The organism is Dokdonia sp. PRO95, from assembly GCF_000355805.1.
Taxonomy (GTDB): domain Bacteria; phylum Bacteroidota; class Bacteroidia; order Flavobacteriales; family Flavobacteriaceae; genus Dokdonia.
In genome coordinates, this window is sequence record NZ_CM001837.1 from 2,923,966 (window position 1) to 2,981,636 (window position 57,671).

Here is a 57,671-nt window from a genome sequence, read left to right on the forward strand (position 1 = left end):
CATCCATGACCTGTGTAATATAATGATAAACGAAATTGCAAGAAGCATCAATTTCATTTTTTGAGAAGTGCCCGAAAATAAAATAACTAAATATAATAGAATAACAAGACTAAAACCAATGTATCCAAATTTAAAAATAAGACCTCGGTAATCAGAAAGAACTCCAAAATTTTCAAGATATTTCACCCCTTTTCCAAATAAAGACTCATCTGTCCTTACATATTGTCTATAAGCCACAAGCGCTTGCTTTCCAGCTCTATCATCTAATAACTCGGTTAATCCTCCTCCATTATCTGATGATTCTAAATTTCGTCCCACCAATAAATATAATAATTGTTCTTGTACAACGGTACTTATACTTACAGTGAGTAGGCTAATGCTCATTGCAATAAGGGAATATGTTAAAAAACTTTTTAAGTTAAATGCATAATAGTTGTGGTAGGCAAATAATAACGCAAAGAAAAAAATAATACTTGGAGAGAAAGTTAGTAATGATGCTATTATGAATATGTTGTTTATTCTATTGAAAAAAAATTTTTCTAAAATCATCGTAAATCCTATATAAATCGCAAAATGACCAGGCTCTAAAAATGGTCCACAAACTCTCATAATAGTGAATGATCCCAAATCATATACAGTGTTTGTTGAAGAAACTACCACTCCATAAAGACGATAATAAGCATTCAACGACTTCATTACTAATGAAAAGGCGTCAATTTTATAATAAGGCAGTTCAATACCAATTAGAGTTATAAAAAAAATGATGACAGAAACGTAACAAAAGAAAATTAAAGCTTTTCTAAACTTGACAAAGACTTTAAAAAGTAAATTTGATGGATAAAAAAAAATCCCTAACATCAAACTAAAATGAATAAGTTTTCCAATATTAGATTCGGGTAAAATAAATTTGGTAGTTATATATAAAGTAAAAATTAACCCTAAAAAAAAAAACATCAAGCGCTTAATTGTTATAACTATCAAGCCACTACTAGCTAAATAAAATAACGCAAGAAATGATGACCCTAATAAACAAATGTTTATATAAAGAGGAGAAATAACCCACATAATGAATGGGTTAAGAATAACAAACAATATAAGAACGTTAAGATTTACAACGTAATTATTCAAAGATTTTGTTTCTTTCATTAAAACTCTAGGTATGGATCGCCTTTAAGAAAATCTTTTTTAGCTTTTGTTCCAATTATTGTAGTCATTATTTTTGGGTGTGCACCATGTCCAGGTCGCAATGATCTTATGTTTTCTTTTGTTAACGCCTCACCCTTCTTAATATCCTTTGTTACAAAAAGTGATCTTCTCTTAAGTTTGCTTTCCTCACTAACCTCATAAGACACACTACCTAATGCTCTTTCAACATTTCTGATTGAATCTACCATGTCTTTAAATTCCTGAGGTTCCATAGAAAAAGACGAGTCAGCACCTCCTAAAGATCGATCTAAAATAAAATGTTTCTCAACCACTGTCGCTCCCAAGCTAACTGCTGCTATAGGAACTAAAGAGCCCATAGTATGATCTGACAGACCCACATCAACTCCAAAGCGTTCTTTCATATCCAATATAGTACTAAGATTTGCATCTTCAATTTTTGCAGGGTATTGTGAGGTACATTTTAAAATAGTGATATCATTATTTCCAACGGAGCGACAAGTTTCTATAGCTAATTTAATATCCTCAACATCTGCAACGCCAGTTGACATTATAATAGGTTTGCCCATTGATGCTGTATACTTTATAAGTCCTATATCCGTAATTTCAAATGATGCAATCTTATAAATAGGGACATTCAATTTTTCCAAAAAGTCTACTCCTTCTAAGTCAAAAGGTGAACTAAAGAAATCTAGTCCTAATTCGTGTGCGCGAGATTGTAAATCCTTATGCCATTCATAAGGTAATGATGCTTTTTTATATAGGTCATATGGCCTAATACCTTTCCAAAGACCAGTTTTTTTTGGTCCAAAATATTCATTGTCTACGTCTAGAGCTAGCGAGTCTGCGGTATACGTCTGAACCTTGACCGCATCAGCACCCGTTTTTGCAATTGCATCAATAGTTTTTAAAGCTAAATTGATATCGTTATTATGATTTGCAGAAAGCTCTGCAATGATATAAGTTTTTTTATTATTCATTAGAATATTAATTATAGTACAACGCTAAATCTTTAAGGGACTTCAACAAGCTCCAATTGGACTTGTAGTCAAAAGTAGTTGTCAATTTATTTGAATTCATCCTAACACCTTTTGTGTTTTTAAAATTTGGCTTAGGAAATAAAACAGGTTCTGGGTTTTTAAAAATTAAATTTATTGCTAGAGCGATTTCTTTTAAACTATATATATAATTAAATCCTAAATTATATATACCACCAACTTTAGGATAGTTTAAGGCATTCACAATAAATTTAGACACATCCTTAACATATACATATTCTATTGTAGAACTTCCATCCCCAAAAATAGTAAGTGGTTCTTTATTAATAGCTTTATTTACAAATTGTTCAAATATTACCGTCTCTCGATCACCATATCCGTATAACCTAGCTAATCTGAGTGTCAATACTTCAACGTCTGAGTTATCTCTAAAATACTCAGCATATATATCACACATATATTTGCTAAGTCCATAGATTGTTTTAGGAGGATGCTTACAATTTTCTTCAGTATTCAAAACATCAACTTCTGAATAAACACTTATTGTTGAAGTCTGTATTACCTTTTTGATATCATTCTGTTTAGCAGCTAATAGTACATTTTGAAAAAGCTCAATATTATTAAAGTCAGTAATTCTAAACTTATCAGTATTACGTTGCATTATTTCCGATGCCAAATGAATAATCGTATCAAATCCTTTAAATTCACTAAGCAAAGATGCCAAACTATAATCAGATTCAGCAAAAGTATAATTTGCCGAAGACGACAACCCAATTAACTTATTTTTAGATCTGCCTATGGCTTTGACTGTATGCCCAGTATGCGATAGTTCATTTAAAACATACCTGCCAAGAAATCCGCTCGCTCCTGTAACTATAATATTCATTAGTGACCTTATTTCTTTCTAACAGAATAACCAACAACTTCTAATTTACCATTAATAGGTGTAATATTATCTCCTTCGCTATATCTAAACTCAGAAAACTCAAGGTTGGAACGCTTTTCTAATTTTTCTTTAGAAAATTTCTCAACAGTAGGTAGATGATAAAATTCAAGAATACTTCTACCTTTTACAATCTCATTTTTTTGTAAATCGATTTTGTTATTTAGGCATAAATCTATAACTAACTTTCTCAAATCTAGATTTCTATGAATTTTGATTAATCTCCAAATATGACATCCATCTAATCTTGGAGCAATTTCTATAATTTTTGGTACTCCATTTGATAATTTCATTTGTACATATAGTACAGCATCTTTAATTTCTAGTAAATTAACAATTTCCTTAATATACTTTTTGGATATAGTAATTTGTTGTTCATCTACGTACTCAGGAGGTATCGCATGTCCTTTTGGAAGACCGAAATAATTATTGTCAAAAACTATTCTATCTGAGATCTCATTAACAAGAATTTCTCCATTTTGAACAATTACATTACTTGAAAACTCTTCTCCATCTAAAAATTCTTCTATAATAGCTCTCTTAGAAATTGAAATTTCTATTGCTTTTTCGACTGCTAATTTGAGATCTTCAGGATTGTTAATTAAAACCACTCCCCTTTGGCCTTGAGAATCTACTGGTTTTACAACGCATGGAAAAATCGTCCAATCTAAATTATCTGGATTGTCAATTTTTTTAAAAACTACATTTCCAATATTATTTGAATTCAAAAAATCTCTAAAAAGATTTTTGTTGTTAAATAAATCAAGGATTTCAGAATTTAATAACCTAGGCAAACCTAAATCTTCAGAAACTTTAGTAGCTGCTGTAATAGCAATATCTGATGAAATTGAATAAACTAAATCAGCTTTAATATTAACTGCTAGATCCTTAACTTCTTCTAAATTAACGATATTTACTAAGTGAAAATAATCTGCTAAATCGCAACCTGGACCAACTCTTTGATTACTACAAGCGTGAGTTTCCCAACCTATTGAATTTAGGTATGTTATTAAATCTGCTTGTCCAGCATTTGTTCCTAATATGAGCGCTATTTTTTTCATAATTTTTTACCTTCAATAATATTTTTTGTTCTATAAGCTCCCAAACCATCAACTGTATTGTAACAATTTTTAGACAAACTTTGTAATAGATTAGAATTATTTACTACTTCTTTTAGAATAACACAAAATTTCTTCCTATCAAATTGAAAATCTGCACCTATTGATAGCGCACATTCATTATTAATCCAGCCTTCTGCATTTATTATCTGATTTGATACAAATGGCACTAATAGCATTGGTAAGCCTAAACAAGCAGCCTCATAACTAATCATTCCTGGAGCTATAATACAAAGATCGCTTGAAGCCATGCAATTAGCTAATTCTTTTTGCTTAATTAAACATCCATCATAAAAGCTATCTAGGATTTTCAAAATTTCCTTTTTGTCTGGATTATTTTCATTGATAGCAACCCTTACTCTAATCTTAGTGAATTCACTCGTTGCTAATGACTTCAAAATTTGCAAGCTAAGTCCATGATCATTTCCACCTCCAAAACAAATCACTATTTTATTAACTTGTGTTCTAATTTCCGTTGATTCCCGAAGTTTGACTATCTCTTTTTTTACAATACTATATTTTGGTCCAAGGAGAAGCGTAGTCGAATCATTCTTTTTTAAAGTATTATAAACTTGTGGTGTAGCTCCTAGACTACCATGCAGAACAAAGTTTGCATAGAGGTATATTTTAGCGTGGGAATCAAATTGAAGCCATTTAATTTTAAAATCGATAAGCTTTTTCTGAAAAGCTACCGTAATATCATAATGATCTAATACCAGAAATAGATTTGAATACAAATCATAACTCAATATTAAATCAATTTCTTCTTGATCTGTCTTATTTTCTGAAAATAATAAGTACTCTCCTTCAAAATTATTTTCTAAAAAAAAATTATCTACTATTATATTATAATCGGTTTTTACTAAGAAAATAATCGGCACATCTTCTTGAAACTCTTGAGAAAGTGTTAGACATCTTGAAAGATGTCCAAGACCATATGTCATTCCCGCGTTGCAGCGTATAATTACTTTACTGAATTTTTCCATAAAGTAATTGATATTTTAATTCAGCCATGATCCAATCTTCATTTGTATCTATATCCTGAGCTGCAAATTCATCAATTACAAAAGCAAACTTATTGTTTCCGATTAATCCTTTATCAAAATTCATCCAATAAAACATTCCGGCATCAAAATAGGATGTTTCCAAATCTTGCGATCTTGTTCTACTAAATTGTGGGTGCATGTAAGATACTTGACCATTTACATCTAATTTTAAACTACGTTGGATAGGATAACTGTAAGGTACAATTGGCTTAACCGAGTCTGCATCCGTTTCAATTAAAAACTTTAAACCTCTTTGAAGCAACTCTGGCGAAATTAATGGTGCTGTAGGTAATAAACAACAAATATTTTCAAATCTAGTGTTTTTGTCTAAGTAAATATCTTTAACCTCCTCAATTACGTCTGACAGAGTAGCGAAGTCATTTGCGTTTTTTTTGCTTCTCAGAACAGGAACTTCAGCTCCAAATGATTTAGCAATTTGCATAATTTCGTCGTCGTCTGTCGAAACCATTACCTTAGAAAAGGAATTACTTTTCAAAGCCGCCTCAATACTATATGCTATAATAGGTTTTCCTAAAAAATTTCGAATATTCTTTCTAGGTATTCGTTTACTACCACCTCTCGCTGGAATAATACAAAGATTATTATTAAACATAAAATTCTTTAATTTTATGAACAACATATTCTTGTTCCTCTGCAGATAAAGTAGGGTACATAGGTAAACTAATGCATTGTTTATAGTACGCCTCAGCCTTGGGATGATCACCTTCCTGATGTCCAAGATCTCTATAGTATGGCATTAAATGACAAGGTATGTAATGTATCTGAGCAAAAACACCCTGCTCTCTCAAGTAATTATAAAGACCTAATCTATCATCTACCTCAATAATATACAGATGATATGCATGGCCCTCAATAACTCCAGATTGGCTCTTTATAAATTTTTCACTTTTAAAGGCTTCATAATATTTATTTGCTATCGCACGACGTTTTTGAATACCTTCATCTGCTCTTTTTAGTTGGCTATTACCTAGTGCAGCTTGAAAATCAGTAATACGGTAATTGTAACCCAATTCTTGCATCTCCATATACCACGCTGGATACGTTTCTACATCTTTAGAAGCCGCTGCAAAACTTGGATGGTTAGTATATAACCCGTCATTTTTGACAATACCATGAGTTCTCAATGCTAATAGCTTCTTGTATAAAGCTTCATTGTTCGTTGTAATCATTCCACCTTCTCCAGAAGCAATATGTTTTACAGGGTGAAAAGAAAATATGGCTAAATCTGCATAATTACCATTACCACATTGTTGCTTGATCCCCGTACTATCCAAAAAATACCCGCCAGGTGAATGACATGAATCCTCTATTATCCATAAATCAAATTCATCTGCAAGAGCGCGAAACATCTCTAAATTCACAGCACGACCAGCAAAATCTACAGGTATTATACCTACGTAATTACCGTCTGGATCATTTTCTAAAATTGCTCGCACACTATTTATATCTAGTAAATAAGTTTCTGGGTCTATATCTCCAAAAACTACTTCACCTCCACAGTAACGCACACAGTTTGCAGATGCAGCAAAGGTTATGGGAGTGGTAATTACCTTCTGTCCAGATTCAACGCCTAAAGCTAGAGCATTAAGATGTAATGCGGCAGTGCCATTAGAAACTGCAACTGCATATTTTGACCCGACGTATTGAGCAAAGTTCATTTCAAATTCTAAAATTCTTGGCCCTTGAGTGAGATAGTCCGCTTGTAAAGCTTCAACTACAGAATCTATATCTTCTTGAGTAATAAACTGTTTTCCGTAAGGAATTGTATACGACATAATTTATACTTTAAAATCTGGATCAACGTGCTCGACTATTAACGACCTTAAGTTTTCTATAGTTTCCCAATCTTCATTCTCACCACTATTATATTTGAAACCATCCGGAACTCTCTTTGCTGAAAATTTATTAATAAATTCATCAAGCTTCCATCTATGAGTAGCTGGGAGAATTGTATAATACTTACCTAAATCGTACGTATAAAAAGAATCAGAACTAGTAATCATCTCTTCGTGTATTTTCTCTCCCGGTCTTATACCTATAACAGGTTTTTCACATTCCGGACCAATAGCCTCTGCGATATCCAAGATTCTATAACTTGGTATTTTAGGCACAAAAATCTCTCCCCCCCAAGCGTGTTCTAGTGCATGCATTACCATATCAACCCCACCTTGTAATGATATATTAAAACGTGTCATGTCCTCCACTGTAATAGGTAAAACACCTTCCGACCTCTTCTTTAGAAAAAATGGTATTACAGAACCGTTAGACCCCATCACATTACCGTATCGTACAACGCTAAACTTTATTGGGTTCCAACCTGTAATATTGTTTGCTGCTACGAATAGCTTATCAGAAGCGAGTTTTGTTGCTCCGTACAAATTGACAGGCGCAGCTGCTTTATCAGTTGAAAGAGCTACAACTCTTGAAACCTCTGTCTCTAAACAAGCATTAATTAAATTCTCTGCACCAAGTATATTAGTTTTAACACACTCCATAGGGTTGTATTCAGCGATAGGAACGTGCTTCATAGCAGCTGCGTGAATAACATAGTCAATACCCTTTAAAGCCCTCTTTACTCTTTCATAATCTCTAATGTCACCTATGAAAAATCTTAGCTGAGGATATTCCGAAGGTGGATACTCTTGAGCCATTTCAAATTGCTTTTGTTCATCTCTTGAAAAAACAACAAGGCGAGTCACCTCGGGATATCTATTAAAAATATGCTTTACTAAAGCTTTTCCTAAAGACCCAGTACCTCCAGTAATTAAAATTGACTTATTATTCAACATTTTTTTTTGATTTTTTAAATTTAATTGATAAAACTTCTTTCCAATATACTTTGATTATTAAAGACATCGAACCCAAAATTACGCCCAAAATAATAAAACCTATTAAAATAGCACCACGACTAGGTCCAGTCTTTTTATTTACAATGACAGGAGATTTTAATACCGTGAATATCGGTGTATCTTTTTCTACTTGTAATTTCTGGGCTTCGACTTGTTTTGAAACTTCGTTGTAAACATTATAAGCTAACGAATATTCTGAATTCAATTTTTGCAAAGTAACTTTACTTTGCTCAGTATTAATGAAACGATTTGAATCTTTATACAAAGCAAGCTTTCTCTGAATGTTCTCAAAATTTAACTTCTTAGATTCCAAACGCTCTTCTAAAAAACTCAATTCGGTTTCAGCTTTGGTAATATTCATTGAAATAACTCTTTTTTCAAGAATTTCAACGCAAGTCCTATTCAAATAAGCAGAGGCCTTGCCTTCAGGCATCGTTGCCGTTATTTCAACATATCCTTCCTTCGCATTTACAGTGATATTAGTATTTTCAATGAAGATTTCGATAATATCTTTTTCTACATCACTTAAATTAAGCACATTACCATCAGATGAAATTTCAATCTCTTGATCAGAATCTGCTGACTTAAAAAAACCAATTATCTTTCCCGGAAGACCAATGGTGTACATCTTAACTATACTGAGAACTGAAGGTTTATAATAATCCTTGTAATACTCAAAATAGGAGATTTCCTTACCGTAAGTTTCAAAAGCTATTGGTGTATTGATGACTTCCCTTTGAAAACTTAAGCTTTCGAATATCTGTGGGTATAGTATAGGTGAAACATTCTGCGTATCGCTAGAACTTGATAAATCGATACCCGCTAAACTTGCTAAACCTCCTAAACCACCTTTTAAAGAAGAACTGTTAGATTGAGGTACTATTACAGAATTCGTGGTGTAGTAATTTTTTGAGAAAAAAGCAATAAAAACAGCAAAAACAAAAAACACAAAGAGAAATTTGAATAAAAATTTTCTTTTATCAAAAAGCAATCCAATAAGCTCCGTTAATTTTATGTTGTCCTCGTTAAAATATCTTTTAGTCATAACTCTAGTTTGCTAATCGATCAATAATTATCGCCAAGGTTCCCAAGCCTGTAGTGATACTAATAGCCTCTTGAGTTGATAGACCATCTCTTATAGTGTCAATTTTCTTTGGCACAAGAATTAGAGACCCCGGAATTACTTTTGGATACATTCTGAAAAATAAAAATCTTTTTGTAGCCAATACTGTGCCATTAGGATGAACAACGTATACTTTACTCTTTTTTGCTTTTTCTGAAAAACCACCTCCATTATAAATATAATCTTTCGTTCTTAACTTCTTAGAATATGGAATCAATGAAGGTGACATAACTTCACCTACAACTTCTACAGTTTGCTTCTTTGACGGTATCAAAAGTCTATCACCCTCTCTTAAAATAAGATCATAACGTTCGTCTTTTTCAACAATAGCTTTTTTCAAGTCAATACCTATTCTATATTCATTTTCAACGTTTTTTATAGTAGTTCCTTCTTCAAGATTTCCTTGAATTAAATCTAAAGCTCCATCAACTTGTTTTTTATCATTTTCTACTTTTTTCCTAATAATGGTACCTCCTTCTAAGAAAGCATATGGTGACAATCCTCCAGATCTAGCAACAAGACTACTTATGCGCTCGTTTTTATTTAATATAGAATAAGCACCAGGTCTAGAAACCTCTCCATTTACATAAACACTCTTTAATTCCTGATACCCTTTCAAAGTTCTCACTTCGACTTTATCATTTGGTTGTAAATAAAAATTTGCACCAGTTTTAAGTATCAAATCACTAGTACTCTCCCAAGTGTAATTTATACTCAGTGTTTTAAACTCACCATCATCAAGTTGTCTAGAAACATTAATCACATTTGGATCTGCCTCTCTAGCAAAGCCACCAGCTATTGCAATTAAATCTGTAACTCTCATTTTATCAACAAAAGGTATACTTTTAGGATTATTTACAGCTCCCCTGATACTTAATACTGAACTTGATCTCAAATTCGATTTAAAAAAAACTTTTATGCTATCTTCTTTTTTTAAAAGAAATTTCGAAGACTCAACCAAAGAATCCTCTAAATTAAAAGAATAGACATCCCTTAAAGCTTGTGAATTTTCTCTAAAAAGCAACACTTTTTTCAAAGATGACTTTTCATTGAAACCTTCCGCTCTATTAATTAAGTCACCCAATTTCATTCCATCCTTTAACTCATATGCGCCAGGTAAATTAACAGCACCAGTTATAATAACACGATTATTATACAATTCGGTTATTTTCTGTACACTGAGAATATCCCCAGAAAAAAGACTTGAGTTAAAATCAACTTCTGATATATCCACTATTTTTCTACCTATACCATCTATTCTATCAATGGTATGGACATTTTTATAGGCCAGTGGAGTATAGCCACCAGCAAACGCAATAACATCTTTTATAGATTCACCTTGAGTAATTTCAAATATTGCTGGATTTTTCACCTCACCCTTTACTGTAACTCTACTCTCAAATGATGGAACAATAATTACATCTCCTTCTTTTAAAATTAAATTTCCCTCAGAATTTCCTTTGAAAATAAAATCATAAACATCTAAAACACCAATAATTCGCCCTTCCCTAGTCACTTTTATCTTGCGCAAACTACCATTTAAAGTAGGTCCGCCTGAAGCATACAATGCATTCATCACCCTACTTAAACCAGCCAGTGTATATGTTCCAGGAACTTTCACATCTCCAATTACATTGATTTGAATATTTCTTACTTTTGATATATTAATATCTAAAAATATTTTTGAAGGACTATTAACAGGAGCGTAAAGTCCTGCAAAAACATTGCGTAATCTTGACTTTATTTTGCCCTCAACATCTACTAAGGAATATCCACTTACAAAAATTTTACCCACACCAGGGAGTTGGATATTACCGTCTTGCCCAACTGTGTATATTGATGATCTTTCTGCAGCACCCCATAAATCTATTGTAATTTCATCTCCTGTACTTATGACATAATCTTTAGTTGCTGTCACGTTATAATTAGGCTCAAAAGAAATAGAAGGATTTGAGAAAAAGCTATATCCAAAATAACGATCATCAAGAGAGTTTACGTCATCTTTTTTCAAACTCGATACAGTTAACCCATAATTGCTATCAACTGTTTTGTCTTTTGGTACATCGGACGTTCCGGCTTCATCAAGACTAGAATTCATTACAGGAAGCCCTAGAATACGATTATTTAATTTTAAAATCTCACTTTCGGACACACCCTGCAATCTTGCCAAATTTGCAAGTTCCTGAAGTGTATACCCCTCACCTTTAGCTCTATCCCAGTAAGATGCGATTTGACTATCTGACAGATCATCTATATTAACTGATGAAATCTGAGATAAACTCAAGGTCTGTTCCTGAGAAAAACAAACACTAAATGAAAACATAAGAACTATTAAAAGTAACCTTCCTAAATTATCTTTCATCTTACTTACCTTTACCAATAACATATATTTCAAATCCAATATTTTTCATTTTATTTGTAGCAAATATAGCTCTTCCATCAAAAAGAAAAGCAGGCTTTTGCATCTGATTGTAAATTTGTTGCCAGTCATAATTAACAAACTCATCCCATTCTGTCATAATAGCAATGGCGTGCGCATTATCACAGGCTTCCATAGGGTCGTTAACTACTGTAACCAAAGCTCTATTTTCAGCTTCAGAACGCGTATTTAAATAATCGAGATCTGCTAGAATCTGTTCCTCAGAAACCTTTGGGTCATATATAACTACCTCTGCTTGTTCATTGAGCAGATAATCTGCCACATAAATGGCTGCCGATTCTCGCGTATCATTAGTATCCTTTTTAAATGCCCAACCTAATAATGTAATCTTCTTACCAGAAACGGTGTTAAACAGCGTCTTTACTATCTTTTCTGCAAATCGTCTTTTTTGGTGGTCATTCATAATAATAACCTGCTCCCAGTAATCTGCCACCTCATTAAGTCCATATGACTTTGCAATATAAACGAGGTTTAAGATATCTTTTTGAAAACAAGATCCGCCAAAACCAACGGAAGCCTTTAAAAACTTTGGCCCTATCCTCGAGTCTGTACCAATTGCTCTGGCAACTTCTTGAACATCTGCTCCAGTAACTTCACAAAGCTCAGACATCGCGTTAATAGAAGAAACGCGTTGTGCAAGAAAGGCGTTTGCTGTAAGCTTAGAAAGCTCTGAGGACCATACATTTGTTCTTAGGATACGCTCTTCTGGAATCCAATTTGAATAAATGTCTGCAAGAGCTTCGGTAGCCTTTTGACCACCAGGAGTATTTTCTCCCCCTATAAGTACACGATCTGCATTGAGTAAATCTTGAATTGCAGTACCCTCGGCTAGAAATTCTGGGTTTGATAAAATATCAAAGCGTACACCTTTACCTGTATTGTGAAGTATATTCTGTAATGCTTCGGCAGTACGTACAGGTAGCGTAGATTTTTCTACTACAATTTTATCTGTAGTCGCTACTCTGGCAATCTGGCGAGCACATAATTCTATGTACTTTAGATCTGCTGCCATCCCTTTACCTACTCCATACGTTTTAGTAGGTGTATTTACGGATATAAAAATAAGCTCTGCTTCATCTATCGCCTTATCTACTTCTGTAGAAAAAAATAGATTTCTACCTCTAGCTTCTTTTACAACTTCAGCTAGGCCTGGTTCATAAATGGGTAGGTTACTTACATCTTCATCATTCCAAGCTGCGATGCGCTTCTCATTAAGGTCAACTACAGTAACTTTTATATCCGGACATTTTAACGCAATTACAGACATTGTAGGTCCTCCTACATAGCCTGCTCCAATGCAACAAATGTTTTTTATGCTCATATTTTTCAAATTATTGGCAAATCGCAAATATAGCAGTTTGCACACTAATGACAGGAAAATCTTACGCTTTCGCGAAAGCGTACTAATCCTTATAATAAATTTTATACCATTTTACAAAGGCCGCTATCCCATCTTCGACACTTACAGATGGTTGATACTTATAATGTTCACGCATAGCCTTTACACTTGCCCAAGTCTGGTTTACATCACCATCTTGCATAGGAAGCATTTCTTTTTTTGCTTTTTTTCCAAGTTCCAGCTCTAAGGCTTCTATAAAGTCTAATAGCTTTACAGGCTTGCTATTACCTATGTTTAAAATCGTATTTCCGGGTTGTACTTCATTTTGTATTACAGCCGTAACACCGGCTATAATATCTGATATATATGTAAAATCACGTGAGAGATCACCCGCGTTAAAAACCTTAATAGGTTTATTATTTATTATCGCATCTGTAAATAAAAACATTGCCATATCTGGTCTTCCCCAAGGGCCATACACTGTAAAAAAACGTAAACCAACAGCATTTATACCGAATAGATGCGCATAGGTATGCGCCATTAACTCATTAGATTTTTTTGTAGCGGCATAGATACTTATGGGCTCGTCTACAGGCTGTTTTTCTGTAAATGGAACATCTATACTATTGCCGTATACGCTAGAACTACTTGCGTAAACAAGCCTTTTTACATCGTTATTACGACAGCATTCTAATATATTTAAAAAGCCTACAACATTTGTATCTATATATACCTCTGGGTTTTCAATAGAATATCTCACACCCGCTTGAGCCGCAAGATTACATACGAGGTCGAAAGACTCTTTTTTAAAAAGCTCAGGCAACGCTTCCCTATCCTCAAGATTCATACGCACAAATTGCAGTGCTTTATGCTTGTGGCTTGCCACTGTCAAATTCCAGACTGATGCTTCTGCTTTTGATATACCTAACTGAGATAATCTATCATACTTGAGATTAGGGTCGTAATAATCGTTAACATTATCAAGAGCCAATACAGTATGCCCTTCCTTGAGCAATTGCTCACAAAGATGATACCCAATAAAACCAGCCCCACCTGTAACAAGAATTTTCATAAACAGTATTAATAAGCTTCAAAGTTAGGACTAAATAAGGACTTCTTATTATATGTTAATTTCTGGGTTGTTCCTGCAATAAAAACAGTAATTCCAGCGGTCTCACATATAGCATCACCAGCAGCCGTATCCCACTCCATACAAGGAGCAAATCTAGGGTATCTATCTGCATTTCCTTCTGCAAGTAGACAGAATTTAAGCGCACTACCCGCAGGAAGTAAGCTTACCGAATTGGTATTTTTTTTTAAATCCTCTATATACGCTACTGTTTGCTCATTGAGGTGAGAGCGACTTGTCACTACTCGTATCTCTTTTTGTGATTTTAACTTATTTGTGAAAATTATATGCTTATCATCCACTACTTGATTCCACCCCATCTCTATTGTAGGATTTGATATTTTATAGCTTTTGCCTAGTGAGCTTCCACCTAAATATAGTGTATCAGACACCGGAATATAGATAATACCAAAAACTGGCCTAGCTCCTATTATCAATGCAATGTTTACAGTAAATTCTCCATTGCGATTTATAAACTCTTTGGTGCCGTCTAGTGGATCTACGAGCCAAAAGATGTCCCAAGTACTTCTTTCTTCATAAGGAATTTCGGCGGCTTCTTCACTTAAAACAGGAATGTTTGTAGCGCTTAGCTCCTTGCAGATTACCTCGTGGGCACGAGTATCTGCAACTGTAAGGGGTGAATCATCACTTTTAAGAATGCTATCAAATGCTGTCGCATACACCTCTCTAATTACATCACCAGCTTGAAGCGCAGCTTTGACAGCGATACTTTTAAATTGATCACTTATCATAATTTAACCAGCATTTTCTCAAGACTTTTTTCCCAAGGCACGTTCTCAATCCCTAAAAGGTTGATGATTTTAGAACTTTCTAATTTACTATTTTTTGGGCGCGTGGCCTTTGTTACAAAGCGGTCGCTAGACACAGGCAAAACGTTTATACTCATTTTCTTGTAGCTGAATACCGCTTTCGCGAAAGCGTACCACGTAGTGACACCCTCATTTGTATAATGATATACGCCTGCATTCTGTATAGTAAGCACGTTTGACAACTTTAAAATAATAGAAGCTAGATTATTTGCCCACGTAGGAGAACCATATTGATCGTTTACAACCGAAATCTCGTCTTTCTCATTACCTAATCGTAACATAGTCTTCACAAAATTACTTCTGTAAACACTGTAGACCCAGGATGTTCTTATAATAGCGTAGTCAAGAAGCCCTGAAGTAATTATGGCCTGCTCACCAGCAAGTTTAGACTTGCCATAAACCGTTGTTGGATTTGGAATATCTTCCTCTGTATATTCTTCTGTTTTTTCTCCGTCAAAGACATAATCTGTAGAGATGTGAATGAGTTTGATTCCATTATCCTTACAAGCTTGAGCTAGATTCTTTACGCCTATTTCATTTACTAGGAAAGCTTTCTCTTTATCCTCTTCGGCGGCATCTACAGCGGTGTATGCGGCTGTGTTTATTATAACATCTGGTTGATGTAAATCAAGTGCTTTCTCAATAGAAGATGTTGATGTGATATCCAACTTAGATTTTGACAGATGTATACTCGTAACATTCTCAAAAGTAGCTTCTTCCTCCTTTATGGCTTGTGCCAGCTGACCACCACCACCTGTAATGAGTAATCGTATATTTAGCGAAAGCGTACTCATTAAAACAGGTTAGAAGGTAAATCTGAAAGCATCGTATTTTCCTTATCTTTCTCTGAAAGGATGACATCCTGCTTATCTAATAACCAATCGATTTGCAATGATGGATCGTTATATGCCAGACCAAGCTCACTCTCTTTATTATAGTAGTTATCGCATTTATAAATAAACGTTGCGGTATCGCTAAGTGTTACAAAACCGTGTGCCATCCCTTTTGGAACGAAAAGTTGTTTTTTATTTTCTGCACTGAGACGTATGCTGTAAGCTTTCTTATAGGTAGGTTCGTTTTTTCTTAAATCAACAACTACATCAAGTACCTCACCTACTACAACCCGTACGAGCTTAGATTGTGCAAACTCCCCTATTTGAAAATGAAGCCCACGCAAGACGCCATATGTAGACTGCGACTGATTATCTTGAACAAACTCTGGCTCAAAACCTGCAAAGCTTTGAAATGCCTTTGCATTAAAGGATTCATAAAAATAACCTCGATCATCTTCAAACACCTTAGGAGTGCATATAATTAAATCTTTGAATGCTGTTTTTTGAAATTCCACTATAGTGTATTTATGTATTGTGCATATGCCCCTTTACCATATCTTGAAGCACCTGCCTTAAGAGCTTCGTATGATATCCAATTCATCTTGTAAGCAATCTCCTCAAGACAAGCTATCATTGTGCTTTGATTACGTTGTAAAACTCTTATAAATTCTGTCGCATCATCTAGCGCATCTACTGTACCTGTATCAAACCAAGACATCCCTCTACTCATAACACCTACAGTAAGCTTTTTACGAAGTAAATATTCTTGATTTATTGCTGTAATCTCAAGCTCACCCCTATGAGAGGGCTTAATTTCTTTTGCAATAGCAACTACATCATTATCGTAAAAATAAATACCTGGTACGGCGTAGTTAGATTGTGGGCTCTCTGGTTTTTCTTCGATACTCGTGACATTCATATCCTTATCAAAAGCGACAACTCCAAAACGCTCTGGGTCACGAACAGGATATGCAAATATGGCACCTCCATCTACTGTGACTTTGCTTTGTAATAGCTTACTGAGACCATTCCCATAAAAAATATTATCACCTAATACAAGAGCTACTTTATCATTCCCAATAAAGGATTCTCCTATAATAAAGGCTTCTGCAAGTCCGTTGGGATGTTCTTGCACCTCATAAGAAAAAGAGCACCCAAGTCCTGATCCATCACCTAATAATCTTTTAAAAAGATGATTATCTTCTGGCGTTGTGATAATAAGAATCTCACGTATACCAGCAAGCATAAGTACTGATATAGGGTAATATATCATAGGCTTATCATACACAGGTAGCAATTGCTTGCTTACAGCAATGGTAAGTGGTGACAGTCTAGTTCCAGATCCTCCAGCAAGTACAATACCTTTCATTAAGTATACATTTTATTGTAATATTCTTGATATGCTCCAGAAGTGACATTCTCTAGCCAAGAGCTATTGGCAAGATACCAATCTATTGTGAGTTCTAGTCCTTCCTCAAAAGTAACAGATGGTTTCCACCCCAGTTCTTTTTCAATTTTTGAGGCATCTATCGCATATCGCTTGTCGTGACCTGGTCTGTCTTTTATAAAGGTAATAAGAGATTGAGAGGTATTACGCTTTCGCGAAAGCTTCTCATCCATCTTATCACATAATAACTTTACGAGATCAATATTTTTCCATTCATTAACCCCACCTATATTGTAGGTCTCGCCTAGTTTTCCCTCTTTAAATATACTTGCTATAGCGCTTGCGTGATCTTTTACAAATAACCAATCTCTTGTATAGTTGCCGTCACCGTAAACAGGAAGCGCCTTGTTTAAAATAATATTATTTATAAATAGAGGAACCAGTTTTTCTGGAAACTGATTAGGTCCATAATTGTTAGAGCAATTACTAATGATATATGGCAAACCATAGGTTTCTCCATAAGCTCTTACAAAATGATCTGAGCTTGCCTTAGATGCAGCATAGGGTGAGTTTGGGGCGTATGATGTAGTCTCTGTAAACAAGCCTGTCTCACCAAGTGTACCATACACCTCGTCTGTACTTATATGGTAGAAAAGCTTGTTATCAAGATTATCTTTCCATATTTCCTTAGCTGCATTGAGCAAGTTTAATGTTCCAATAACGTTAGTCTGCACAAAAGCTAGAGGATTTTTAATACTTCTATCTACGTGAGACTCTGCTGCTAGGTGTATTACCTTATCAAATTGATATTTGGAAAATAAGGTCATCAAAAAGGGGGCTTCATTGATGTCCCCTTTTATAAATGTATAATTGCTAGACGCTTCTACATCAGCCAGGTTCTCTAGGTTACCTGCATATGTAAGTGCATCAAGATTGTAAATATGACTCTCTGGAAAAACTTCTAGAAATAGCCTCACTACGTGAGAACCTATAAAACCTGCTCCTCCTGTTATTAATATATTCATCTATAATCTACCGTCTACATTACCTTTTATTGTTCCCTTTACATCATAAATAATAGATGCATCTTTTCTCAATAATGAAAAATCTATTTTTTGAAATTTATCGTGTGAAACCGCTTGAATAATTGCATCAAATTTCTGATTAGGCAATTCAGTCATTACGTCAATTCCAAATTCTTTAAAAACTTCTTCATTATTTACCCAAGGATCAAATGTTGTCAAATTTACGCCATACTCCATTAAATTCTTATGAATATCAACAACTCTTGAGTTGCGGACATCAGGACAATTTTCTTTAAAAGTAATTCCTAATACAAGAATTTCAGAACCTTTAACCGGAATATCATTTTTAAGTAATAGCTTTATTACTTGACTAGCCACGTATGCCCCCATACTGTCATTGAGGCGTCTACCTGCCAAAATAATTTCAGGATTATACCCTAAATCTAGTGCTTTTTCAGCAAGATAATATGGATCCACACCAATGCAGTGCCCACCTACCAAGCCAGGCTTGAAAGGAAGAAAATTCCATTTTGTTCCTGCCGCTTCGAGTACATCTTGAGTATCTATATCCATAAGATTAAAAATCTTAGCAAGCTCATTTACAAAAGCTATATTGATATCTCTTTGAGAATTTTCAATGACTTTTGCTGCCTCTGCCACTTTAATTGAAGGTGCTAGGTGCGTTCCTGCGGTTATTACAGAAGCATATAAATCATCCACCTTCCTACCTATTTCAAGTGTGCTTCCAGATGTAACTTTTAAAATTTTATCTACCGTATGCAATTTATCTCCTGGATTAATTCTTTCTGGAGAATAACCAGCAAAAAAGTCTTTATTAAATATTAATCCACTATGTTTTTCTAAAATAGGAACACACTCCTCCTCTGTTACTCCAGGATATACCGTACTCTCATAAATGACTATATCATTTTTCTTTAGTACAGCTCCAATAGCAGCACTACTGTCATAAAGAGGCTTGAGGACTGGCTTCTTGTGAACATCTATTGGAGTAGGCACCGTAACAATGTAAACGTTACAATCTGCAATATCATTTAAGATACTTGAGCACTTAAGTCCGTTAGTTTTTAAAGTTGATTGCAAAACACTTTTCAGATGACTACTTTGAACTTCTAAGGTAGTATCAATACCTGAATTAATTTCTTCTACTCGCTTGTTGTTAATATCATAACCTACAACATTATATTTTGATGCAAACAAACAAGCTAAAGGCAGACCAACATACCCTAGTCCAATTACTCCTATTTTAATATTTTCCATTATATATAGACCTCCAAAGGCTTACAAGCCCTCATTTTTATAAATTGCAGAATAAGCAATTTAATCAAATATCTAGTATTAGACTAGATTATCATAATACCATTTTACAGCCTCTACCAAACCTTGACGTACGCTGTATTCTGGATTATATCCTAATAATTTTTTTGCCTTACTTATATCTGCAAGAGAATGAGGGACATCACCTACTCTATTGGGACCGAAAATCACTGCAATATTACTTATTGAAGAATCAAAAAATGATAATTCTTTTTTCAAAATTTTAATTAATTCCATTAGATCAATGCGTTCACCATAAGCTACATTATAGACTGTATTTAAGGCTTCCTTATTTTTAGAAAGCATCGCCCTAATATTCATTTCTATTACATTATCTATATATGTAAAATCTCTAGAATAACTCCCATCCCCATTTATAACTGGTGATTCTTGATTCATCAAAAGTTTTGTAAACTTAGGTATCACAGCCGCATAAGCGCCATTTGAATCTTGTTTTCTACCAAAAACATTAAAATATCTAAGCCCTATACAATCTATCCCATAGGTTTTATGAAATACATCTGCATACAACTCATTTACATATTTTGTGATGGCATAAGGAGACAATGGTTTCCCTATAATATCTTCTTGCTTTGGCAATCCTTGAGAGTCTCCGTAAGTTGAAGAACTTGCCGCATACACAAAACGCTTTACACCTTTATCTTTAGATGCAATGAGCATATTCAAAAATCCACCTACATTGACTTCATTACTCGTTGCAGGATCTTTTATTGATCTTGGTACAGATCCTAATGCAGCCTGATGCAATACATAGTCACTCTGAGACACTGCCTTTTTACAAGTTTCCATATCCCTTATATCACCTTCTATAAAAGTAAACTTTGAATGATCTATGATAGCATCTAGATTATGTTTATGCCCCGTTGCAAGGTTATCGAGACAAGTTACAATTGCTCCATTATTAATAAGAACCTCACAGATATTAGAACCTATAAAACCAGCTCCTCCTGTCACTAAAATCATTTTACCTTCAAGCTCATTCTTCAGGTCTAAATCCATTATTTTTTTAATCCAAATATAAAGTATTTTCTATGCAGTCAGAACATTGTTTTTTTATAACAATCTTAGCATATCGGGTTAAACTTATCCCAAACCAACTCTCAAATAACCCTCAGACCTCTAAGCCTTTGTAATTTTATATAAAAACCAAAGAACTATGAATTATTTAAACTTAGACACAAAAAAAACTAAAGAGACAGTTACAGAGCTCAACATACTTTTATCTGACTATCACGTATACTACCAAAAACTTCGCAATTTTCACTGGAATGTTTCTGGTGAGAACTTTTTTGACTTACACGAGCAGTTTGAACAACTTTATGATGATGCCAAGATTAAAATCGATGAGATTGCAGAGCGTATCCTAACATTGCGTTTTGCACCGGTAAGTAATCTCTCAGATTATCTTGAAGCATCTAGCATCAAAGAGTCAAAATCTGATCTGTCTGACAGAGATATGGTAGACACGATACTTGGAGATCACGGGAAAATTCTCAAGCAACTAAGCGCTGTTGTAAAAAAAGCAGACGACGCTGGTGACGAAGGTACCATAGACCTTATAGGGGCCTACATACGTGAACTAGAAAAAACAAGCTGGATGCTGGACGCCTGGAGAAAGAAAACAGCAGGCACTTACAAAGAAGCTTAAATCCTAATCACTCTTACAAATAAAAAATGCCTCAATACTTTAAATAGTATTGAGGCATTTTATTTAAGTACTTATAAACTTTCTACTCATCTGGAGTAAAACTATATTCTGGCACCTTACCTACAGCTCCCTTAAAGAACTCGTGAATAAGTGCAAGGTCTTCATCTATATTACCTGATGGATATAATGGCTTAGATATACGTTGCTCCTTTTTACCAAAATCAAAAGCAACCATTATAATAGGCACCTCTGCTGCAAGAGCAATGTAATAAAACCCTGTTTTAAGCTTATCAACTTTTTTACGTGTCCCCTCTGGGGCTATTGTGAGTCTAAACTCCTCCTTATCCTTAAAAACATTTGCGATAGATTGTACTTTATCTTGACCTGGTGTACGGTCTATAGGCGCACCTCCCATTGCTTTAAAAATAGGCCCCATTGGCCATTTAAAAAGCTCCTTCTTACCGATGAAGCCTATCTTAACATCAAGCATAGTACGAAGTACAATACCCATATAAAAATCGTGCCAGCTGGTGTGGGGCACAGCGATTACCACAGCCTTCTTTACTGTGTCTTGAGAAAAGTCACCTATTACCTTCCAGCCTAAAATATTTTTATATATAAACTTTGCAAGTCCCATATGCGCTACTTATTCGAATAAATTTTAATTGCTTTTTCTAGATCTTCTGGAGTATCAATACCTATTGCAAGTCTTGATGAACGTACCATTTTAATTTTTTTACCATACTCTAAGAATCGTATGCACTCTATTTTTTCTGCCTTTTCAAGAGGTGTCATATGCATAGATGCAAAGTCAAGTATAGCCTGCTTTCTAAAGGCATAAATACCTTTATGTTTATAAGTAATTATACCAGCTTCATTATCGCGCACATATGGAAGTGGTGACCTAGAGAAGTATAATGCAAAGTCAAAATTGTCTACAATAACTTTTACATTATTAGGGTTTACAATCTCTTGATCCTCCTTCATAGGCATCATCACACTAGCAAGATCTATTTGTGCAGCATCATCTCCATAAAACACGTCTAATACTGGTGCCAAGTCTTCCCTACTAGTAAAAGGTTCATCTCCTTGTACGTTTACAACCACATCTACATCTAGAGAAGCCACTGCCTCTGCAATTCTATCACTACCGCACTCGTGCTCTTTAACACTCATTATGGCCTTACCGCCCTCGGCTTCTATTGCCTTATAAATAACATTGCTATCTGTAACTACATATACTTCGTCAAACAACTTTGTGGCTACAACACTCTCATAGGTGCGCACAATAACAGGTTTACCTGCAAGATCTTTCATCATCTTACCGGGAAACCTAGACGCCGCATAACGTGCGGGTATCATTGCTATAATCTTCAGATTTTCTTTCAATATATTCACGTTTTGATGTCTTATTCTGGTTATAATTACGCTTTCGCGAAAGCATAAAACACCATAGAACAAGTTGCAAAGTTACTTAAAAAGAAATGTAAAACTTAGGCCCTTCTTAGCCTAGAAATAATCTTCCAGCCAAGACCTATAAGTAACAATACAATCACTAGTGCAAGTATAGGCGAAAAGATGCTCGCTACTGAAACTGTAGTCGCTGCAATGGTTTCTGTACCTGCAACGAGTGGGTTTGCAATACCGCCTGTAGTTGCTGTACTCCCTAATCTGGTGGCGCTCGTAGTACCAGAAACAGCTGCCGCTGCTCCGCCACCAGCGATGATGGCCAGCGCCCAAGTAATAGTAGGATCCATATCTCCCATAGTAGCTACCATAAGTAATGTACCCGCGATTGCAGCTAGTGGTACAGATATCGTGTCCAGTAGGTTATCAACCCAAGGAATAAAATAGGCTCCTACTTCAAATATTGTAGCAACACCAAGTAAAACTAGCGCCGGAACGCTACCCACCCACTGCCAAGTATCGTTTACAGGAAACCAACCAAAGTGGGCAGATAAACTTAAGACTAATAAAGGAACAAATACTCTAAAACCAGCAGCGGCGGCAAGTGAAAATCCTAATATGATACTTACTATTAATTCAAAACTCATAATTGTAAACTTACTTATTTATATACAGACGTTATAATCAAAAAACTAGCCATAAATATATAACTATCTAGTCCCTGGCCCCGATTGTAGTGAAAATCCCGCAAGAGCTGGCGTAGCCGCGATGAGGAATTGTAGCGTAAAGCGGGAAATAGCTCCTAAAGGAAATTTATATAACAACGCTACTCTGCTTCTACAAACATTTCATCTTTAAAACCTATTAAGTACAGCTTACTTTTTGATCTAGTTATCGCTGTATATAACCATCTTAAATAATCTTTATTCATCCCGTCTGGGAGGTAGGGTTGCTCTATAAAAACATTTTCCCACTGCCCACCTTGTGATTTATGACAGGTAATAGCATAAGAGAATTTAACCTGTAAGGCGTTAAAGTATTTGTTGTTTTTTATTTTTTGGAAACGTTTGTAATTCGAAGTTTCGTCTACATAGTCTTTTTGGACTTCTTTATAGAGCCGATCTCCATCTTCATAAGGTAGTGCTGGTGTCTCAAGTGTGAGCACATCTAGCATTACTACAGTCTCAAATGGTTGCATTTGTGGGTAATCTACCATTTGCACTTTTACCTCTGCAAAGCGAAAGCCGTAGAGTTCCTTAATAGCTAGTATTTCTAATACTTTTACAATATCACCGTTTGCAATAAATCCAGCATCACTTTTTGCATCTAGCCAGAAGTAATTATTCTTTACCACCATTAAGTGGTCTCCTGCAGATATTTCTTCTTCTTGAAAGAGAATACGATTTCTTATTTGCTGGTTATATAGATTTGCTCTCTTGTTAGATCTTACAATGATTGCGGTTTCTTCTGTACCTACAGAGCTGTAACAATCATTAATTGCATCCATAATCTCGTGTCCATCTATAAGCCTTACAACATCCTTAAAACCATTTAGATCAAATTTAAAATCTTCATAAAACTCTTCTGATAGTTGTTCTCTCAGAGAAGTGGCATTCATGAGGATACCACTATCTTCTGCTTGCCTCATTACTTCGTCAAGCTGTAATGTTTCTACATTTTTATTATAGTGCATAGAGAGCAATTGAACATCAAGTGCTGGTGACATATCAAGCTTTACTGGTGGCAATTGCGCCTCATCCCCTACTAAAATGAGTTTACAATTATGCCCACCATAAATGTATTGCATCATATCATCTAAGAGCGAGCCATTATCAAAAAACTTTGACTCTGCAGCTCTGTCTGAAATCATGGAGGCTTCATCTACTATAAAAATGCAATTTCTGTGCTTATTAGGCTGTAGACTAAAAGATACACCACCTCCACGCTCTTTTTTTGGAAAATAAATTTTTCTGTGTATGGTATAGGCTTGCTTTTTGCTATAATTACTCGCCACCTTTGCCGCTCTTCCTGTAGGTGCCATGAGCACAGATGTCATACCTGCTTGCCATAAATTTTTTACAACAGTCCCGATTACTGTAGTTTTACCTGTACCTGCAAACCCTTTAAGAACAAATACTTTATCCTTAGATGTGTCAAATAGAAAGGTTGACAATTGCTCTAACAGCCTGTCCTGCTTTAAAGTAGGCGTGTGTACAAAATCTTTAACTAACTGCTTGTAAAATGCTCTGGGTTCTTTAATCATAGATGTTTGAGAATGCTCGCAAATTACATAATGAAAAATGAGATAATAAATTTTTGTGTGTAAAAAAAAATTGTAGATTTGTTCCTAACCATAACTAATATTAAACATCATTACATGAAACTAGTAATACAGCTTGTACTTTGGGTAGTAATTGCCGCTTTAGGTTACCTTCTTTTTAACGCAATTTGGGGAGAGGTAAAATTTAATGAGATAAAAGAAGAGCGATATAAAGCTGCTCTTGTGAACATGTTAGACCTAAGAAAATCACAGCTTGCTCATAAAACCGTTACAGGTAAGTATGAGAAAGATTTTGATAAACTAGTTCGTTTTATTGATACAGCAGAATTCACTCTTACACAACGTAGAGATACTACTGTACTTGATGTAGAAAAAACTAAACGTTTCCGTGTAGATACTTTTAAAGAAATTGTAGTTATCGATACGTTAGGTACAAAATCAGTTAAAGATTCTTTATTCAAAGGTTCAGATCGCTATAAGACAATGATAAATGTTCCTATAGAAGGAGTAAATGCGAAGTTTGAAATGGATGCTGGAGAAATTGAAAAAAGTAATACTATGTATCCAGTATTTGAAATATCACTAAAGAAAGATATCATTCTAGCAGACCAACCTAAAGACTACGTTGCTAAAGAAAAGCAAATCGTATCTGTAGATGGTGTAAATGGTGATGCTTTAACTGTAGGTTCTATGGAGTCTATAAATACTAACACTAACTTCCCTAAGAGTTACGGAGTTGATAACTAGACAAAACAATACCAATTCATTATATAGTCTGTCCATCCAAATTCATTTGGATGGACTTTCTTTTTTTACTCAACACATCCATTCAAAAGATGTGAAGGATGCAGAAGTAGTACGCTTTCGCGAAAACGTGAACCCTACCACTCTACTCCTAGAGATAGAAAAAGCTTTTAAAGAAGTAGAAGCGCTCGCACAACCGTTTTCTAAGGTTACGGTGGTATATGCTAATGAGCTGTTTACACTTGTGCCAAAGGCCCTATTTGATAGTGAGAAGGCAGCAGATTATCTCAAGTTTAATACTAAGATTTTAAGTACAGATTATATCGCCCACGATACGATAGATTTTTATGATCTTATTAATGTCTACGTACCTTATTCAAACGTAAATAACTTCTTTTTTGATACTTTTGGATCCTTTGAATATTATCACAGCACTACAATATTTGCAAAACATCTTCTCATAGAATACTCAAATAACGAAGAGGCTCAAGTACTAGTAAATTTACAACGTTCCTATTTTGAGATGGGAGTAGTCAAGAATAAAAAACTACTGTTTATAAATAGATTTGAGATACGCGCAAAGGAGGATTTTATATATTATTTACTCTTCACTCTAGAACAACTAGAACTTAATCCAGAAAGTACATCCGTAACACTTACAGGCACTATAGAAAAAGATGACGAATTTTACAATATAGCGCATACTTACATAAGACATCTCATAATTAAGGACAGTCCATCTACTGCCACAACTAGATCACAATCCTTACTCGCAACACTACTATGACAAGAATAATCTCAGGAAAATATAAAGGACGCCGCATCGCAGCTCCAAAAAAATTACCCGTACGCCCTACGACAGATATGGCTAAGGAAGCATTGTTTAATATTCTGAGAAGTAACTACCACATGAGCCAGCTTAGGGTTTTAGATCTTTTTGCAGGTACAGGAAATATAAGTTATGAGTTTGCCTCACGTGGCTCAGACCAGATTACAGCCGTAGATGGAAATTATGGTTGTGTACAGTTTATAAATAAAACGGCAGAGGAGTTTGAATTTTCAATTCAAACTATAAAAAGTGACGTATTTAAGTATCTAGAACGTGCAAGAGGCACTTATGACATCATTTTTGCAGATCCACCTTATGATATTGACATTAAAGATTTTGAAAAGATAGCAACGCTTGTTTTTAAACAAAATTTACTAGATCAAGATGGGCTGCTCATTATTGAGCACGGAAAATATACTAAGATGGATTCATTTCCTAATTATGTACAGACACGTAATTATGGTGGGAATGCCTTTAGCTTTTTTGAGATGCCAGAAAGTGACGAAGAAGAATAGTAATTTTTATAGTCACGCTTTCGCGAGACTCGTCACGAATTCACTTCGGGAAGCGAAACAATAAATACAATAACAAATAAATCCCGCAGCTAGCGGGATTTATTTGTTATAAGAAGCACTTAACGCTAAGTGATTATATAAAAAAAAAGCAGGCCTATAAGCCGGATTCTGTTCACTCTAGATAATTCTAAAGATTCCTTATTATTTATCTGGGATTACCATTACTAGTAACCTCTATCTGCCTACCCTCCCACAACGCACGGATCGCACTTAACTGTGAGTATACTTGACATTGCACCGCATAGAGTTTACCTGGGTTCGCTACAGCATTACCTGTACATTCTTTCTGTTGCACTTGTCCTCCACTAAAAATAAATTTAGCGTGACGGCCGTTAGCCGCTATGCTATCCTATGGTGTCCGGACTTTCCTATCCATTGCTGGATCAATAAGGCGGCCTGCTAGCGCAAAGGTACTCTAACTATTATAAGGGAGCAACGCATTACTCCCTTATGATGATTTTTTTATGCAGAGTTTCTACTAGCATTAATATTACCAAATAAAGATCTCGTCACCATCTGCTCATACACCTCAAGCTTATCTGACTGCTCTCCAGATTTTTGCATTTCTTGTATAGTTCTTAATGCATATTGCTGGATAGTAAGAAGTGGCAATACGATGCGCTCTCTTTCTTGTATGGAGGCTTTACCAGCTTGCTCATTTTCCATTAATTCTTTAAGTCCTGAAACTTCAAGCATTAATCGCTTGCTACGTTCATACTCATCAAATAAGATTTTCCAGAAAGCACCAAACTCCTTATCATCTGCCATGTAAGCCGTTAAACCAAAGAATGACTTAGTAAGACTCATCATACTATTTTCAAGCAACGTACGGAAGAATGAACTGTTTTTATAAAGCTCTTTCACCTCCCCAAGTGTTCCTTTTTCTTCAAAAGAAGCCAGCGCAGTACCTACACCATAAAAACCTGGAACGTTTTGTTTTAGTTGGCTCCAACTGCCCACAAAAGGAATCGCTCTTAAGTCTCCAAAATCTAGTGTAGATTTCTGAGAGCGTTTACTTGGTCTACTACCAATATTTGTTTTTGCATAATATTTAAGCGTACTCATACGCTCCAAATACGGCAAGAATTTATCGTGCTGTTTAAAGGCTGTATATGCTTCATAACTCTTTTGAGCTAGTGCTTCTAGTGTTGCTCTGTCGGTATCTGTAATATCATTATTTGCAGATGCAAAAACTTCATTTGCAACACCACTACTTAGTAATTGCTCAAGATTATATTGACATGAATCTAATGTCCCAAAATTTGAACTAATGGTTTGTCCTTGTACTGTAAGCTGTATTTCTTGAGCTTCAATTTTAGGTCCTAAAGATGCATAAAATTGGTGAGTCTTTCCGCCACCGCGTGCTGGTGGCCCTCCTCTACCGTCAAAGAAAATTACGGTAACACCATATTTTCTAGACATGGCGGTCATTGCTTCTTTGGCTTTAAAAATACTCCAATTTGCCATAAGATAACCTCCATCCTTAGTTCCATCAGAGAACCCTAGCATTATAGTCTGGCGCATGCCGCGACGCTTTAAATGCGCACTGTATGTTGAGTTTGTATATAACGCCTCCATCACTTCTGGAGCCGCAATTAAATCTGGAACGGTCTCAAAAAGTGGGGAAACATCTGCTGTAGGCATAACCCAATCACATAGTCTTAAGAACGTAAAAGCCTGCATGACATGCAATGCACTTTGAGAATTACTTATGATGTAACGATTAGAGCCTTTTTCACCATTCTCTTCTTGAATAGTTTTCATGGCATAAATGGAACCTAGTGTTTTTGTGACCACTTCGTTATCAAAATCATTAGGATTTAGTGATCCACTAACCTTATTTAAAAATTCTATTTGATCGCTTTCGCTCAAATTGAGATAATTTTCTGGAAATATGGCTTTACCATCTATCTGAGCATGTGCTACTATTTCTTCAAAAACAATTTTATGGATGCTACTATCTTGTCTTATATCTAGCGAGGCAAAATGTAAACCAAATAGTTCTACTTTATGAATTAAGCTATCAATATGGTCTAAGTATAAACTTTGATGTTTATCTCTTACCACATCACGTACCTCTTTAAGGACCGCAAGAATATGCTTTTGATCGATTTCTGGTTTACCCTCTACAAAGATCGCTTTATATAACGCAGCCTCTAATGAACCTAGAAGCTCCCCTGTACCTTGAAATGTAATACGACGTCGCAGTTGTCTTAGCTCGCGATAATAATTTCTCAGTACCGTGCTACGCAATTTACGAGCAACTTTAAGTGTGATTTCTGTAGTTACAAATGGATTACCGTCGCGATCTCCACCTGGCCAAAACCCTAAATCTACTAGGGAGTTGCTAAAAGCTTCATCTTGTATTAAATGCTTGTGCAAGTAATCATAAATAGCACCTGCACTATGGTAAAATACATTTTCTAGATACCATATTAAACTTACAGCCTCGTCATAAGGCGTAGGTTTTTCTTTCTTGAAGAAAGGTGTTTTTCCTAATTGAGCCAGTAATGATTTAATATCTTCTAGACGGTCTTCTCGTATTGCTTCACTAAGATCATTGATAATACCTAGCACCACTCCTGGATAAAACTGCGTAGGGTGTGCAGTAAGTACTGGTCTTATTTTAAAAGTATTTAAGTAAGCAATAAGCTCTTCCTTTTTACCAGTTGCCTCTGCTTCTTCTTTTATGTTACGCAGTGTTCCGCGTCCGTCCATATTGTTTACAATACGATATGAAGCATCCTCTATCGCATCAAAAAGTACTACTTGACGCTCTATGTATTGTATAAATTTGAATAGTAAATCTTCCCTTTCCTTTGCCGAGGCATTTCTCATATATCTTTCAAAGAAATACTCAATTATTTCAGAAGGATTTTTATTGTCCTCATATCCAGCTTTACAAATAGAATGAAAAAGCGGAAGTAAGACTCCTGTATTTGAAATACCATCAAAGGGAAGTGTCATAAATATGGCGTTATACACCTCGTATTTTGACTTCACATTTGAATTAAATCTCTCAATTTTTGGTTCTCTAGACATGGATATTATTTTTATTAAAAATACATATCACTTTTCATTTAGTATATAGCGTTGTCAAATTTCAGAATCTCATAATTACACTCGGTCATGAGTTCACCTCATTAACAAATAGCCAATTAATACATCATTAATTTTATAATTTCTCTTCTTTACAGGGTTATTATTACGCTTTCGCGAAAGCGTAAAACTATACACTTCTAGCTTTTTTTTAAAAATTCTAAGAAGTAATGGAGCAATAAGAAATTTAGAACTATCTGTAAGGAAAAATATAAGCATAAAAAAAGGCCAGCTACTGCTGACCTTTTAAAAATTATATGATTAATGATTACTCAAAATCGGCATCTGAAACTCCTTCATTTACTTTGATCTCTGTAACATTAAATTCTATAGCCTGTGGCCCTAAAGACTGGCTCAATGTAAATGGAAACATGATTCCTCCTACATCTTGATACTTGCTATAAACGATGGTAGTCTTGAACGTTTGACCTTGTGCCTCTTGTACAGAAACTTCTTGAAGTTTAAGTCCAGTCTTTGCACTGTAATAAGCCATTTTACCTCCATCAACTTTTACAACATAAGCATCTTCACCATCTACTTTCTCCATACCTTCTAGAGTAGCTCCACCACTTAACCAGTTTACTTCTGGAAAAGGAGAAGATTCTGCTTTAACTTTTGCAATATCATCACCCTCTAGGTCTTTGCGTTGCCCTTGTGCTACCATATAAGCGCTATCACCATCAAGAACTTGTTTAGAGAGAGAGTTACCTCCCATCATGATGTTTTGTACAAATTGCTCTTTAGTCGTCTTTTTAAGTTCAAAATCTAGAGTCATACCTTGTACTGTCCCTTGCGCCTTAATAAACACAGAGTTTACTGCGGCAACCTTATCCTTACCACCTATAGCAGCAATGTAAGATTCAAGCACTTTATTTACAGTTAAGTCTGCTGGAAGCTCTTTCTTAAATTCTGGCTTTGCAATTGCTTTACCATACACATCAAAATACTTTACTGGTACAGCCTTACCGTTAATAACAACCTTATTAAGATTATCAATTACCTCGCTTCCTTTTCCAGTAACTACGATTCGAGCTTTGTCTCCTTTAAATAATTTGCTTGCAGCATTCTGCACGTCTTGTTGAGAAACTTTATCAATGTTAGAAAGGTAATTCTTATAGAAATCCTTTGGGAGTCCTTTGCTCTCAATATTGTAGGCATAATTTGCAATAGTCTGTGGTCGCTCTAAAGCTAGTACAAAACTACCTGTATACTTTGCCTTAGCATTTGCAAGCTCTTCGGCAGATACTGGCTCAGATCCCATGCGGTTAATCTCTTTTACAATCTCTACTACAGAGCTATCTGTAACTACATTACGTACACTAGCTGTAGCACTAAAACGTGTTACCGTCTTCTCGTTTGATCCTATTCTAGAATAAGAACCGTATGTGTATCCTTTATCTTCACGTAGGTTGTTAAAAAGACGAGCTTCTCCACCACCACCTAAGATGTTGTTTGCAATTAAGGCAGGAAAATAATCTGCATCAGTCATTTTTAATTCTACCGTATTCTGCACGGCAATTTCTGACTGTACAGCGTTATCCATGTTAATGAAATTGATTTCTGTAGTTGATGCATTATCTTTCTCTGAGAATGGAGTTTCAGGAATGTTCCCTTTTTTCCAGTTCTTAAAGTTCTTAGTTACAATCTTCTTTACATTATCATAATCCACATCACCTATAATGATTAAATATCCATTATTAGGTCTGAAGTAATCTGAGTGAAACTGCTTTACATCTTCTAGAGTTACATTATTTACCGTCTCCTCCGTAGTAAATTCTCCATACGGGTGATCTGCTCCATAAGCAAGAACGCTTTGTACACGACCTGCAATGGCACTTACACTCTTCTCATTAGATTTTAAACCTTCGATAAGACGCTCCTTTTCCTTGTCAAACTCTACTTGTGTAAAGTTAGGATTGATACCAGCATCTGCTGTAAGTTCTATAAGACGCTCAAAATATTTTGATAATCCGCTAGCAAATGCACTTTGAGAACCAAAACCTATGTTTGCCCCTAAGTAATCTACCTCTTCCTCATAAACATCCTTTTCAATGTTTTTAGAACCTTTACCTAACATAGACGAGGTAAGGGAAGCAACGCCTGCCTTATCTCCTTCTACAATAAGAGGATTATTCATCGTGAGCTGAATAGATACTCTAGGTAATTTTTTATTTTCAACAACCATTACTTTAAGACCATTCTTGAGCTTAAAAGATGCTGGGTCTTTAAGATTAATCTCAGGAGCTGGGCCTGGTTTAGGTTGTATGCTTCTGTCTACTTGTGCATAACCAGCAGTTGCTAGCATTAATAGTGCACCTAATATAATATGCTTTTTCATTAATTTTCTTTTTGAGATTCTGGTAAGTACTCTAATATTACACGCTCATTTTCTTTGAGGTACTTTATAGCAGCTGCTTTAATATCCTCTCTTGTTATAGATCTGTAGATATCAATCTCTGTATTAATAAGATTAGTATCATCATATAACATGTAGTTACGAGCAAGCGAGTTTGCAATACCCTCTACACTGCTGTTAGAGTTTACAAAACGGTTTTCAAATTTATTTTGAAGTTTTTGGTAATCTCTTTCAGATATTAATGTAGTTTGAAGTTTTACTATCTCCTCATCCATTTCTGTTATTAAATCATCTAGAGAGTTATCACCTAGTGGTAATGCACCTATTAAGTAAGATCCGTAATCCTCTTGCGCACCACTAAAAGCAAATACTTGTAATGCTTTCTTCTGATCGTCTACTAGTTTCTTGTAAAGCCTTGAACTCTTCCCATCACTTAATACAGAAGATACCATATCTAATACATAAGCATCTTTTTCTGTTTGAGCAGGTGTTCTATATGCCATGAATATTGCAGGGATCTGAATATTAGGATCATAAAACTTCTCTCTTACAGGAACCACAGGATCTTCCTTAAAAGTGCTACGTGCGATATCTTTACCTCTAGGGATAGGTGCAAAGTATTTATTAATCATGTCTTTAGTTTCTGCAACATCAATATCTCCAGCTACAACTAAGACTGCGTTATTTGGAACATAATAGGTATCGCTGAATTTTTGAAAATCTTCTAGTGTTGCACTAGCAAGGTGATCAAGAGATCCTATTGTAGTCCATCTGTAAGGGTGCTTCTTAAAAAGCAACTTCCCTATAACTTCTTGAAAACGTCCGTATGGCTGATTATCCACTCGTAAACGTTTTTCTTCTTGCACTACTTCTTTTTGAGTATCTACGCCTATTTGATTGATGATTGGGTGCAATAAACGTTCAGATTCCATCCATAGACCTAATTCTAGGTTGTTAGAAGGAAACACTTCGTAATAATACGTTCTATCTTGTGTCGTGTTTGCATTGTTTTGTCCTCCATTTGAAGAAACGACCTTAAACCACTCACCACGCTCAATATTTTCTGTACCCTCAAATAATAAGTGTTCAAAAAAGTGAGCAAAACCAGTTTTACTTGGATCTTCATCTTTTGCACCCACATGATACATTACAGATGTTGTTACTACTGGAGCACTGTTATCCTGGTGAAGAATAACGTGCATTCCATTGTCAAGATCATACTCTTCAAAGCTAACCTCTTGAGCATTAAGGGCAACGCCACTTAACAAAAGAGCTGCTAAAGCATACATTTTCTTTTTCATATTAGATTTTAAAGTTATTGTTAGTAAGTAAGTCGCAGCAAGATAAAATTGTTACAACTTTACATGAGTAAATTTAAATACTCGCTTAATTAAACACAAGCTACTTGTACATATATTCTTACAATTCAGAATCATAACACCTAATCTTCAGCACTTTAGTTTTCTGGTACAACTTTCTTGTTAATTAGGACTTCCATCATATAGGGATTCACTATTTTTATTTTTTATCAAAAAATCTATGAAGCGTAGTATTCTCGCACTTGTTATCACGTTATTTATGTTCGCTTTCGCGAAAGCGCAAGATTTAGCAGTGCTCAAATATAGAGGTGGCGGAGACTGGTATAGCAATCCAACAGCACTACCTAATCTCATTACCTATTGCAATAAAAACATCAATACGAAGATGAATGTAAATCCTGTGTCTGTAGATGCAGGAAGCACAGACATCTTTCAATACCCGCTATTGCATATGACAGGACATGGTAATGTTCTTTTTACTGACAATGATGTAGAAAACCTACGCAATTATCTTATAAGTGGTGGTTTCTTACACATAGATGATAATTACGGAATGGCTGAGTACTTGCCTAAGGAACTTAAAAAGATCTTTCCAGAGCAAGATCTTTCAGAACTTGCCGCTACTCATCCTGTATTTTCTAGCGCATATAGATTTCCCAAAGGATTACCTAAAATCCATGAGCATGATGGCAAAAGGCCACAAGCGCTAGGACTTTTTTATGAGGATAGACTTGTAGTGCTTTTTACTACAGAGTCAGACCTAGGTGACGGCTGGGAAGATCCAGAAGTACATGGAGATCCAGAAAGCGTACGCGAGAAAGCACTACAAATGGGTGCTAATATTGTTAAATATGCTTTTGAGAACTAATATTTAATTCACCAGACCGTGCAACTCGCCCATAATCATCACAAACCATCTACTCACAATAAAGAGATTATTCTTGTTTGTGAGCATATAACAAGCCCTGCAAATGCTGGAAGTATTTTTAGACTTGCAGATGCCTTTGGTGTAAAGGAAATTATTTTCTGTGGCAATCAGCCAGATACAGGAAGTAGTCGTTTACGTAAAACAGCTAGAAACACAGAAAAGACAGTACCTTTTCGCGCAAGCGATACTATAAAAAATACATTGCAAGAGCTACATGACCTTTCCTTTACTAGTATTGCCTTAGAAATCACATCAAATAGTATAGCACTGAGCACAATAGATAGTGCTAGGCTAGATAAAGTCGTTCTTGTTATAGGTGCAGAAAGTACAGGAATTACTGCTGATACTCTTGAACAATGTAATATTACAACTCATATTGAGATGTATGGAATTAACAGCAGTATGAATGTGGCTCAAGCTACAGGAATCGCGCTTTATGAACTTACAAGGTCATAATTATAGTATCTTGCACTCGCAAATGAAACCACTCAAAGCAAAAATAATAAGCATAGGTATACTAAGAGCAATAGGCGTTGTGGTAGGCGTTCTTATGGTATTATGGTTATTATACACCATTCAAAGTGTTATTGTCTATCTCGCCGTAGCTGCTGTATTATCATTAGTAGGAAGACCTATTGTAAAGTTCTTGCGCTACTCACTTAAGTTTAGTCCCACTTGGGCATCTGTAGTCACCATTTTGTTACTTCTCACGATTATCATGGGCGTACTAGCCTTGTTTATACCTGTGGTGATTGATCAAAGTCAGCATCTTAGTCAGATTAATTTTGATGATGTAAAGGTCAATATCAACAGACTATATGGAGAGATTGCAGCTTATTTTGGTATTAATAAAATGACCATCATACAAGGCGTACAAGAAGCCGACTTTGTCAAGAATTTTGATTTTGGGATTATCCCAACATTTTTAAACAGTATTATCGGAAACCTAGGAGCTGCTGGAATAGGAATTTTTGCCATAATTTTTATCACTTTCTTTTTCTTAAAAGACAATAGACTCTTAGTAAACAGCCTGTTAGTTTTTGCTAGAAGAGGTAATGAAGGCAAGTTTTTACGTGTTTTTGAAAAGATTAAATACTTACTTTCTCGCTATTTCATCGGCCTAATTATACAGGTGTTTACCATGTTTGTGCTCTATGGGATTATCTTGCTTTCCTTTGGGATAGACAATGCACTTGCAATCGCGCTATTTTGTGCGGTTTTGAACCTAGTTCCTTATATCGGTCCGCTGGTAGGTGGTGGTGTGATGCTATTACTTGTGACATCTAGCAATATCAATATGGATTTTAGAACTGTCATATTACCCAAGTTATTTTGGATTTTCTTATGCTATGGAGCTGCACAAATGGTAGATAACTTTATCATACAACCTTTTGTTTTTGGCAATAGTGTAAAATCACATCCATTAGAAATATTTCTTGCTATCATCATTGCAGGATTATTGTTTGGGGTATTTGGGATGATTCTTGCCGTACCTGTATACACTGCACTTAAAGTGATTTCTAAGGAATTTTTAAGTGAGTATAAAATTGTTCAAAAACTTACACAAGACTTGTAATGAACACCATGCTTTTAGATCCTGAAGTGCGTGATTATTTACAGCTTCATGAACAAACACCACTTCACTCATTCATTCTCAAGGGTAGTCCGTTTAAAGAAATAAGCGTTCAAGAACTAGCGCAACAGCTAGAAGGTAAACGTAAAGCAAAGGGAAAATTACCGCTGTGGCATGAGACAGATGGTATTTTATTCCCACCTAAACTCAACCTAGAACAAACGTCATCACAAGCTACAGCTCGCTACAAATCGAGTCTTATGATAGGTGACCATATTGTAGATGGTACTGGAGGGTTTGGTATAGATGCATTTTACTTTGCTCAAATTTCAAAGCAGGTAACGCACATAGAAATGAACGGCGAACTTTCCGCTTTCGCGAAAAGAAATGCGATTACACTTCAACAAAATAATATTGATTTTATAGTAGGTGATTCCATAGAATTCTTTTCTAATACTGAGCAGAAATTTGACACCCTTTTTTTAGATCCTGGAAGACGTACAGACGCAAAAGGAAAGGTATTTATGCTCAAAGATTGCCTACCTAATGTTCCTTTGTACAAAAATCTATTACTCTCTAAGTGTGATAGCTTATGGATTAAAACGGCGCCCTTACTAGATATTTCGGCGGGGCTAGAAGAACTACAACATGTTGCCGAAATTCATATCGTTGCACTTAAAAACGAGGTAAAAGAATTACTGTGGAAGCTATCGTCTAAAAAAATGAGTATTCCTCAAGTTACCGTTGTTAACTTAGACTCAGAAGATCCTCTACTTGAATTTGATTATACCGCAATTTTTGAATCTACTCCCACATATGCAGCACCTCAAACATATTTGTATGAGCCTAATGCTGCACTTATGAAAAGCGGAGCTTTTCATTGGGTTTGTGATCATTTTAAGGTAGATAAACTACATGAACACTCACACCTCTACACATCGGCAGAGTTAAAAGAATTTGCTGGAAGACGCTTTGAAATTTTAGAGGTACTACCCTACTCAAAGAAAGTAGCAAAAGAGTTACAAATCAATAAGGCAAATATCACCACCCGTAATTTTCCTATGAAGGTAGAAGATATACGCAAGAAGCTTAAGATTAAAGATGGAGGTGAGGTTTACTTATTTTTTACAACGCTTGAAAACAGTGAGCTCGTTGTTATAAAAACAAGTAAAATTTAATTCTAGTATTTTGTTATGATCACTTGACCTATATAAGAAGTACCTATAGGTTTTAAACTAGAAACCTCTCGCCCCCCTGATGTGCTTACATAGGCCATAAATAGACTTAAAGTAATATGATCACCAGCGTTGTAAAATCTCACGTCTGTAGCATAAATAGGTAAAGAAAGAGGAGAAAAAACATTTCCTCTGGGTATTCCCCCAAATACTCTAAAACTATCTGTTTCATCAGTTAGTGTCACTTTATCGTTATCAAGCTGTAAATTTATTAAAAAGTCTGTCGAGCCACTTAAAGTAATGTTAGTGTTAATCTCAAATCTATAGAATCCGTCGGCTTCTATTTGAAAATATTCATCGCCGTTTGTTGCACTTGGATCTATTAAAGTTACTAGTGAAGTGTTATTGATGCTTACTTCTGGATCAACAAATTCTATCCTACGACTGTCACCTGTATTACATGGAAAACATGTTTCAAAAATACTGGAAGTGGTAACTCCAAATTTTGCTTGATAAGCAAGTTGAGGGACTGCAACACTCTCAACTATCTGACTTGATTGTACAGTTACGATATCTCCGTTTGCATCTCTAGCTAGTAATCTACTCCTAGCATCATCATCTGATCCCAACGGGCTATCATCTATGCGCAAACCACCATTAACGTGTAAATCATTTTGAGGGTTTGCGGTACCTATACCAACTTGTGAAAGTACCGTATTACCTAAAAGGCAAAAAGCAATATAAAACAGTAAACGCATAAACTAACTCATTATAGGGCCAAGTTAGTCATTGCAATGTGGTTAATGTTAAAATTTCGACGATCGACTATATAATTCGTTGTTCTACAACCTTGTAGCTATTAATGCTTTTTAAATTTTAGAGCATTTGGTAAAAAAACAAATTTATGCTGCTTTACTATAGCACTTAACATTCTCAAATAATGCTCTAGGAACTTATCAAAACACCCTAGACAAATGCTACAGCTATGATAGGTAAACGTTTAAAAAGAAGTAATGAAGAATGATTACTTCTTCTTAGGAGGCATCGGTCCACGCTTGTGTATCACTAGACCGTTTAAAAAATTACGTAAAAACTGGTCACCACATTCCATGTACTTCGGGTGATCTGGTTTTCTAAAAATAGCTCCTAATTCGCTCTTAGAAACTTGGAATTCTACGAGCTTACATATCTCAATTATTTCATCATCGCGCAATTGAAGCGCTACACGTAATTTTTTAAAGATATCATTGTTTGTAAGAGCCATGCTTGTCGGTTTTGAGCGCAAGTTACGAGATTAGGCAGACAATCTTTATGATCTATGTGACCTAATTTGGATAAAAAGCTGCTTTTACGATTAAATTTTAGCTTGTTAATCGTCTATATGATAGGGATTAGATGAGTTCTGGCTTTCGCGAAAGCGTACGAAAAACAATTTTAAAACAATTAGCCACAATTAATAGTTTCTGCATTAAATAACTGTAAATTTGTAACTTAACATATTTAAATTATTATAATGCACAAAGGAACAGTAAAATTCTTCAACGACACTAAAGGTTTTGGATTTATCAATGAAGAAGAAGCAAACCAAGAGCACTTCGTACACGTAACAGGACTTATCGACGAGGTAAGAGAAGGTGACGCTGTTGAGTTTGAATTAAAAGAAGGTAAAAAAGGATTAAATGCAGTAAACGTCAGAGTAATTGACTAAGCACATATAACTTTTTAGTTCACTTTTATGAACTTGCAATGCCAGTCTCACGACTGGCATTTTTTTTGTTCAATTATATAGTACTTTTGTAGCTCTATGGAAGAAAGAAAACAAACCCGCATAAATAAATATCTAAGTGAAGTAGGTTACTGCTCCCGCCGCGCTGCCGATAAATTAATTGAGCAAGGACGTGTGACCATAAATGGCAAAATCCCAGAAATGGGTACAAAAATCACTCAAGGTGACGAAGTGCGTGTAAATGGCCAACTTATCTCTGCCACCACAGAAAAACCCGTTTACATAGCGTTTAATAAGCCTGTGGGTATTGTTTGCACAACTGATACACGTGTAGAGAAAGATAATATTATTGATTATATTAATTACCCTAGTCGCATTTTTCCAATAGGTAGACTAGACAAACCTTCTGAGGGGCTTATATTTCTTACTGATGATGGCGATATTGTAAATAAAATATTGCGCGCTCGCAATAACCACGAGAAGGAATATGAAGTGTGGGTAGATAAGCCTATCACACCCTCGTTTATACAGCAAATGGGCAACGGTGTACCTATACTAGACACGGTAACCCGCACTTGTCATGTGGAGCAGTTAAGTAGATTTTCTTTTAAAATTATACTCACACAAGGTCTTAACAGGCAAATACGTAGAATGTGTGAAGCACTAGATTATGAAGTTACTCGCTTAAAGCGAAATAGAATAATGAATATATCCTTAGATGTAGAAGAAGGAAAATGGCGCTATATCACTGACGAGGAAATGGCCGAAATACATAGACTCGTAGCAGACTCTGCTAAAACTCATGCCGAAAAAAATCCAGAACCTAAATTTAAGAATCTAAGAAGTTCTAGAAACAGATAATTTGTAAATGATGCTTTCGCGAAAGCGTTATCGTAAAAGTAAAAAGGCAAAGAATAATATTCTTTGCCTTTGTTGTAATACAACTTAATTTTCTTTCTTTGCTCTCTGGAGCGCTTCGTCTTTTGCTTCTTTTATCGCAAGTTTAGACGGATCTCTATGCACTCCGTTACCTATAGAAATGGGTTGCGGATCATCTCTTACGATGCGTGCATCGATCTCTTTTTCGCGCTCAGATTTGTTGGTTTCTTTTTCTTTCCTTTTCATAACTTAAAGATACTTTGAGAAAGCTATAAGAATGGTTAACAAGTCGTTAATCTTAGTTAAGCTTATTTTAATTCAAAACTTACAGAGATTTTTGTAGTGATTGTAAGCTCTCCTGGAGCGATGGTCTCCCCTCCTGCGGCGTTATCCATCTCCATAGACATCATTCTAGCCTTGTACATAGGTGGTTGTGGTGAAGCACTACCTTGCTCACTTATTTGTACTGCTTTACCTATAGTTTGACCTAAAGCACCAGCATATGCAGTGGCCTTATCTTTGGCATTTTTGATTGCTTTCACACGAGCATCTGCCTTGAGAGCATCCATCTGTGAAGAGGTAAACTGTACGTTATCTATACGATTAATACCAGAATTAAGAAGTCCTGCCATTACACCTTCATACATCTTTAACTCCTTGAGTTTTATGGTAAGTGTTTGGTTTGCATTATAGTTGTAGGTCTTACTGTTATAATCATAGTTTTTATTAAGGTTTATGTATTCTGTTTGTACATACTTACTATCTATACCTTGACTACGTAAGAACTTTATAACATTATCTATAGCTTGATCGTTTTCTGCTTTTACTTGTTTTGCTTCCTTTCCTTGATTTTCTACGCGCACGCGTATGTTTACACCGTCTGGCACTACCTTAACAATTCCTTCACCGGTAACGTTTACTAGGGGTTGCATTGTGTTGTTTTGAGCAGATATAGACATTGTGATTAATAGAATTAATGCGGTTATATATTTCATAATTATTGGTTTTTTGTTTCTCTCAATATAAAAAACAATAAAAGAGGTTTCCTTAAATCTTTCCTAATTTAAAAAGAATAAAGAAAGCAATAATAGGTAAAGCTAGGGCAATAACTATTAAAAGTCGCTCTTCTAGAAGTATAGGCGCAGAGATAATTGCAATTACATATCCAGCAATAGCTCCCCCAAAATGGGCATCGTGCCCTATATTATCATTACGCTTCACCATACCATAAATAGAGTAAATCATATACCCCACCCCAAATACCCAACCTGGCATAAAGTAAATTTCTAACCTTGGATTGAGAAGTATCCCAGCATACACTACCCCCATTACTGCGCCACTAGCTCCTACTGCAGAGTAGTGATACTCATCTTTATGTAGAAAATAAGAAAGTAAATTTCCTAATAGTAAACTAGAAACATACACAAGTAAAAATCTAGGTACGCCTATAGTGTAGATAACAGCATTTGCAAAGAAATATAGCGTGAGCATATTAAATAATAAGTGCTGCGTGTTTGCGTGTAAAAAGGCAGAAGATACCATACGTACTTGCTCTCCTCTACGTATAGCTCCTACGTTAAATTTATATTTCTCAAACATTGAGTAGTTTTTAAAACCACTCATAGAGAATAGGACATTTGCTAAGATAATTGCAATTGTAACTGGATGTAAATCCGCCATAAATACTAAGTTTTACTTGTAAAGATAGCTATATTTGTGAGATTAATATCTTAACTATATCTGAATGAAAGCTATTGTTTTCTGGTTGTTTTATCCGCTATTATGGCTCATCTCCATACTCCCTTTTAAAGGGCTTTATCTGCTTTCAGATTTCTGTTATTTCGTTATTTATAAAGTTATAGGCTATCGTAAGAAAGTAGTGAGATATAACCTAAAGACTACCTTCCCAGAAAAATCTGAAGAAGAACTCCATACCATAGAACGTAAATTTTATAGCCATCTCTGTGATATGTTTCTAGAGATGATAAAATCTATGAATATAAAAAAGGAGGATCTTCTTGAACGTTACCAATTTTCTAACAAGGAACTCATTACAAAATATGATAAGGAAGGACAAAGCTCACTCCTTATGATGGGACACTACGCAAGTTATGAGTGGATATTTGCACTACAACTATCTATGGAAAATCCGGGCTACGGAGTTTATAAAAAGATAAAACACAAACAGTTTGATAACCTCATACGCAAGATACGTAGTAGATGGAACACCTATCTTATAGATTCTAAGGATACAATGCGCTTTATAAGAAAAAATGAGAGTGAGAATAAAACAGGTTGTTACGGCTTTGTAGCAGACCAATCGCCTAGATTTCACCGTGCTCGCTACTGGACACAATTTTTAGGTCACGAGTTACCTTTCTTTACTGGGGTAGAACGTATTGCAAAAGAGTTTAAACTACCCGTATTTTATTACGGTACAGAAAAGATAAAACGTGGCTACTACAAAGGATCTTTCCAACTCATTACACCAGATGGTTCTCAAACCGAAGATGGCGAGATTATGACAAATTATGCCGCCGCCCTAGAAGCTCAAATACGTAAAAATCCAGAGTATTACCTCTGGACTCATAAACGTTTTAAACTTTTAGGCAAAAAGGAGGAAGTCCTTTCTGAGATAAATAAGTCTAAGAAATAGTATTAAAATTCAAACCAAGAGTCTATAGCAGTACTACGACTCAAAGAGGTTGCCTTATCGTCTTTATGTAAGTACTCATTTGAGTAAGGTTGGTATATATAATCTTGAGACCAGTCTTTATGGTGTAAGGCTAGTTCTTTTATACACGCGCATACATAAGCTATTTCCTCATTTGTGATGGTAGGGTGAATCGACATACGTATCCATCCTGGCTTTTGTATTAAGTTACCCGCATCTATCTCACAAGCGAGCGAGTTTGATGTTTTTTGATCTACATTGAGTAAATAATGCCCATAAGTTCCTGCGCAGCTACAACCGCCCCTAGTTTGTATCCCAAAACGGTCATTGAGTAATTTGACTGCTAGATTAAAGTGCAACTCTTCTATATAAAAAGAAATAACACCTAGTCTATCCTTATGATCACCTGCAAGAATTTTTACGTTTTCTACCGTTTCTAGCTCATTCCAAATGATGTCTATAAGTTCGTGCTCACGAGCGAGTATATTATCTACACCCATCTCTTCTTTTACTTTAATTGATAAGGCTGTACGTATGGTTTGCAAGAAACCCGGAGTACCCCCATCTTCACGCTCTTCTATATTATCTATATACTTATGCTCACCCCAAGGGTTTGTCCACGATACGGTGCCTCCTCCTGGGTTATCTGGTACCACGTTTTTATATAAATCTTTATTAAAGATTAAAACTCCAGAAGAGCCTGGACCTCCTAAAAACTTGTGTGGAGAGAAGAAAATAGCGTCTAGGCGCTCTTCTTTATTCTCTGGATGCATATCAATATGCACATAAGGCGCACTACACGCAAAGTCTACAAAACATAAACCACCGTGAGCGTGCATAAGTCTCGCCACATCGTGATATGGTGTCTGTATACCTGTTACATTACTACAAGCAGTAATAGATGCTATTTTAAAAGGGTGATCTTCATATTTGAGTAGTTCTTGTTCAAACATCTGTATACAAAAGCGTCCATCTTCTTTTGCAGGCACGACCACTACTGTTGCCGTGGTCTCTAGCCACGTAGTTTGATTACTGTGATGCTCCATATGTGTTACAAAAACAATAGGTTTTATCTCTGCAGGTACTTCTGTAAATTTCTTTATGTTTTCTGGCACTTTTAGTCCAAGTATGCGCTGAAATTTATTGATCATACCTGTCATACCATTACCACCCACTATGAGTACATCATTCTCATCTGCATTTACGTGCTCTTTTATGATGTGCTTTGCTTTATGATAGCTCATTGTCATAGCAGTACCTGAGACGGTCGTCTCTGTATGGGTATTTGCTACGTAGGGACCAAAGTCGCGCAACATCTTCTCCTCTATGGGACCATATAACCTTCCTGAGGCGGTCCAGTCTGTGTATAAAAGCTGCTTTGTTCCGTATGGAGATTGAAAACTTTGGTTAATACCAATGATGTTTTCGCGAAAGCGTGAAAAGTAATTCTCTAGTTTACCGCTAGGCTTAGTAGACTTTAATGTATTCATAATCAAAACTTTAGGATGTAAATTTATTAAAAAAGTCTACAAAAAAGGAGCGCCGTGGCGCTCCTTTTTAAAATTGTATAAACATAAATTTTAATCTCTTACAACAAATTCATAAGTTCCAACTTTTAATGAGTCGACATTTTTTCGTCTTATATCATATACGATGACCTGTGATCCACGAGATGTTTTTTGAATTAGAGACAAACCTCTTCCATCGATTTTATTACCTTTTATAAGAATTGATGGACGCTTGTCTACTCGTAATTTAAAATCTAATACTTCGTTTTCAGATTCCTCAGTATCTATTTTAAATTTTGACAAGTCCTCCTTACTCATAAGCCTAATGGCTTGTCTACTTTCTTTTTTATTAGAAAGATTGTTTTGTGAAAAGACATTCATAGAACAGAGTAAAAAAACAAGAGAAAATATTATGCGATAATTAATCATTATAATGTGGATTTAAAATAAAACAAAATTGATTTCAGGATTTTACTACTGTCAATGATTATATTCCTGCAACTTCCTTTATAGTAGCAATCATATCATTTGCAACTTGGTCTGCTTCGGCTTGTGTGCTTGCCTCTGTGTAAATACGTATAATAGGTTCTGTATTAGACTTACGTAAGTGTACCCAGTGATTTTCAAAATCTACTTTTACACCATCTACCGTAGACACGTCTTCATTTGCATATTTGGCAGCCATCTTTTCTAGTAATGCATCTACGTCAAGACCTGGTGTGAGCTGGATCTTTTGCTTACTCATAAAGTATGGAGGATAACTAGCTTTGAGTTCGCTCACAGAGATTTTAAGCTTTGCAAGGTGTGTAAGGAAAAGCGCCGTACCTACCAGGCTATCACGACCGTAGTGCGATGCTGGGTAGATAATTCCACCATTTCCTTCTCCGCCTATTACAGCGTTTTGGTCCTTCATAGTTTGTACTACGTTTACCTCTCCTACCGCACTTGCAAAGTATTCTCCGCCGTGTTTTCTTGTGATATCACGTAGCGCACGTGATGAAGATAAGTTTGACACCGTATTACCCTTAGTCTCTCCTAGTACATAATCTGCACAAGCAACGAGGGTATACTCTTCTCCAAACATTTCACCCTTATCATCTATAAAAGCAAGACGGTCTACATCTGGATCTACTACGATACCAAAATCTGCATTCTCATCTACCACCATCTTACAGATGTCACCTAGGTGCTCCTTAAGGGGTTCTGGATTGTGAGGAAACTCCCCGTTAGGAGTACAGTATAATTTTACTGCCTCTACGCCTAGCTCTTCTAGTAATCTTGGTATGGCAATACCTCCCGTAGAGTTTACACCATCTACCACTACTTTGAACTTAGCATCCTTAATAGCGTTTACATCTACAAGCTCAAGGTTTTTTACCTCTTCTATATGCAAATCTATGTAGGCATCATTTTTTGTGATTTTACCCAGATCATCTACCTCTGCAAAGGTAAAATCTTCATTATCTGCATAATTTAAAATTTTCTCCCCTTCTACTCCATTAAGAAACTCACCCTTACTGTTTAATAGTTTAAGCGCGTTCCATTGTTTTGGGTTATGCGAGGCAGTGAGTATGATACCACCATCTGCGTGTTCCATAGGTACGGCAACTTCTACCGTAGGTGTGGTAGAGAGGCCAAGGTCTATAATATGGATTCCCATACCCACGAGCGTGTTCATCACAAGCTCTTGTATCATAGATCCAGATATACGTGCATCACGCCCTACTACTACTCTGTAGGTTTCTTTATTACGATCATTTTTGAGCCACGCACCGTATGCTGCAGCAAATTTTACTGCATCTACTGGTGTAAGGTTTTCACCCGTGCGACCTCCTATGGTACCACGTATTCCTGATATAGATTTTATTAATGTCATATGTAAATTTTGAGTACGCTTTCGCGAAAGCGTAATTAATCTTCGTTTTTTTGATTGTTAAACAAAAGTACTAAAACACATACGTACCAGCCTAACAAGAATGCATTGCTTCACAATGCCTCATAAAATCTTTGAACAGGTTAATTTTTCCTATTAACTTCACCACTATGAATTTTCTCGCACACATTTACCTTACCGATGGCTTACCTATGGAAACTATAGGCAACTTTATGGCAGATGGTATAAAAGGTAAAAAGTACCTCAAGTATAGTGATGATATACAGCGAGGTATACTCGTGCATCGCTGGATAGATAGCTACACAGATAGTCACCCTATTGTAAAGCAGAGTACAAAACGCCTGCACGCAAAGTATGGTCACTACTCTGGTGTGATAGTAGATATTATTTATGATCACTTTCTAGCCAAAAACTGGAACAACTATCACGATACAGCGCTAGATGTGTACATAGTTAACTTTTACCAGCTACTACAGGACCATCACCACTTGCTCACGGGTCGCATACAGAAAATGATGATCCCTATGATGGAGCAAAACTGGCTCCTCAGCTATGCAACTATGGAAGGCATAGGCACTGTGCTTTACAATATGAACATACGCACAAAACGCCGCGTAGCGATGGATAAAGCCATAGAAGACCTTGCCGAACATTATGAAGCCTTTGAAGATGAGTTCACACGGTTCTTTAAAGAATTACAAGCCTTTGTTGCATTAAAACTAGAAGAGCTTTAAGTTTATGATTTGGGGATTGTTATTCATACTGATTCTGTTATATTTAATCCTGTGGAACTCTAAAGTCACATTTTTAAAAATGCGCAATGCAAGCAAGCCCTTAACCGCAAAAGTTGTTGAGTATAGAAATGAGAAAGGGCCTATGAGAAATGATTATACATTGTTACCATATCCTTATGTGTCTATTAATGATAATACATCTGAATTAAGAAAGCTGAAATACGCAAGTAGCAATTCAAAACCATTTGAAATAAACGATGAAATTACTGTCTTTTGGTTTTCAGGTACACTCTATTATTGGGGTTCATTTGACAGAGGTATTTATAAATATCTACCAGGACAAATTAAATTTTAATATCCATTACAAATCCAACCTATGAAGTATTTACTCTTACTCTGCATTCCCCTATTATTTATAAACTGTAAGACAGAAGCGCCTGCTCCTGCGCCCGTACAGGGACTTATTGCTCAGGAAGCTATGGTTGTTTCGGCGAGAGAAGAGGCTTCACGCATAGGCGTTGAGATTATGAAGAAAGGTGGTAACGTTTTTGACGCAATGATTGCTACAGATATGGCGCTCAATGTGACATACCCGTTTGCCGGCAGTCTAGGTGGTGGTGGTTTTCTAGTATACCGTACTAAAGATGGTGATATAGGAGCGCTAGACTATCGCGAGATGGCACCCGGTGCGGCTACAAGTGATATGTACCTAGATGAAGACGGTAATGTGATACCAGGTTTAAGCACAGAGGGAAGTCTTGCTGTGGGCGTGCCAGGTGGACTTGCAGGTATGTTTGCCGTGCACGAGAAGTTTGGCTCACTACCTATGGAGACCATTCTCAAGCCCGTAATTGACCTTGCTCGCAATGGGTATGTGATTACAGAAAACCAAGCAGGAAGGTTTGGCGCTTTACAAGATAAATTTAAAGAGCTTAACGGAGATAGTATTATTTATGTAAACGCTTTCGCGAAAGCGGACACCCTTAAAAACGAAGCCCTCGCACAAACACTAGAGCGCATCGTAGCAAATGGTAAAGACGAGTTTTACAAAGGTGAGACGGGCCAAAAACTGGTAGACTTCTTACAATCTAAAGGTGGGATTATCACAATGGAAGATCTTGCAGCATACGAAGCAAAGTGGCGCACACCGGTAACCTTTGAGTATGATAACTTAAAAATGATCTCTATGAGTCCGCCTAGTTCTGGTGGAGTTTGTTTATCACAAATTATGCAGATGATAGAACCGTATGACATCTCACAATATGATCACAACAGCGTGGAGAGTATACAACTACTTACAGAGGCAGAGCGTCGCGCGTATGCAGATAGAAGTTTTTACCTAGGAGACCCAGATTTTGTAAACATCCCTATAGATACACTCATCTCTGATGTGTATGCAAAAAACAGAATGGAAACCTTCTCTTGGGACACCGCTACAAAGTCTAGCGATATGACACACGGTGCCTTGCCAGGTTATGAGAGTATGGAAACAACGCACTACAGCGCGGTAGACCAATATGGTAATGCCATTGCAGTAACAACCACGCTTAATGGTGCTTATGGATCTAAGTTATATGCGAGTGATATAGGCTTCTTTTTAAACAATGAGATGGATGACTTCTCTAGTAAACCAGGAGTGCCTAATATGTTTGGCCTTATAGGCGCCGAGGCAAATAAAATTGAGCCAGGCAAGCGTATGCTGTCTAGTATGACTCCTACCCTAGTAGAAAAAGATGGCGAGTTCTGGATGACCGTAGGTACGCCTGGAGGATCTACCATTATTACCTCTGTGTTACAAACGGTGCTTAATGTACACGAGTTTGGGATGACAATGCAGGAGGCGGTAAACGCACCACGTTTTCACCATCAGTGGTTACCAGATGTGGTATTATTTGAACCTAACAGCTTTGATCCAGCCATCATAAACGGACTACAAGAAAAGGGTTATGAAACCAACGAGGAACGCTCTCCCGTAATAGGTAAAGTAGACGGTATTTTAGTCCTCCCTAATGGTACTCTAGAAGGCGGCGCAGATAGACGTGGTGATGATACTGCAGTAGGGTTTTAGGGGGTATTTAAATATGAAGTTTGTTTGCAATATCTTATTTCTTGTCATAGCAGCTTCTGCCTCTGCTCAGAAAGTTGTTAATTATGAAGATATTCTTATTGAAATAAAAAGTTCTAAACGTACTTTATGTATGAATTTGATAATTCCAACTGAAGATTTTTCTATTGGAATTTATACTGAAGATTGGGAAGTTGAGGACTTAACAATGGAACAATGTGGCGATATAAAGACAGATTCAATTAAGAATTCAAAACTTATCTATCTATTAGAATCAGAGCAATATTTAGAAAACTTATACTTAAATATTGAAAATAACACCTACGAAAATATAAGGTCATTTGATACATTCAACTGGAATGATTCAAAAATGATTTTGAATCTGATATTGTATAAAGAGTCGAAAGAATTTTATGATATATTTATTCCTATTAAGAGTAAAAAGCAATCTAAAAAACTAATTAGATCAATTTCCAAACTATTCAAAAATGACTATTGTTTCAAAAAATTGAAACGCAATTTATAAAGCAATAAAGTGTTGCTATTTATTTAGAATTAAAAATTTTATCGTTTATCCAAAATAGCAATTCCGCTTTCGCGAAAGCATTATCTAATACAACTAAGTGTAAATTAAAACATCAATTAAAAAACAAAAACATAGGCGCACGATCAGTCTCGACAGCTTCTAAGATCTTGCCACCAATAGTCTAAAAACACTCTTAATTGAAAGTCAAACGACCATATCTGAAAGGAAAATCTGTTTTTATAGTTTCATTACTTGTAATAGGAACTACAATTCTGACTGTCTATCTTACTGGAGTAAATTACCATCGGAGCCTGACTTACAATCTTTATTTGTCACTTGGAATTATAGCTGCAGCTCTATTTCTGTTTATGACTTATGGACTTTACACTGGAATCGGACTAATTGATAATTTTCCAAAATTTAGAAGTTTTAAAAAATTTAAAAATGGAAATTTCATTCCCCATAACGACCTAGGGCCAACAATGGAATTACCGTCAGTGGAAGATGGAATCGGAGGACTTATTTTATCAATTCTGTTGTGGATTGCGATGTCAATTTTGTTTGTAATTTTACTAGTAGTTTTCGAAGTCGTTTTTTGGTTTTCCTTATTTATAATTTTGGCAATGCTATATTGGATTTTTTTTAGAGCATTAAAATTTGTTTTTAATAAATCAAAAGAAACAAAAGGAAATATGGGAATTTCAGCAATTTACTCGCTGACTTATACGCTGCTCTATGTTGGTTGGATTTTCGGGATTGTTTATCTGACTGAAATAATGAAATAGTACCAGTTAGTAATAAAGTGTTGAATCAAAATCACAGCTATTTCGACAACATTCAACACAAGGTTCTAAGCCCATTTCGATTAAAAATTTTCACTATATAATCTTCCTGGTCTCACATTTTCGCGAAAGCGTAGTTTATCAAATACCATCTACAACAAACCCATATAATTCCCGTTACTAGTCTTAAGAATTAAGCGCTGTAAACATTAACAGTTTGGGATGGAATTAACAGTAATACTAGCTATCTTTGGCAGCCTTTTTGTATACTTAGTTTGAACTATAAATACATAGAATTTTATGAAATATATCACGCTTATAGTGTGCGTTATAATGTCTTCTGTACTTAGTGCTCAGGAGCTTCCTATACAGATGGACTCTGTAGAGCCTCTTGAGACTCATACGAGTCCTATATTGAGAGAGCTTTTAATACAAGAGATTAATAAAAACTCAAAATGGAAAAATCTAGTAAAGTCTAATAGAATGTCTATAGGCGTTGTAGATATGTCCAACTTAGAGAATATAGAGTATGCTGGTATCAATGATGAGTTTATGATGTATGCCGCAAGTTTACCTAAGATTGCCATACTTCTTGCCGCGATGGATGCTATAGAAAATGGCGAACTACAAGACTCTAGAGAAATACGTAAGGATATGCGACTTATGATAAGTAAGTCTAATAACGCTGCCTCTACTCGTATGATAGACCGTGTGGGCTACGATAAAATAGAACAAGTACTGCGCAGTGACCAGCTCAAACTGTATGATGAAGAAGTAGGTGGTGGTTTATGGGTAGGCAAGAGATATGCCGCTGGCGGAAAACGTAACCCAGACCCTATGAAGGGATTAAGTCACGCGGCTACAGCTAGACAGGTATGTAGTTTTTACTACCAGCTTGCAATGGGTAATCTTGTAAGTACAGAAAAGTCTGAAGAGATGCTGGATATTATGAAAGACCCGGCGCTACACCACAAATTTGTAAACACGCTAGATAAAATTGCTCCTAAGGCAGATATCTACAGGAAGTCTGGATCTTGGAAGAATTGGCACTCTGACTCTGTATTGGTATGGGGACCTGAGCGCAAGTATATACTAGTGGCTCTTATAGAAGATGCACAGGGTGAGCAAATTGTAAGAGATTTAGTAATTCCTTTAGAAAAAGCAATGAAAAAATCACGAGCTTTAGCCTATAACTAGGAAACCTCATTATAAACGCAATGAATGCTTAAAAGTCTTTACAAGAAAGCCTTTGATATAAGAGATGGTGAGATCACCATCTCTTTTTTTATGCAGCTGTACATCTTTCTGGTGATTACAGTGCTACTTATTGTAAAGCCCACTGTAAACGCATTATTTCTATCTGCTCTTGGTGCGGAGCGATTGCCTTACGGGTATCTACTTGTTGCGGCTGTGGCTATTTTAAGTTCTTACTTTTACAACAAAGCTCTAAAACGATATTCTTTTAAAAAGGTCGCTACGATAACCTTATGCGCTTTTGGCTTCTTTTTTATGTTGCTTTCTGTCGCCTTGCATTATAAATTTCTTGAGGTCTGGCTACTTTACTATTACTACGTTCTCATATCCTTGTTTGCCGTGGTGGTTACCTCACAATTCTGGATACTGGCAAATATGGTTTATAATGCCAGAGAGGCAAAGAGACTCTTTGGTTTTATAGGCTCTGGCGCTATTGCTGGTGGAATTTTTGGTGGGTACTTAACAACCTTAATTTCGGCGGCTTTTGGGAATAAAACGTCTATTCTTATTGCTGGGATTCTCATTTTATGCTGTGTGCCTATACTCTACCGTATTTGGAATTTAAGGTTACGCACGCTTTCTATGTACACGAGAAAGAAAGAGATACACCAAGTGTCTAACCCAGATCGTAATGCTTTTCAAATCATCTTAAAATCTAAGCATTTACTGTATTTGGCATCTATTATCGGGATAAGTGTGCTGGTGGCAAAGCTGGTAGATTTTCAATTCAGTGATTTTGCGCACAAGGCCATTCCAGACTCAGATGAGCTTGCTTCTTTTTTAGGATTCTGGTTTTCTTCCTTTAATGTGGTGGCTTTACTCATACAGCTTTTTGTTACCAATAGAGTCTTAAGCTATCTAGGCGTAACCTCAACAATGCTTATACTACCACTAGGTATTGCCTTAGGCTCCCTCCTATTTCTTACGGTTCCTGAGCTTTGGGTACTTATTATTATAAAAGGGCTAGACGGTAGTTTTAAGCAGTCTATAAATAAAGCAGCTGCAGAGCTTTCTATTTTACCCATACCGTATGCTATAAAAAATCAAGCAAAATCATTTATAGATATTGTGGTAGATAGTGTAGCCACAGGTATTGCTGGATTTCTGCTCATTTTTGTAATCAAGGGTATGGAACTAGACACCAAGTTTGTGACCATTCTTACTATCTTTTTCTTGTTTATATGGCTCTTGTTAATCTACAAGCTAAGAGATGCCTACTTTGATTCGTTTAGGTCCAACCTCAAGAGTTTACTGCTCAATAAAGATGAGTCCAAACGAAACTTCAGAAAAGAACGCACCATCGCTACTGCAAGACATATTTTACAAAATGGTGAAGAAAGCGAGATTCTCACTCTATTATCTAGATTATCATCGGCTCGGCTTAATCCCTTAAAAAAGCAAATAGTAGCACTTTTAGACCATCCTTCTAATGCTATAAAAATAGCGGCTATTGAGGAGTTGTATTATTATAAAGAAGGTACTGCATTACATAAAATCAAAGCCCTCCTTCATACTAGCGACAGCGCACTCATAATAGCCACATTACAGTATTTACTACATCACACCAAAATAGACGATCAAGAATTATTTACAACCTATCTAGATCATCCAGAAAAGCCCATTGCAAATGCCGCCCTGTTATGCCTGGCACAAGATGCACGCCTCAATACAAATCTTGGAAAGCAGTTTAATTTAAGAGACCGTATCGCGACTCAAATAGAACGACTAGGCACACCTGAAGGTCTAGAAAATGTTGCCGAAACTTCTGACCTGCTTCTTAGCATTGCCTACTCTGGACTTAACGAGTTTTACTACTTTATCTCTATTCATTTTAGCAATAAAAATAAAAAGGTAGCAAAGAAAGCTATTGAAGCTGCAGGCATTACCACAGACCCACTCTTTGTAGGGAATCTTCTCCAGTTTCTAGAAAATAAAAAACTACGTAAAGCAGCCATAAAGAGCCTTACTCAATATGGGCCAGAGATTACTAAAACACTTCTCAGGCTAGAAAATGAAGATGCTTTTAGTCTAGACATAAAAAGAAATCTACCTAAGGTTATAGCAACATTTAACTCTCAAAATGCAGTAAGAATCTTATTCAAATTTTTAGGTAGTAACAACCTCATCGTACGTAAAAATGCCTCAAAGTCATTACTAAAACTAAGTAGTAAAAACCCGTCGCTTACTATTGATAAGCGCAAAATCTCTAGATACATATTACTAGAGAGCAACTACTACCAAAGCACGCTTAACGCCCTTGCTACCTTCACAAAACTTGTAAACAATCCGCCAGCAGACTCACCAGAGGAAGCTAAAGAAACAGATGTTTTACTCGCCCGTGAAGCCATAGTTCTCATTTTAAGAGAACAAGTAGATCAAAGTCTACATAGCATCTTTACACTATTAAGTATACGTTACAATCAAGAAGATATAAGTGCTGCGTTTTTGGGTATTAAAAGTAAAGATGATACAGCGAGAATCAACGCCATAGAGTTTTTAGACAACCTCTTACATATCAAACTTAAAAATAAGATCCTGCCATTGCTCGAAGTACATATTATTGACACAGATGTTGATAATCTACATTCTCAAGAAATGGTAGAACAAACAGAATTTGATGCAGTGCGAAGCCTTATACGTAATCGCAGCAGACAGATGAACATCGCTATGCTCCACCTTATTGAGATACTAGAAGACACAAAGTATATTGCCATTACTCAATCTTTTACAAAGCATAAAAACACAAACATTGCAAAACTTGCTACGCGTGTATCTACAAGTCTACAACTGGTAAAACAGCAACAAAAGTAAAACGCCTTCTAGTAACAACTAGAAGGCGTTTTAATAGAACTGTAAATGATTTTTATGTGGGATTTACCACCTTATCAATACTACTTGCTAGGTACATATGCGCACCTGCAGAGTTTTTATTAAGTACGTTAGTCATTAGGCATACAATGTATTTTTTACCATTAGGCTGCTCCACAATAATCACTGAGTTCATATAGTTAAACACATTACCCGCATAGTCACTACAGTTAGGGTTTTTCTCTCGATCGCATTTATAAAACGAACCAGACTTAAAGTACACCGCCGCATCATCTAGTCTATTAGAGTGTGCATAGCGTATACGTCTGTCAGTCATATATAATAATCGCTTCATCTCAAGCGAGCTTTCTTCATCTATTACATTTCCTTGCTCTAGCGCTACTAGAAATTTCATAAGTCCTTTAGGAGTCCCTATACTTCCACCCTCACGACCTACATACTTACCAGCAGGACGTGTAAACATCCCTCCTAGTCTCCAGTCGTCTTCTGTAATTCCTAGATCTCTTAATGGCTGATTCACCACTCGGTTTGCTTGACTCGTTAGGGAGTCTCTATCGGTCTCTACAAAGTAATTTTCTGCTTCTTCTTCGGTGAGGTCTGCATACTTTCGTCCAAAGGCATCTAGCAACATTGTCTCTCTATACAGCACACTCGCAGCTCCGTTATTACTCACAGAGACCATATGATCTGCCCACTCATACAGCGAGAACTCATCACTAGCAACCACTTGTCGCTTTATTAACTTATCACTGTCTATATCATACACAGGTATCGTGTGGTGATCTCCTGTTCCCCAGTATCGAGCCTTCACTCGTTTATTACACATAAGCCCCGTACGCAACTCAAAGTTATCTGGATATACCTCTGCAAGTTCTGTAAAGAAGCCGTTAAGGACAGCAATTTTACCCACACTTCCTGGCTGGTATCCTACATTTTCTCTGTGAGCCGCATATTTTAAACTATCTGGATTAGTCATATCAAGTACCGCAAGTGAGTAGTTCCCGCCGGGTGTAATTCTCGCAATCTTTCTAGCAAAATCATTGTCTTCTACAAGTATTGCTCCAAGAGAATCACGCTTTCGCGAAAGCAAATTGAGCTTAATATCCTCTAGTTTTAAGTAAGCGCCATTAGGAATACGCTTGTTTGCAATACTATCCATCTCCATTTTCTGAAGTCGGTACAATCGTTTTATACCCGTCGTATCATAGCCGTCTATAGGATAAAGCATCGCTACAAATAAAGTAGATAAAGCGATGAATGTTAGTGTGATATATGTTTTCATTAGTTTATAGGTGCGTCAAGCGTTATTAAAAAGTCTTTGTCAATTTTTGGTGAGATTGCCTCAAGATATTCTGAGGACTTTGCCGTTTTATTTTCTACAAATGGTCGTATCTGGAACAACCATAGTTTGTCATTTTCAAAACCAAGCTCCACATCATATGCCCCATTATAGTCAGAACCTGTCATTTCTGGTAATCGTCTTCTTATAGACTGGGCAATGTCGCGTATATCCTTTATGTTTTTCTCATTGAGAATCTCTTCGTCAAAGGTTGCGATGTTTCTCTTCACACCTCCCGTTGCTGGCAGTCTAATAAAATCTGCCTGTCTCGCTGGCGACAGTAAGCGCGCATCTGTAGCGGTAACAAGTCTAGTTTCGGCGGCTTGTCCATCTACTGCTCCTCCTGCCCCACGGCTAAAGGCAATAGTAAGATCCTCATCTGTACCTTGATTAATACCCTTTGTAATCATCACACCGCTATACTCGACATCTACCGAAGGAATGATAAGTATAGAAGGAAACACATTTTCTGGATTACTTAGATACTGCTGGCGCCATTTAAAACTACGCTCCGTATATGGAGAAGCCCACACATCTTTAATTCCTTTTAAGATTTTATCCTCATCAAGAATATTAAAAAGCGTCAAGTTCAATCCTGCTCCCGTAAATTCTTCAAGGTCTTCCATATTTGTATCACTACGCAAGAATACGGGAGTTTTACCCATAGGCGATTTAAAGACTTTTTGGAAATCTGCACGCAGGCTATTTACAAATGACGGCTTGAGCGTCATCATATTTATAGCCTCTCGTAATCGCTTCAACTCTTGCAGTTGGAATGTCTCTATCTCTTTTGATGACGCGCCGTTACTTTTCATTTGTTCCGCTTTCGCGAAAGCGTTATTTAAAAACTCCCAGTAAGAACCCTCATAATTGGTCATTTTTTGATCCATATGATCCTTAAAAATGCCGAAAGGAATAACAAGACCTTCTACCACCTGCTCAGGGAACATCTTCTTGAGCTGACCAAGGTTTGCCGCCTTAGGGCCTACTAGTTTTCCAGACGCGCTTGCATCAAGATCACGCATATTTATGATGTCCTTCTTATCGAGCGCAATCCTCTCTACAGGCACGGTCACCTGACTTGTAGAACGTTGCTTCTTTGAGAATAACTCACGCTCCTCATCTGTAATATCGTCCTCGCCTTTTATGATAACACTTCCTTTATTTGAAACAGCATAGAAGACCTTCTTACCGCTATACTTACTTAAATCTTGAAGATTTTCTTGGGATAATGCCGCATTAGGGATTCCTAAATTACGAGCAAGTAACTGCACGTGTGAAACCAGATTACCTTCTGATACCGTCATAATACCAGCCACAGGCTTGAGATCTGATGGCGGTTTTTCAAAGACGTATATCTTCTCTGTATCCACTTCTATACCTTCTGGAGAACCTTCTATAACAACAAGTTCACCGTAGGCATACCCAGGATTTAATCCTCTCATAGAAGACTGTCCATCTATATCCATTACCTTATTTTCAAGCCCAGAATGCTTTGCAATAAATGCCCCTAGCGTACTCACACTCTCACCTAAATCTAATGCGACAGAAGATCGCACGCGGTCATCTATAAAACCATAAGCCTTAGGCTCAAAAGTTGCGTAGGTATCAACTACTTCTTGATACTTTGCCTTTACTTGTGAGGCGCTCCACTCTACAACTCCTCTAGCTGTCGCAAGGAAATCGTTAAGCTGCTCGACACTCTTGTCATTGTGGTAACTATCTGCTTGTAAATACGGCTCTACTGCTGCCCACTCATTTAGCTCAATAAGTCCTGTACCTGTTGCTGCATATGAAAGAGTTTGTATTTTATAAAGTAGCTCCTTTAATGTTTCTGGTTGCCACTCTTGTGTCTTTAGGAGTAATATATCTTCCAGCTCATTAGATAAATCTAGCATCGCAAGGCGATCACTAGATCTGGATAAG

At 36.1% G+C, this 57,671-nt stretch carries 54 protein-coding genes and 1 other RNA gene (1 of these 55 running past the window's edge); 18 read left to right on the plus strand and 37 right to left on the minus strand.

Annotated features, from left to right (window positions below; translation table 11 throughout):
* The 19 genes from D017_RS15380 to D017_RS13240 form a co-directional block, all read right to left on the minus strand.
* The coding region (locus D017_RS15380; RefSeq protein WP_035337077.1) for a hypothetical protein at positions 1-1,146 on the minus strand (1,146 nt) is incomplete at its 3' end.
* Entirely contained in the window at positions 1,146-2,144 is a 999-nt protein-coding gene (pseI, locus tag D017_RS13155) for a pseudaminic acid synthase (RefSeq protein ID WP_035337079.1), read from the minus strand. The genes D017_RS15380 and pseI, both read right to left, overlap by 1 nt.
* Before the next feature lie 7 nt (positions 2,145-2,151).
* Positions 2,152-3,048 carry an NAD(P)-dependent oxidoreductase gene (locus tag D017_RS13160; RefSeq protein ID WP_035337081.1) on the minus strand — a complete coding sequence of 299 codons (897 nt, stop codon included), beginning with the start codon at positions 3,046-3,048 and terminating at the stop codon, positions 2,152-2,154.
* Between the two features lie 8 nt (positions 3,049-3,056).
* Positions 3,057-4,166, minus strand: a complete 1,110-nt coding sequence (locus tag D017_RS13165; RefSeq protein ID WP_035337083.1) for an ATP-grasp domain-containing protein — start codon at positions 4,164-4,166, stop codon at positions 3,057-3,059.
* Positions 4,163-5,209: a UDP-2,4-diacetamido-2,4,6-trideoxy-beta-L-altropyranose hydrolase gene (gene pseG, locus D017_RS13170; RefSeq protein ID WP_035337086.1), complete on the minus strand. Its 1,047-nt coding sequence runs from the start codon at positions 5,207-5,209 to the stop codon at positions 4,163-4,165. The genes D017_RS13165 and pseG overlap by 4 nt, the downstream gene beginning before the upstream one ends.
* A complete protein-coding gene (gene pseF / locus D017_RS13175) occupies positions 5,193-5,882 on the minus strand; it encodes a pseudaminic acid cytidylyltransferase (RefSeq protein WP_035338286.1) in 690 nt (229 codons plus the stop codon). Before pseF ends, pseG begins: the two co-directional genes overlap by 17 nt.
* Positions 5,875-7,065, minus strand: coding sequence for a UDP-4-amino-4,6-dideoxy-N-acetyl-beta-L-altrosamine transaminase (pseC, locus tag D017_RS13180; protein WP_035337088.1), 1,191 nt, complete (start codon positions 7,063-7,065; stop codon positions 5,875-5,877). The genes pseF and pseC overlap by 8 nt, the downstream gene beginning before the upstream one ends.
* Before the next feature lie 3 nt (positions 7,066-7,068).
* Positions 7,069-8,079, minus strand: a complete 1,011-nt coding sequence (gene pseB / locus D017_RS13185; protein WP_035337091.1) for a UDP-N-acetylglucosamine 4,6-dehydratase (inverting) — start codon at positions 8,077-8,079, stop codon at positions 7,069-7,071.
* Positions 8,069-9,184: a Wzz/FepE/Etk N-terminal domain-containing protein gene (locus tag D017_RS13190; protein ID WP_035337093.1), complete on the minus strand. Its 1,116-nt coding sequence runs from the start codon at positions 9,182-9,184 to the stop codon at positions 8,069-8,071. Before D017_RS13190 ends, pseB begins: the two co-directional genes overlap by 11 nt.
* Positions 9,185-9,188: 4 nt before the next feature.
* Positions 9,189-11,624 (minus strand): SLBB domain-containing protein, encoded by a 2,436-nt coding sequence (locus tag D017_RS13195; protein ID WP_160164974.1) that lies wholly within the window; start codon positions 11,622-11,624, stop codon positions 9,189-9,191.
* Between the two features lies 1 nt (position 11,625).
* Complete coding sequence (locus tag D017_RS13200) at positions 11,626-13,023, minus strand: UDP-glucose 6-dehydrogenase (RefSeq protein ID WP_035337099.1); 1,398 nt, start codon at positions 13,021-13,023, stop codon at positions 11,626-11,628.
* A gap of 82 nt (positions 13,024-13,105) precedes the next feature.
* Positions 13,106-14,113: an NAD-dependent epimerase/dehydratase family protein gene (locus D017_RS13205; RefSeq protein WP_035337101.1), complete on the minus strand. Its 1,008-nt coding sequence runs from the start codon at positions 14,111-14,113 to the stop codon at positions 13,106-13,108.
* A gap of 8 nt (positions 14,114-14,121) precedes the next feature.
* Positions 14,122-14,922 carry a 3'(2'),5'-bisphosphate nucleotidase CysQ gene (cysQ, locus tag D017_RS13210; protein ID WP_035337104.1) on the minus strand — a complete coding sequence of 267 codons (801 nt, stop codon included), beginning with the start codon at positions 14,920-14,922 and terminating at the stop codon, positions 14,122-14,124.
* The gene (rfbD, locus tag D017_RS13215) at positions 14,919-15,794 is read right to left on the minus strand and encodes a dTDP-4-dehydrorhamnose reductase (protein WP_035337106.1); all 876 of its coding nucleotides are present in this window, start codon (positions 15,792-15,794) and stop codon (positions 14,919-14,921) included. The genes cysQ and rfbD overlap by 4 nt, the downstream gene beginning before the upstream one ends.
* Complete coding sequence (rfbC, locus tag D017_RS13220) at positions 15,794-16,348, minus strand: dTDP-4-dehydrorhamnose 3,5-epimerase (protein ID WP_035337108.1); 555 nt, start codon at positions 16,346-16,348, stop codon at positions 15,794-15,796. The genes rfbD and rfbC overlap by 1 nt, the downstream gene beginning before the upstream one ends.
* Positions 16,348-17,202, minus strand: a complete 855-nt coding sequence (rfbA, locus tag D017_RS13225; protein ID WP_035337110.1) for a glucose-1-phosphate thymidylyltransferase RfbA — start codon at positions 17,200-17,202, stop codon at positions 16,348-16,350. Before rfbA ends, rfbC begins: the two co-directional genes overlap by 1 nt.
* Positions 17,202-18,245: a dTDP-glucose 4,6-dehydratase gene (gene rfbB / locus D017_RS13230; protein ID WP_035337112.1), complete on the minus strand. Its 1,044-nt coding sequence runs from the start codon at positions 18,243-18,245 to the stop codon at positions 17,202-17,204. Before rfbB ends, rfbA begins: the two co-directional genes overlap by 1 nt.
* Positions 18,246-19,523, minus strand: a complete 1,278-nt coding sequence (locus D017_RS13235) for a nucleotide sugar dehydrogenase (RefSeq protein WP_035337114.1) — start codon at positions 19,521-19,523, stop codon at positions 18,246-18,248. It abuts the gene before it with no gap.
* 78 nt (positions 19,524-19,601) lie between these two features.
* Entirely contained in the window at positions 19,602-20,600 is a 999-nt protein-coding gene (locus D017_RS13240; RefSeq protein ID WP_035337115.1) for an SDR family oxidoreductase, read from the minus strand.
* Between the two features lie 157 nt (positions 20,601-20,757).
* Here D017_RS13240 and D017_RS13245 point away from each other — a divergent pair, with 157 nt between their 5' ends.
* Positions 20,758-21,249 carry a DNA starvation/stationary phase protection protein gene (locus D017_RS13245; RefSeq protein ID WP_021779185.1) on the plus strand — a complete coding sequence of 164 codons (492 nt, stop codon included), beginning with the start codon at positions 20,758-20,760 and terminating at the stop codon, positions 21,247-21,249.
* Between the two features lie 82 nt (positions 21,250-21,331).
* Here the strand turns inward: D017_RS13245 and D017_RS13250 are convergent, their stop codons facing one another.
* From D017_RS13250 to D017_RS13265, 4 genes are all read right to left on the minus strand, one after another.
* Positions 21,332-21,886 (minus strand): 1-acyl-sn-glycerol-3-phosphate acyltransferase, encoded by a 555-nt coding sequence (locus D017_RS13250; RefSeq protein WP_035337117.1) that lies wholly within the window; start codon positions 21,884-21,886, stop codon positions 21,332-21,334.
* 5 nt (positions 21,887-21,891) lie between these two features.
* The gene (gene kdsB / locus D017_RS13255) at positions 21,892-22,611 is read right to left on the minus strand and encodes a 3-deoxy-manno-octulosonate cytidylyltransferase (protein ID WP_035338288.1); all 720 of its coding nucleotides are present in this window, start codon (positions 22,609-22,611) and stop codon (positions 21,892-21,894) included.
* 131 nt (positions 22,612-22,742) lie between these two features.
* Positions 22,743-23,303, minus strand: a complete 561-nt coding sequence (locus D017_RS13260) for a DUF4126 domain-containing protein (protein WP_035337119.1) — start codon at positions 23,301-23,303, stop codon at positions 22,743-22,745.
* Between the two features lie 179 nt (positions 23,304-23,482).
* Positions 23,483-24,919, minus strand: coding sequence for an AAA family ATPase (locus D017_RS13265; protein WP_035337121.1), 1,437 nt, complete (start codon positions 24,917-24,919; stop codon positions 23,483-23,485).
* 114 nt (positions 24,920-25,033) lie between these two features.
* Between D017_RS13265 and D017_RS13270 the strand changes: the two genes are divergently transcribed.
* From D017_RS13270 to D017_RS13280, 3 genes are read left to right on the plus strand one after another with little or no spacing between them, the layout of a single operon-like run.
* The gene (locus tag D017_RS13270) at positions 25,034-25,684 is read left to right on the plus strand and encodes a hypothetical protein (RefSeq protein ID WP_035337123.1); all 651 of its coding nucleotides are present in this window, start codon (positions 25,034-25,036) and stop codon (positions 25,682-25,684) included.
* Entirely contained in the window at positions 25,674-26,468 is a 795-nt protein-coding gene (locus tag D017_RS13275) for a DUF3822 family protein (RefSeq protein WP_225969307.1), read from the plus strand. The genes D017_RS13270 and D017_RS13275 overlap by 11 nt, the downstream gene beginning before the upstream one ends.
* The gene (locus D017_RS13280; protein WP_035337125.1) at positions 26,465-27,025 is read left to right on the plus strand and encodes an RsmD family RNA methyltransferase; all 561 of its coding nucleotides are present in this window, start codon (positions 26,465-26,467) and stop codon (positions 27,023-27,025) included. Before D017_RS13275 ends, D017_RS13280 begins: the two co-directional genes overlap by 4 nt.
* Positions 27,026-27,166: 141 nt before the next feature.
* Here D017_RS13280 and rnpB read toward each other — a convergent pair.
* The 4 genes from rnpB to D017_RS13300 form a co-directional block, all read right to left on the minus strand.
* Positions 27,167-27,488: RNase P RNA component class A (rnpB, locus tag D017_RS15075), an RNA gene on the minus strand.
* Positions 27,489-27,547: 59 nt separating this feature from the next.
* Complete coding sequence (locus D017_RS13285; RefSeq protein WP_035337127.1) at positions 27,548-30,127, minus strand: phosphoenolpyruvate carboxylase; 2,580 nt, start codon at positions 30,125-30,127, stop codon at positions 27,548-27,550.
* Positions 30,128-30,452: 325 nt separating this feature from the next.
* Positions 30,453-32,522, minus strand: a complete 2,070-nt coding sequence (locus tag D017_RS13295) for a pitrilysin family protein (RefSeq protein WP_035337131.1) — start codon at positions 32,520-32,522, stop codon at positions 30,453-30,455.
* Positions 32,522-33,841, minus strand: a complete 1,320-nt coding sequence (locus D017_RS13300) for a pitrilysin family protein (protein WP_035337133.1) — start codon at positions 33,839-33,841, stop codon at positions 32,522-32,524. Before D017_RS13300 ends, D017_RS13295 begins: the two co-directional genes overlap by 1 nt.
* Positions 33,842-34,079: 238 nt before the next feature.
* Between D017_RS13300 and D017_RS13305 the strand changes: the two genes are divergently transcribed.
* Genes D017_RS13305 through D017_RS13320 form a run of 4 tightly spaced genes read left to right on the plus strand, consistent with a single transcriptional unit; the run spans position 34,080 to position 37,538 of the window.
* Positions 34,080-34,727 carry a DUF4159 domain-containing protein gene (locus tag D017_RS13305; RefSeq protein ID WP_035337135.1) on the plus strand — a complete coding sequence of 216 codons (648 nt, stop codon included), beginning with the start codon at positions 34,080-34,082 and terminating at the stop codon, positions 34,725-34,727.
* 18 nt (positions 34,728-34,745) lie between these two features.
* Complete coding sequence (locus D017_RS13310; protein WP_035337137.1) at positions 34,746-35,243, plus strand: TrmH family RNA methyltransferase; 498 nt, start codon at positions 34,746-34,748, stop codon at positions 35,241-35,243.
* Between the two features lie 22 nt (positions 35,244-35,265).
* Entirely contained in the window at positions 35,266-36,363 is a 1,098-nt protein-coding gene (locus D017_RS13315; protein WP_035338293.1) for an AI-2E family transporter, read from the plus strand.
* Complete coding sequence (locus D017_RS13320) at positions 36,363-37,538, plus strand: class I SAM-dependent methyltransferase (RefSeq protein ID WP_035337138.1); 1,176 nt, start codon at positions 36,363-36,365, stop codon at positions 37,536-37,538. The genes D017_RS13315 and D017_RS13320 overlap by 1 nt, the downstream gene beginning before the upstream one ends.
* Before the next feature lie 2 nt (positions 37,539-37,540).
* Here the strand turns inward: D017_RS13320 and D017_RS13325 are convergent, their stop codons facing one another.
* On the minus strand, positions 37,541-38,293 hold the full coding sequence (locus D017_RS13325) for a hypothetical protein (RefSeq protein ID WP_035337140.1): 753 nt from the start codon (positions 38,291-38,293) through the stop codon (positions 37,541-37,543).
* A gap of 266 nt (positions 38,294-38,559) precedes the next feature.
* Entirely contained in the window at positions 38,560-38,799 is a 240-nt protein-coding gene (locus D017_RS13330; protein ID WP_035337142.1) for a DUF1456 family protein, read from the minus strand.
* Positions 38,800-39,048: 249 nt separating this feature from the next.
* Here D017_RS13330 and D017_RS13335 point away from each other — a divergent pair, with 249 nt between their 5' ends.
* Positions 39,049-39,243: a cold shock domain-containing protein gene (locus D017_RS13335; protein ID WP_013752291.1), complete on the plus strand. Its 195-nt coding sequence runs from the start codon at positions 39,049-39,051 to the stop codon at positions 39,241-39,243.
* A gap of 96 nt (positions 39,244-39,339) precedes the next feature.
* Entirely contained in the window at positions 39,340-40,122 is a 783-nt protein-coding gene (gene rluF / locus D017_RS13340; protein WP_035337144.1) for a 23S rRNA pseudouridine(2604) synthase RluF, read from the plus strand.
* Positions 40,123-40,206: 84 nt separating this feature from the next.
* On the opposite strand, the gene D017_RS13345 is transcribed toward rluF, so the two are convergent.
* The 3 genes from D017_RS13345 to D017_RS13355 form a co-directional block, all read right to left on the minus strand.
* Positions 40,207-40,386 carry a hypothetical protein gene (locus D017_RS13345; protein ID WP_035337147.1) on the minus strand — a complete coding sequence of 60 codons (180 nt, stop codon included), beginning with the start codon at positions 40,384-40,386 and terminating at the stop codon, positions 40,207-40,209.
* A gap of 62 nt (positions 40,387-40,448) precedes the next feature.
* Complete coding sequence (locus D017_RS13350) at positions 40,449-41,135, minus strand: SIMPL domain-containing protein (protein ID WP_035337148.1); 687 nt, start codon at positions 41,133-41,135, stop codon at positions 40,449-40,451.
* Positions 41,136-41,187: 52 nt separating this feature from the next.
* Positions 41,188-41,820, minus strand: a complete 633-nt coding sequence (locus D017_RS13355; protein ID WP_035324710.1) for a rhomboid family intramembrane serine protease — start codon at positions 41,818-41,820, stop codon at positions 41,188-41,190.
* Between the two features lie 64 nt (positions 41,821-41,884).
* Here D017_RS13355 and D017_RS13360 point away from each other — a divergent pair, with 64 nt between their 5' ends.
* On the plus strand, positions 41,885-42,796 hold the full coding sequence (locus tag D017_RS13360) for a lysophospholipid acyltransferase family protein (protein WP_035337150.1): 912 nt from the start codon (positions 41,885-41,887) through the stop codon (positions 42,794-42,796).
* A gap of 2 nt (positions 42,797-42,798) precedes the next feature.
* Here the strand turns inward: D017_RS13360 and D017_RS13365 are convergent, their stop codons facing one another.
* The 3 genes from D017_RS13365 to glmM all read right to left on the minus strand — a co-directional run bounded on the left by D017_RS13365 (position 42,799) and on the right by glmM (position 46,198).
* Positions 42,799-44,304: an aminotransferase class V-fold PLP-dependent enzyme gene (locus D017_RS13365; RefSeq protein WP_035337152.1), complete on the minus strand. Its 1,506-nt coding sequence runs from the start codon at positions 44,302-44,304 to the stop codon at positions 42,799-42,801.
* A 90-nt stretch (positions 44,305-44,394) separates the two neighbouring features.
* The gene (locus D017_RS13370; RefSeq protein ID WP_152023905.1) at positions 44,395-44,703 is read right to left on the minus strand and encodes a hypothetical protein; all 309 of its coding nucleotides are present in this window, start codon (positions 44,701-44,703) and stop codon (positions 44,395-44,397) included.
* 106 nt (positions 44,704-44,809) lie between these two features.
* Positions 44,810-46,198 (minus strand): phosphoglucosamine mutase, encoded by a 1,389-nt coding sequence (gene glmM, locus D017_RS13375; protein ID WP_035337156.1) that lies wholly within the window; start codon positions 46,196-46,198, stop codon positions 44,810-44,812.
* Between the two features lie 167 nt (positions 46,199-46,365).
* On the opposite strand from glmM, the gene D017_RS13380 reads away from it, so the two are divergent.
* The 7 genes from D017_RS13380 to D017_RS13410 all read left to right on the plus strand — a co-directional run bounded on the left by D017_RS13380 (position 46,366) and on the right by D017_RS13410 (position 54,388).
* Entirely contained in the window at positions 46,366-46,950 is a 585-nt protein-coding gene (locus tag D017_RS13380) for an acyl carrier protein phosphodiesterase (RefSeq protein WP_035337158.1), read from the plus strand.
* Positions 46,951-47,029: 79 nt separating this feature from the next.
* Positions 47,030-47,305: a hypothetical protein gene (locus D017_RS13385; protein ID WP_152023906.1), complete on the plus strand. Its 276-nt coding sequence runs from the start codon at positions 47,030-47,032 to the stop codon at positions 47,303-47,305.
* Between the two features lie 21 nt (positions 47,306-47,326).
* The gene (ggt, locus tag D017_RS13390) at positions 47,327-49,018 is read left to right on the plus strand and encodes a gamma-glutamyltransferase (RefSeq protein ID WP_035337162.1); all 1,692 of its coding nucleotides are present in this window, start codon (positions 47,327-47,329) and stop codon (positions 49,016-49,018) included.
* A gap of 13 nt (positions 49,019-49,031) precedes the next feature.
* A complete protein-coding gene (locus tag D017_RS13395; RefSeq protein WP_035337164.1) occupies positions 49,032-49,541 on the plus strand; it encodes a hypothetical protein in 510 nt (169 codons plus the stop codon).
* Positions 49,542-49,738: 197 nt separating this feature from the next.
* On the plus strand, positions 49,739-50,326 hold the full coding sequence (locus D017_RS13400; protein WP_035337165.1) for a hypothetical protein: 588 nt from the start codon (positions 49,739-49,741) through the stop codon (positions 50,324-50,326).
* A 297-nt stretch (positions 50,327-50,623) separates the two neighbouring features.
* Positions 50,624-51,520: a serine hydrolase gene (locus D017_RS13405; RefSeq protein WP_035337167.1), complete on the plus strand. Its 897-nt coding sequence runs from the start codon at positions 50,624-50,626 to the stop codon at positions 51,518-51,520.
* Positions 51,521-51,544: 24 nt separating this feature from the next.
* Positions 51,545-54,388, plus strand: a complete 2,844-nt coding sequence (locus D017_RS13410) for an Npt1/Npt2 family nucleotide transporter (protein ID WP_035337168.1) — start codon at positions 51,545-51,547, stop codon at positions 54,386-54,388.
* 52 nt (positions 54,389-54,440) lie between these two features.
* Here D017_RS13410 and D017_RS13415 read toward each other — a convergent pair whose 3' ends face one another.
* Both D017_RS13415 and D017_RS13420 read right to left on the minus strand, forming a co-directional pair.
* The gene (locus D017_RS13415) at positions 54,441-55,688 is read right to left on the minus strand and encodes a serine hydrolase (protein ID WP_035337171.1); all 1,248 of its coding nucleotides are present in this window, start codon (positions 55,686-55,688) and stop codon (positions 54,441-54,443) included.
* A protein-coding gene (locus tag D017_RS13420; protein ID WP_035337172.1) for a PEP/pyruvate-binding domain-containing protein crosses the window boundary here: on the minus strand, positions 55,688-57,671 show its 3' portion. Its footprint extends 935 nt past the window's final position; 1,984 of the gene's 2,919 nt are visible here — the last part of the coding sequence; the start codon falls outside the window, past its right edge; its stop codon occupies positions 55,688-55,690. Before D017_RS13420 ends, D017_RS13415 begins: the two co-directional genes overlap by 1 nt.

Excerpts from the sequence above, each read along its gene's own strand:
- D017_RS13190 (WP_035337093.1), bottom strand. The coding sequence starts at position 9,184 with ATGACTAAAAGATATTTTAACGAGGACAACATAAAATTAACGGAGCTT.
- D017_RS13235 (WP_035337114.1), bottom strand. The coding sequence starts at position 19,523 with ATGGAAAATATTAAAATAGGAGTAATTGGACTAGGGTATGTTGGTCTG.
- D017_RS13335 (WP_013752291.1), top strand. The coding sequence starts at position 39,049 with ATGCACAAAGGAACAGTAAAATTCTTCAACGACACTAAAGGTTTTGGA.
- D017_RS13385 (WP_152023906.1), top strand. The coding sequence starts at position 47,030 with ATGCGCAATGCAAGCAAGCCCTTAACCGCAAAAGTTGTTGAGTATAGA.
- D017_RS13280 (WP_035337125.1), top strand. The coding sequence starts at position 26,465 with ATGACAAGAATAATCTCAGGAAAATATAAAGGACGCCGCATCGCAGCT.
- rfbD (WP_035337106.1), bottom strand. The coding sequence starts at position 15,794 with ATGAGTACGCTTTCGCTAAATATACGATTACTCATTACAGGTGGTGGT.
- D017_RS13405 (WP_035337167.1), top strand. The coding sequence starts at position 50,624 with ATGAAATATATCACGCTTATAGTGTGCGTTATAATGTCTTCTGTACTT.
- D017_RS13330 (WP_035337142.1), bottom strand. The coding sequence starts at position 38,799 with ATGGCTCTTACAAACAATGATATCTTTAAAAAATTACGTGTAGCGCTT.
- rfbB (WP_035337112.1), bottom strand. The coding sequence starts at position 18,245 with ATGAATATATTAATAACAGGAGGAGCAGGTTTTATAGGTTCTCACGTA.
- pseC (WP_035337088.1), bottom strand. The coding sequence starts at position 7,065 with ATGTCGTATACAATTCCTTACGGAAAACAGTTTATTACTCAAGAAGAT.
- ggt (WP_035337162.1), top strand. The coding sequence starts at position 47,327 with ATGAAGTATTTACTCTTACTCTGCATTCCCCTATTATTTATAAACTGT.
- D017_RS13350 (WP_035337148.1), bottom strand. The coding sequence starts at position 41,135 with ATGAAATATATAACCGCATTAATTCTATTAATCACAATGTCTATATCT.
- D017_RS13315 (WP_035338293.1), top strand. The coding sequence starts at position 35,266 with ATGAAACCACTCAAAGCAAAAATAATAAGCATAGGTATACTAAGAGCA.
- rluF (WP_035337144.1), top strand. The coding sequence starts at position 39,340 with ATGGAAGAAAGAAAACAAACCCGCATAAATAAATATCTAAGTGAAGTA.
- D017_RS13165 (WP_035337083.1), bottom strand. The coding sequence starts at position 4,166 with ATGAAAAAAATAGCGCTCATATTAGGAACAAATGCTGGACAAGCAGAT.
- D017_RS13410 (WP_035337168.1), top strand. The coding sequence starts at position 51,545 with ATGCTTAAAAGTCTTTACAAGAAAGCCTTTGATATAAGAGATGGTGAG.
- D017_RS13355 (WP_035324710.1), bottom strand. The coding sequence starts at position 41,820 with ATGGCGGATTTACATCCAGTTACAATTGCAATTATCTTAGCAAATGTC.
- pseB (WP_035337091.1), bottom strand. The coding sequence starts at position 8,079 with ATGTTGAATAATAAGTCAATTTTAATTACTGGAGGTACTGGGTCTTTA.
- D017_RS13250 (WP_035337117.1), bottom strand. The coding sequence starts at position 21,886 with ATGGGACTTGCAAAGTTTATATATAAAAATATTTTAGGCTGGAAGGTA.
- D017_RS13345 (WP_035337147.1), bottom strand. The coding sequence starts at position 40,386 with ATGAAAAGGAAAGAAAAAGAAACCAACAAATCTGAGCGCGAAAAAGAG.
- D017_RS13415 (WP_035337171.1), bottom strand. The coding sequence starts at position 55,688 with ATGAAAACATATATCACACTAACATTCATCGCTTTATCTACTTTATTT.
- kdsB (WP_035338288.1), bottom strand. The coding sequence starts at position 22,611 with ATGATACCCGCACGTTATGCGGCGTCTAGGTTTCCCGGTAAGATGATG.
- D017_RS13265 (WP_035337121.1), bottom strand. The coding sequence starts at position 24,919 with ATGATTAAAGAACCCAGAGCATTTTACAAGCAGTTAGTTAAAGATTTT.
- glmM (WP_035337156.1), bottom strand. The coding sequence starts at position 46,198 with ATGACATTAATAAAATCTATATCAGGAATACGTGGTACCATAGGAGGT.
- D017_RS13160 (WP_035337081.1), bottom strand. The coding sequence starts at position 3,048 with ATGAATATTATAGTTACAGGAGCGAGCGGATTTCTTGGCAGGTATGTT.
- D017_RS13195 (WP_160164974.1), bottom strand. The coding sequence starts at position 11,624 with ATGAAAGATAATTTAGGAAGGTTACTTTTAATAGTTCTTATGTTTTCA.
- D017_RS13365 (WP_035337152.1), bottom strand. The coding sequence starts at position 44,304 with ATGAATACATTAAAGTCTACTAAGCCTAGCGGTAAACTAGAGAATTAC.
- pseI (WP_035337079.1), bottom strand. The coding sequence starts at position 2,144 with ATGAATAATAAAAAAACTTATATCATTGCAGAGCTTTCTGCAAATCAT.
- D017_RS13295 (WP_035337131.1), bottom strand. The coding sequence starts at position 32,522 with ATGAAAAAGCATATTATATTAGGTGCACTATTAATGCTAGCAACTGCT.
- D017_RS13270 (WP_035337123.1), top strand. The coding sequence starts at position 25,034 with ATGAAACTAGTAATACAGCTTGTACTTTGGGTAGTAATTGCCGCTTTA.
- cysQ (WP_035337104.1), bottom strand. The coding sequence starts at position 14,922 with ATGATAAGTGATCAATTTAAAAGTATCGCTGTCAAAGCTGCGCTTCAA.
- pseF (WP_035338286.1), bottom strand. The coding sequence starts at position 5,882 with ATGTTTAATAATAATCTTTGTATTATTCCAGCGAGAGGTGGTAGTAAA.
- D017_RS13260 (WP_035337119.1), bottom strand. The coding sequence starts at position 23,303 with ATGAGTTTTGAATTAATAGTAAGTATCATATTAGGATTTTCACTTGCC.
- D017_RS13360 (WP_035337150.1), top strand. The coding sequence starts at position 41,885 with ATGAAAGCTATTGTTTTCTGGTTGTTTTATCCGCTATTATGGCTCATC.
- D017_RS13285 (WP_035337127.1), bottom strand. The coding sequence starts at position 30,127 with ATGTCTAGAGAACCAAAAATTGAGAGATTTAATTCAAATGTGAAGTCA.
- D017_RS13325 (WP_035337140.1), bottom strand. The coding sequence starts at position 38,293 with ATGCGTTTACTGTTTTATATTGCTTTTTGCCTTTTAGGTAATACGGTA.
- D017_RS13240 (WP_035337115.1), bottom strand. The coding sequence starts at position 20,600 with ATGGATTTAGACCTGAAGAATGAGCTTGAAGGTAAAATGATTTTAGTG.
- D017_RS13395 (WP_035337164.1), top strand. The coding sequence starts at position 49,032 with ATGAAGTTTGTTTGCAATATCTTATTTCTTGTCATAGCAGCTTCTGCC.
- D017_RS13205 (WP_035337101.1), bottom strand. The coding sequence starts at position 14,113 with ATGAAAATTCTTGTTACAGGTGGGGCTGGTTTTATTGGGTATCATCTT.
- rfbA (WP_035337110.1), bottom strand. The coding sequence starts at position 17,202 with ATGAAAGGTATTGTACTTGCTGGAGGATCTGGAACTAGACTGTCACCA.
- pseG (WP_035337086.1), bottom strand. The coding sequence starts at position 5,209 with ATGGAAAAATTCAGTAAAGTAATTATACGCTGCAACGCGGGAATGACA.
- D017_RS13305 (WP_035337135.1), top strand. The coding sequence starts at position 34,080 with ATGAAGCGTAGTATTCTCGCACTTGTTATCACGTTATTTATGTTCGCT.
- D017_RS13380 (WP_035337158.1), top strand. The coding sequence starts at position 46,366 with ATGAATTTTCTCGCACACATTTACCTTACCGATGGCTTACCTATGGAA.
- D017_RS13370 (WP_152023905.1), bottom strand. The coding sequence starts at position 44,703 with ATGAATGTCTTTTCACAAAACAATCTTTCTAATAAAAAAGAAAGTAGA.
- D017_RS13320 (WP_035337138.1), top strand. The coding sequence starts at position 36,363 with ATGAACACCATGCTTTTAGATCCTGAAGTGCGTGATTATTTACAGCTT.
- D017_RS13300 (WP_035337133.1), bottom strand. The coding sequence starts at position 33,841 with ATGAAAAAGAAAATGTATGCTTTAGCAGCTCTTTTGTTAAGTGGCGTT.
- D017_RS13200 (WP_035337099.1), bottom strand. The coding sequence starts at position 13,023 with ATGAGCATAAAAAACATTTGTTGCATTGGAGCAGGCTATGTAGGAGGA.
- D017_RS13245 (WP_021779185.1), top strand. The coding sequence starts at position 20,758 with ATGAATTATTTAAACTTAGACACAAAAAAAACTAAAGAGACAGTTACA.